At 63.0% G+C, this 56,996-nt stretch carries 52 protein-coding genes, 2 tRNA genes and 1 riboswitch (1 of these 55 cut by a window edge); of the genes, 26 read left to right on the top strand and 28 right to left on the bottom strand.

Features of this window, described 5'->3' with window-relative positions:
* On the top strand, positions 1-967 hold the 3' portion of the coding sequence (locus tag P0D84_RS04340) for a hypothetical protein (RefSeq protein WP_408332752.1). 221 nt of this gene lie to the left of the window's left edge; the window shows 967 of its 1,188 coding nt (coding positions 222-1,188); its start codon lies off the left edge, out of view; its stop codon occupies positions 965-967.
* 121 nt (positions 968-1,088) lie between these two features.
* Here the strand turns inward: P0D84_RS04340 and P0D84_RS04335 are convergent, their stop codons facing one another.
* The 3 genes from P0D84_RS04335 to P0D84_RS04325 all read right to left on the bottom strand — a co-directional run bounded on the left by P0D84_RS04335 (position 1,089) and on the right by P0D84_RS04325 (position 5,763).
* Positions 1,089-1,805, bottom strand: a complete 717-nt coding sequence (locus tag P0D84_RS04335; protein WP_408332750.1) for a DUF2968 domain-containing protein — start codon at positions 1,803-1,805, stop codon at positions 1,089-1,091.
* A gap of 626 nt (positions 1,806-2,431) precedes the next feature.
* Positions 2,432-3,877, bottom strand: a complete 1,446-nt coding sequence (locus P0D84_RS04330) for a gamma-glutamyl-gamma-aminobutyrate hydrolase family protein (RefSeq protein ID WP_408332748.1) — start codon at positions 3,875-3,877, stop codon at positions 2,432-2,434.
* 128 nt (positions 3,878-4,005) lie between these two features.
* Positions 4,006-5,763, bottom strand: coding sequence for a cation:proton antiporter (locus P0D84_RS04325; RefSeq protein WP_408332746.1), 1,758 nt, complete (start codon positions 5,761-5,763; stop codon positions 4,006-4,008).
* Between the two features lie 206 nt (positions 5,764-5,969).
* Between P0D84_RS04325 and P0D84_RS04320 the strand changes: the two genes are divergently transcribed.
* The 11 genes from P0D84_RS04320 to guaD all read left to right on the top strand — a co-directional run bounded on the left by P0D84_RS04320 (position 5,970) and on the right by guaD (position 19,699).
* Positions 5,970-6,659, top strand: a complete 690-nt coding sequence (locus P0D84_RS04320) for a DUF2848 domain-containing protein (protein ID WP_408339666.1) — start codon at positions 5,970-5,972, stop codon at positions 6,657-6,659.
* A 7-nt stretch (positions 6,660-6,666) separates the two neighbouring features.
* Positions 6,667-8,019, top strand: coding sequence for an MFS transporter (locus P0D84_RS04315; RefSeq protein ID WP_408332744.1), 1,353 nt, complete (start codon positions 6,667-6,669; stop codon positions 8,017-8,019).
* Between the two features lie 6 nt (positions 8,020-8,025).
* Positions 8,026-8,349, top strand: a complete 324-nt coding sequence (locus tag P0D84_RS04310) for a hypothetical protein (RefSeq protein WP_408332742.1) — start codon at positions 8,026-8,028, stop codon at positions 8,347-8,349.
* Between the two features lie 105 nt (positions 8,350-8,454).
* Entirely contained in the window at positions 8,455-9,135 is a 681-nt protein-coding gene (locus P0D84_RS04305) for a GntR family transcriptional regulator (protein WP_408332740.1), read from the top strand.
* A 164-nt stretch (positions 9,136-9,299) separates the two neighbouring features.
* On the top strand, positions 9,300-10,676 hold the full coding sequence (locus P0D84_RS04300; RefSeq protein WP_408332738.1) for an amidase: 1,377 nt from the start codon (positions 9,300-9,302) through the stop codon (positions 10,674-10,676).
* Positions 10,677-10,918: 242 nt separating this feature from the next.
* Positions 10,919-11,428 carry a disulfide bond formation protein B gene (locus tag P0D84_RS04295; RefSeq protein WP_408332736.1) on the top strand — a complete coding sequence of 170 codons (510 nt, stop codon included), beginning with the start codon at positions 10,919-10,921 and terminating at the stop codon, positions 11,426-11,428.
* A 548-nt stretch (positions 11,429-11,976) separates the two neighbouring features.
* Positions 11,977-13,524: a xanthine dehydrogenase small subunit gene (xdhA, locus tag P0D84_RS04290; protein ID WP_408332734.1), complete on the top strand. Its 1,548-nt coding sequence runs from the start codon at positions 11,977-11,979 to the stop codon at positions 13,522-13,524.
* A complete protein-coding gene (gene xdhB, locus P0D84_RS04285) occupies positions 13,524-15,971 on the top strand; it encodes a xanthine dehydrogenase molybdopterin binding subunit (RefSeq protein ID WP_408332732.1) in 2,448 nt (815 codons plus the stop codon). Before xdhA ends, xdhB begins: the two co-directional genes overlap by 1 nt.
* A gap of 127 nt (positions 15,972-16,098) precedes the next feature.
* Complete coding sequence (gene xdhC / locus P0D84_RS04280; RefSeq protein ID WP_408332730.1) at positions 16,099-17,112, top strand: xanthine dehydrogenase accessory protein XdhC; 1,014 nt, start codon at positions 16,099-16,101, stop codon at positions 17,110-17,112.
* A 95-nt stretch (positions 17,113-17,207) separates the two neighbouring features.
* Complete coding sequence (locus P0D84_RS04275) at positions 17,208-18,254, top strand: adenosine deaminase (RefSeq protein ID WP_408332728.1); 1,047 nt, start codon at positions 17,208-17,210, stop codon at positions 18,252-18,254.
* A 107-nt stretch (positions 18,255-18,361) separates the two neighbouring features.
* Entirely contained in the window at positions 18,362-19,699 is a 1,338-nt protein-coding gene (gene guaD, locus P0D84_RS04270) for a guanine deaminase (protein ID WP_408332726.1), read from the top strand.
* Positions 19,700-19,809: 110 nt separating this feature from the next.
* Here guaD and P0D84_RS04265 read toward each other — a convergent pair whose 3' ends face one another.
* Positions 19,810-21,039, bottom strand: coding sequence for an NAD(P)/FAD-dependent oxidoreductase (locus P0D84_RS04265; RefSeq protein ID WP_408332724.1), 1,230 nt, complete (start codon positions 21,037-21,039; stop codon positions 19,810-19,812).
* 157 nt (positions 21,040-21,196) lie between these two features.
* Here P0D84_RS04265 and P0D84_RS04260 point away from each other — a divergent pair, with 157 nt between their 5' ends.
* Positions 21,197-21,925: a class I SAM-dependent methyltransferase gene (locus P0D84_RS04260; protein WP_408332722.1), complete on the top strand. Its 729-nt coding sequence runs from the start codon at positions 21,197-21,199 to the stop codon at positions 21,923-21,925.
* Positions 21,926-22,010: 85 nt separating this feature from the next.
* Here the strand turns inward: P0D84_RS04260 and P0D84_RS04255 are convergent, their stop codons facing one another.
* The 17 genes from P0D84_RS04255 to P0D84_RS04175 all read right to left on the bottom strand — a co-directional run bounded on the left by P0D84_RS04255 (position 22,011) and on the right by P0D84_RS04175 (position 39,191).
* A complete protein-coding gene (locus P0D84_RS04255; protein ID WP_408332720.1) occupies positions 22,011-22,454 on the bottom strand; it encodes an excinuclease ABC subunit A in 444 nt (147 codons plus the stop codon).
* Between the two features lie 135 nt (positions 22,455-22,589).
* Positions 22,590-23,819 carry a beta-ketoacyl synthase N-terminal-like domain-containing protein gene (locus P0D84_RS04250; RefSeq protein ID WP_408332719.1) on the bottom strand — a complete coding sequence of 410 codons (1,230 nt, stop codon included), beginning with the start codon at positions 23,817-23,819 and terminating at the stop codon, positions 22,590-22,592.
* A complete protein-coding gene (locus tag P0D84_RS04245) occupies positions 23,816-25,042 on the bottom strand; it encodes a beta-ketoacyl-ACP synthase (protein WP_408332717.1) in 1,227 nt (408 codons plus the stop codon). The genes P0D84_RS04250 and P0D84_RS04245 overlap by 4 nt, the downstream gene beginning before the upstream one ends.
* Positions 25,042-25,767: a 3-ketoacyl-ACP reductase FabG2 gene (locus P0D84_RS04240; protein WP_408332715.1), complete on the bottom strand. Its 726-nt coding sequence runs from the start codon at positions 25,765-25,767 to the stop codon at positions 25,042-25,044. The genes P0D84_RS04245 and P0D84_RS04240 overlap by 1 nt, the downstream gene beginning before the upstream one ends.
* Positions 25,764-26,249 (bottom strand): hotdog family protein, encoded by a 486-nt coding sequence (locus P0D84_RS04235; protein ID WP_408332713.1) that lies wholly within the window; start codon positions 26,247-26,249, stop codon positions 25,764-25,766. The genes P0D84_RS04240 and P0D84_RS04235 overlap by 4 nt, the downstream gene beginning before the upstream one ends.
* An 8-nt stretch (positions 26,250-26,257) precedes the next feature.
* A complete protein-coding gene (locus P0D84_RS04230; protein ID WP_408332711.1) occupies positions 26,258-27,442 on the bottom strand; it encodes a beta-ketoacyl-[acyl-carrier-protein] synthase family protein in 1,185 nt (394 codons plus the stop codon).
* The gene (locus P0D84_RS04225) at positions 27,439-30,012 is read right to left on the bottom strand and encodes an MMPL family transporter (RefSeq protein ID WP_408332709.1); all 2,574 of its coding nucleotides are present in this window, start codon (positions 30,010-30,012) and stop codon (positions 27,439-27,441) included. The genes P0D84_RS04230 and P0D84_RS04225 overlap by 4 nt, the downstream gene beginning before the upstream one ends.
* The gene (locus P0D84_RS04220) at positions 30,012-30,704 is read right to left on the bottom strand and encodes a LolA family protein (protein WP_408332707.1); all 693 of its coding nucleotides are present in this window, start codon (positions 30,702-30,704) and stop codon (positions 30,012-30,014) included. The genes P0D84_RS04225 and P0D84_RS04220 overlap by 1 nt, the downstream gene beginning before the upstream one ends.
* Entirely contained in the window at positions 30,692-31,123 is a 432-nt protein-coding gene (locus P0D84_RS04215) for an acyl-CoA thioesterase (protein ID WP_408332705.1), read from the bottom strand. Before P0D84_RS04215 ends, P0D84_RS04220 begins: the two co-directional genes overlap by 13 nt.
* Complete coding sequence (locus P0D84_RS04210) at positions 31,120-32,742, bottom strand: HAL/PAL/TAL family ammonia-lyase (RefSeq protein ID WP_408332703.1); 1,623 nt, start codon at positions 32,740-32,742, stop codon at positions 31,120-31,122. Before P0D84_RS04210 ends, P0D84_RS04215 begins: the two co-directional genes overlap by 4 nt.
* Positions 32,729-34,615, bottom strand: coding sequence for a glycosyltransferase family 2 protein (locus P0D84_RS04205; protein ID WP_408332701.1), 1,887 nt, complete (start codon positions 34,613-34,615; stop codon positions 32,729-32,731). Before P0D84_RS04205 ends, P0D84_RS04210 begins: the two co-directional genes overlap by 14 nt.
* Positions 34,615-36,348, bottom strand: a complete 1,734-nt coding sequence (locus tag P0D84_RS04200; protein WP_408332699.1) for an ApeI family dehydratase — start codon at positions 36,346-36,348, stop codon at positions 34,615-34,617. The genes P0D84_RS04205 and P0D84_RS04200 overlap by 1 nt, the downstream gene beginning before the upstream one ends.
* The gene (locus P0D84_RS04195) at positions 36,345-37,007 is read right to left on the bottom strand and encodes a COG4648 family protein (protein WP_408332697.1); all 663 of its coding nucleotides are present in this window, start codon (positions 37,005-37,007) and stop codon (positions 36,345-36,347) included. The genes P0D84_RS04200 and P0D84_RS04195 overlap by 4 nt, the downstream gene beginning before the upstream one ends.
* Positions 37,007-37,258: an acyl carrier protein gene (locus P0D84_RS04190; RefSeq protein WP_020069032.1), complete on the bottom strand. Its 252-nt coding sequence runs from the start codon at positions 37,256-37,258 to the stop codon at positions 37,007-37,009. Before P0D84_RS04190 ends, P0D84_RS04195 begins: the two co-directional genes overlap by 1 nt.
* A gap of 2 nt (positions 37,259-37,260) precedes the next feature.
* Positions 37,261-37,560, bottom strand: coding sequence for a phosphopantetheine-binding protein (locus tag P0D84_RS04185; RefSeq protein ID WP_408332695.1), 300 nt, complete (start codon positions 37,558-37,560; stop codon positions 37,261-37,263).
* Entirely contained in the window at positions 37,535-38,329 is a 795-nt protein-coding gene (locus tag P0D84_RS04180; RefSeq protein WP_408332693.1) for a lysophospholipid acyltransferase family protein, read from the bottom strand. The genes P0D84_RS04185 and P0D84_RS04180 overlap by 26 nt, the downstream gene beginning before the upstream one ends.
* Positions 38,313-39,191, bottom strand: coding sequence for a beta-ketoacyl synthase chain length factor (locus P0D84_RS04175; protein WP_408332691.1), 879 nt, complete (start codon positions 39,189-39,191; stop codon positions 38,313-38,315). Before P0D84_RS04175 ends, P0D84_RS04180 begins: the two co-directional genes overlap by 17 nt.
* Positions 39,192-39,820: 629 nt before the next feature.
* Positions 39,821-39,999, top strand: a riboswitch (yybP-ykoY riboswitch).
* 49 nt (positions 40,000-40,048) lie between these two features.
* Here P0D84_RS04175 and P0D84_RS04170 point away from each other — a divergent pair.
* Positions 40,049-40,621, top strand: coding sequence for a TMEM165/GDT1 family protein (locus P0D84_RS04170; protein ID WP_408332689.1), 573 nt, complete (start codon positions 40,049-40,051; stop codon positions 40,619-40,621).
* Positions 40,622-40,748: 127 nt separating this feature from the next.
* Here the strand turns inward: P0D84_RS04170 and P0D84_RS04165 are convergent, their stop codons facing one another.
* Positions 40,749-41,447, bottom strand: coding sequence for a DUF4136 domain-containing protein (locus tag P0D84_RS04165; RefSeq protein WP_408332687.1), 699 nt, complete (start codon positions 41,445-41,447; stop codon positions 40,749-40,751).
* Here P0D84_RS04165 and P0D84_RS04160 point away from each other — a divergent pair.
* The 6 genes from P0D84_RS04160 to P0D84_RS04135 all read left to right on the top strand — a co-directional run bounded on the left by P0D84_RS04160 (position 41,446) and on the right by P0D84_RS04135 (position 46,574).
* The gene (locus P0D84_RS04160) at positions 41,446-41,631 is read left to right on the top strand and encodes a hypothetical protein (protein ID WP_408332685.1); all 186 of its coding nucleotides are present in this window, start codon (positions 41,446-41,448) and stop codon (positions 41,629-41,631) included. The two genes, P0D84_RS04165 and P0D84_RS04160, sit on opposite strands and share 2 nt — an antisense overlap.
* A gap of 29 nt (positions 41,632-41,660) precedes the next feature.
* A complete protein-coding gene (gene pepN, locus P0D84_RS04155; RefSeq protein ID WP_408332683.1) occupies positions 41,661-44,357 on the top strand; it encodes an aminopeptidase N in 2,697 nt (898 codons plus the stop codon).
* Positions 44,358-44,552: 195 nt separating this feature from the next.
* Entirely contained in the window at positions 44,553-44,834 is a 282-nt protein-coding gene (locus P0D84_RS04150; protein ID WP_408332681.1) for a type II toxin-antitoxin system RelE/ParE family toxin, read from the top strand.
* A gap of 16 nt (positions 44,835-44,850) precedes the next feature.
* Entirely contained in the window at positions 44,851-45,306 is a 456-nt protein-coding gene (locus tag P0D84_RS04145; protein ID WP_408332679.1) for a HigA family addiction module antitoxin, read from the top strand.
* A gap of 120 nt (positions 45,307-45,426) precedes the next feature.
* Positions 45,427-46,443 (top strand): class 1 fructose-bisphosphatase, encoded by a 1,017-nt coding sequence (locus P0D84_RS04140; protein WP_408332677.1) that lies wholly within the window; start codon positions 45,427-45,429, stop codon positions 46,441-46,443.
* A 55-nt stretch (positions 46,444-46,498) separates the two neighbouring features.
* Positions 46,499-46,574 (top strand) — tRNA-Thr (locus P0D84_RS04135).
* A gap of 241 nt (positions 46,575-46,815) precedes the next feature.
* Here P0D84_RS04135 and P0D84_RS04130 read toward each other — a convergent pair.
* Positions 46,816-47,019: a hypothetical protein gene (locus P0D84_RS04130; RefSeq protein ID WP_408332675.1), complete on the bottom strand. Its 204-nt coding sequence runs from the start codon at positions 47,017-47,019 to the stop codon at positions 46,816-46,818.
* A 218-nt stretch (positions 47,020-47,237) separates the two neighbouring features.
* On the opposite strand from P0D84_RS04130, the gene P0D84_RS04125 reads away from it, so the two are divergent.
* A complete protein-coding gene (locus P0D84_RS04125) occupies positions 47,238-49,913 on the top strand; it encodes an ATP-binding cassette domain-containing protein (protein ID WP_408339663.1) in 2,676 nt (891 codons plus the stop codon).
* A gap of 21 nt (positions 49,914-49,934) precedes the next feature.
* On the opposite strand, the gene P0D84_RS04120 is transcribed toward P0D84_RS04125, so the two are convergent.
* Complete coding sequence (locus P0D84_RS04120) at positions 49,935-50,150, bottom strand: hypothetical protein (RefSeq protein WP_408332673.1); 216 nt, start codon at positions 50,148-50,150, stop codon at positions 49,935-49,937.
* A 580-nt stretch (positions 50,151-50,730) separates the two neighbouring features.
* On the opposite strand from P0D84_RS04120, the gene P0D84_RS04115 reads away from it, so the two are divergent.
* Both P0D84_RS04115 and P0D84_RS04110 read left to right on the top strand, forming a co-directional pair.
* Positions 50,731-50,880, top strand: a complete 150-nt coding sequence (locus tag P0D84_RS04115) for a hypothetical protein (RefSeq protein ID WP_165614451.1) — start codon at positions 50,731-50,733, stop codon at positions 50,878-50,880.
* Between the two features lie 280 nt (positions 50,881-51,160).
* The gene (locus P0D84_RS04110) at positions 51,161-51,757 is read left to right on the top strand and encodes a chorismate mutase (protein WP_408332671.1); all 597 of its coding nucleotides are present in this window, start codon (positions 51,161-51,163) and stop codon (positions 51,755-51,757) included.
* A gap of 129 nt (positions 51,758-51,886) precedes the next feature.
* On the opposite strand, the gene P0D84_RS04105 is transcribed toward P0D84_RS04110, so the two are convergent.
* From P0D84_RS04105 to P0D84_RS04095, 3 genes are all read right to left on the bottom strand, one after another.
* On the bottom strand, positions 51,887-53,041 hold the full coding sequence (locus P0D84_RS04105) for an exonuclease domain-containing protein (RefSeq protein WP_408332669.1): 1,155 nt from the start codon (positions 53,039-53,041) through the stop codon (positions 51,887-51,889).
* A gap of 359 nt (positions 53,042-53,400) precedes the next feature.
* Positions 53,401-53,604, bottom strand: coding sequence for a cold-shock protein (locus P0D84_RS04100; protein ID WP_054037310.1), 204 nt, complete (start codon positions 53,602-53,604; stop codon positions 53,401-53,403).
* A gap of 135 nt (positions 53,605-53,739) precedes the next feature.
* The gene (locus tag P0D84_RS04095) at positions 53,740-54,012 is read right to left on the bottom strand and encodes a hypothetical protein (protein WP_408332667.1); all 273 of its coding nucleotides are present in this window, start codon (positions 54,010-54,012) and stop codon (positions 53,740-53,742) included.
* A 29-nt stretch (positions 54,013-54,041) separates the two neighbouring features.
* Between P0D84_RS04095 and P0D84_RS04090 the strand changes: the two genes are divergently transcribed.
* Both P0D84_RS04090 and P0D84_RS04085 read left to right on the top strand, forming a co-directional pair.
* Positions 54,042-54,290, top strand: a complete 249-nt coding sequence (locus tag P0D84_RS04090; RefSeq protein WP_408332665.1) for a hypothetical protein — start codon at positions 54,042-54,044, stop codon at positions 54,288-54,290.
* A 528-nt stretch (positions 54,291-54,818) separates the two neighbouring features.
* The gene (locus P0D84_RS04085) at positions 54,819-55,967 is read left to right on the top strand and encodes a porin (protein WP_408332663.1); all 1,149 of its coding nucleotides are present in this window, start codon (positions 54,819-54,821) and stop codon (positions 55,965-55,967) included.
* A 204-nt stretch (positions 55,968-56,171) separates the two neighbouring features.
* Here the strand turns inward: P0D84_RS04085 and greB are convergent, their stop codons facing one another.
* Positions 56,172-56,741 carry a transcription elongation factor GreB gene (greB, locus tag P0D84_RS04080; RefSeq protein ID WP_408332661.1) on the bottom strand — a complete coding sequence of 190 codons (570 nt, stop codon included), beginning with the start codon at positions 56,739-56,741 and terminating at the stop codon, positions 56,172-56,174.
* 120 nt (positions 56,742-56,861) lie between these two features.
* On the opposite strand from greB, the gene P0D84_RS04075 reads away from it, so the two are divergent.
* Positions 56,862-56,938: transfer RNA gene (locus tag P0D84_RS04075), tRNA-Arg, on the top strand.
* Positions 56,939-56,996 lie beyond the last annotated feature (58 nt).

Below are 56,996 nucleotides of genomic sequence, written 5' to 3'. Positions count from 1 at the left end.
GCGCAGGCCGCCGGCTGCGTCCTCAGGGTTCGCGTCGCGTGCTCACTCGACAAGTGTTGTCGACGGATTGGTTGGCGGATCGGTTGGCGGATCGGTTGGCGGATTGATCGCCGGATCGGTTGATGCATCGGTTGACGGATCATTGCGTACGGTCGCCGAAGCCGCACCTTTCTCGCCGGTTAGTGCACCAGGAGTGCCGGCCTCGCCACGCGGCGGGTCGAGGCATTGGGGTGCGCTAGCGGGCGGTGCTTGCGCACTCGGCGGCGCCGCGATCCTTGCCTGGATCGCAGTCGGTCATCTGGCGCAGCGTCACACGATTGGCGAGGTCAAAACAGCGAGCAAGGTCCCGGTCCGTCAGGAAGCCCAGTTGGCGAACCATCACTCGCCCGATGCCGCTGCCACGCCTTACGCAACCGATAATGACCGCGCAGCGGCGCGTGAAGTTTTGCCGAACGCGCTTGCAACCGCTCCGCTACGCGATCTCACTACAAGTCCTGCCTCAGAAATCGTCACGCCAGCCAAAGCAACGCAGGCGCGTGCCACAACCGGCAAGAACGTATCTCGTCGCCGGGACAGGCAACGCGAAGGCGCGGCGATCCAACATGAAAGACGCGACCGCAATTCGCGCACCGCCATCGCAGCGAACTTGTCACCGCAACTGCCGCCGCAGTTGCCACATGCGTCGCCGATGAACTACGAAGGGTCGCAGATTGCCGTGTCGGCAAACGCTCACCGAACGTCACCGAAACCATCGTCCGCCGGTCCTTACTCGCCACTCGCGCCATCGCAACTCGGCACCGACGACTACGCGTCGATGAGCATGTCAGCTGGCACACACCTGCGCAATATTGCGCCGCCGTCACGCCCTGCGGCGTCGGTCAATTCGACCGGAATCAGTGGGACTGAATGGATCAATCACATGTCGCAACGTCGTGTGACCGAAGATCCCGATCAGTTCGCGAAGTAAGCGCGTCGGTATCACAGTATCGGCGCGCAAAAAAACAAAACCCCACGCTCCGAAAAATGTGGGGTTGGTCTGAAGCCCGAACCCGGCCACGAAAAACGCCGAGATTTTTCGCGCTCATGCGCTACTTCTGCGTTGGCAATCCGAACTCCGTTTGGCGCTGCAACTGCATCACTTCACCCTGCACCTGACGCAACTGCGCCTGCGCCTTTTCCTTCTCCGCATGCAGCGCGGCCGCTTCGCCTTGCGTCTGCCGCTGGTAGTCGTTGACCTTGGCCTGCTGCGTACGCGCGACGTCGAGATCGGCCTGCAGCCGTTTCGCGCGATCTTCCGACAACGCGATGATGTCTTCGATATACGCCTTCTGCGCCTGCAACTGCGTGCGGCGAATCTCGACGTCCGCGAGTTGCGCCGTCTGCTGGACGAAGCCGGCATAGACCGCTTCGGCACGAGCCGTGTCCTGCGATTCGATCACGCGCCAGAAATGCTTGTCCTGAAACAGCGCGACGTAGTACGTCATTTCCTGCGGATAGAAAAACAGACTCGCGCCATAACTGCCGTTATACGTGGTGCGTAATTCGCTCAGCTTCGCGTCGTGAATCATCTGCATCAGTTCGGCGACGTTGCCTTGCGCGTCGCTCGCGCTAGCCGGCGTGCTTGATGCCGCATTGCGCAGCGCGGCGGCGACCGGTTGCGGCGTTAGCGTGTTCATGGCCGGCCGCGTGCCAACTAGAGGTGCGGCCTCGTCGCTCTGCGCTGCCAGCACAAGACCACCATGCTGCAGCAGCGCGCACGAGGCCGCGAGCAGCATGGCGCGCCGTACAATTAAGGGGTACTTCATACGTGCATGCTCCATGCAAATCCAAAACAGCCGCAGATTATCGCGCGGATTAGCTGTGAAGCGAAGCATTCAAGTGTCGCGCTGACGGACTTTAAATCGAGATAAATCGATAACGAACGATTTGGCCGGATGCACGCACTCGTCGCGAAATAAAAAATTTCAGATAAGACAAAAACGCAACAATCCGACTCATGCAGACGTTTCCCAATCTGCATGGCGCTCGCGCGAATGCAACATCGGGCAGGGTGGAATTTTCGAGACAAGCAGCCAAATAAGTAGATCGCTCGACCTGCGCATTATTCATTTCGCACAAGCGCGATGAAGCGAGGACCGCTTCAGATATGCCGGAAGTATCGCGAGGCGAATTCTCGGGTGACTTGCGCAACCTGGTCGATATCCCACTCGCCATCCCGACTTTCTTGATAACGCTGGATAAATCTTGATGCCGCGCCGCCGAAGACCGGCAACGACCAGATGGCGCCCCGACAGAGAAGCGAAGAGGAAAGAAACGCCAGAGCGGGGGAAAAAACAGCGCACGAGGCGCGTCTCAGAAAAAAACGGCAACGCCTCGCAAGAATCGGGTTTGAAAGACCAAAACTCGAAAGCGCGGTTTTAAGGCCGCAGCCTTAAAACCGCGTTTCGCGCGCCACCCGCAAGAAGGTATCGAGCAACGGCGTGCAATCGAGCAACTCCGGACCGCCGGCACGATGAAACTCCGGGTGCCATTGCACACCCATCACGAACGGCGCGCGCCGATAGCGCACAGCCTCGATGATGCCGTCCGATGCCGACACCGCCTCGATATTCAGATCGCGGCCGAGCGTCTTGACTGCCTGATGGTGAATCGAGTTGACGATCGCCTCGCGCCGGCCCGGAAACATATTGACCAACGTCGAGCCGTCCGGGAAGTGAATGCCGTGCCGATGCTGATCGTAGTGCTCGTTGACGTGCGCGCCAGCAGTCGGCACTTCGGTGGCGATGTCCTGGTACAAGCTGCCGCCGAACGCCACGTTGATCAGCTGGCAGCCGCGGCACACGCCGAGCACCGGCTTGCCCGACTCGATGAACTCATGCAGCAGTTCGAGTTCGTACATGTCGCGCACACGGTCACCCGGCCACTCGGGGCTTGTCGCCTGCTCCGCGTACGACTGCGGCGAAACGTCCGCGCCGCCTTGCAGCAGCAGACCGTCGAGATGCTTCGCATAGTCGCGCAGACGGATATTGCTCGGGTGCAGCATGCCCTGATGGCCGACCGTCGGAATCATGAACACCAGCACATCGCGCGACATTACCCAGTGCGCGATCGACTCCTCGAGATATTGCAGCGTTTTGCCGCGCAACCCCTTCGCGCCCGGCTCCGGGTGAAAGATGCGCGCTGATACGCCGATGCGCAATGTGCGCTGCGTGATCCGTTGACCGGCGCGATCGAACAGCTGACGCGCGCGCGCCGCGATGATGCGGCCGAACACGGTCCACGCCGAATCGTTTTGCTTCAGATAGCGCGGCGGCGACGGCGGCAAAGCGTTCGGCGGTGGCGGGTTCGTCGCGGTGAAGTCGGGCGCGGCGCCGAAGCCCGGCGGCGGCGAGCCAGCCGGGCGACTGGCCGCGGCGGCTTCTTGCGCTTTTTCCGTGACGGTGGCCTCGTCAACCGACACGCTCAAGCCGCCGGCGAGCGGTTCGCTGCTTTCGAGCGTAGCTGGACGCGGGGCTTGAACCCTGGCGGCATGTCCCGCTCTAGCTGCCTCGCGCTCGTGGACTGCGGCCTCCTGCTGTGCGGTCGACGCGGCCGCCGCAGTGCGCGCTTCGGCGGCGTCGCGTTGCCGCGCCATTTGCGCGTCCGTGGGCGTAACGGTAGACGCGCTCTGCGGGTCGTCGGTCGACGATCTTACGGCCGCCTCTTCGGCAGCAGGCGATGCACTTGACGCAGCAGGGACGTTAGCCGACGAATCTCCCGGCAAAGCGGTCGAGCGTGGCGTGCCGGACCCCGTCGGCGTAGCGGTCGTGCCTGGCGTCGCCGAAGGCGACGCTGGGCCGCCGGGCTTGCCGGCGTTTTCAGGTTTGTTTTCGCTCATGACAGTCAGTCAGGCGCCTTCCACGCGAACGAATGAATATGCCCTGATTATCCGCTAGCGGGGCAAGCCCCGCAAACCCGCACACAATTGCTCACATTGTTGCGGCTCAAGGCACAGCGCCGTCAAACTTAGGGATCCGGTTGTTCTTCGAAAGTTTCGCGCAGGGCGATCTGCATCGCCGCGTGGATTTTCACGCACCAGCGCCAGACCAACGCCAGCAACACCGCGGCGCAGATCAGCACCACGGTCAGGAGGCCCGTCGGCGGCAAGATGCTGCCGGAGAGCGCCGCGACCAGCAAAAACACGCCAACCATCGAAACCACCGGCACCAGGTCGGAAATCGCGTAACGGATTGCACTGGTGAAGCGTCCCGCTGTCGCCGGCTGCACGCTCACCTCGGCGAGCAATAGCGCAAGCGACTTGGTCTTGCGATAGACCGCCACCAGAAACGGCATCGACAGCACCAGCGCGATACTCCACAGCACCACGCGCCGCATCGGCTCGGAACTTATCCAGTGCGCGAGCCAGGTGCTGCTGTACGGCGCGCTATACGATACGATCAGAAAAATCGCCGCGACCAGCGCGAGATTGACGGCGATCTGCAAAATGATCCGCCGCGTCATGCTGAACAGCGTCGGTTCACCGGTTTCGGTGCTCAGGCTGCGCAGCCACTGCCCGTACATACCGAAGCCGTTAGCGAGCGTGCGTGGCATCGCCTGACCAAGACGCTGCGTCAGCGGGTCGGCGGCGCGAATCAGGTAGGGCGTGAAAAGCGTGGTCAAGGCGGAGACAGCCACCGCGATCGGATACAGAAACGCGCTCGTCACCTTCAAGGTCAAGCCGAGCGACGCGATGATGAACGAGAACTCGCCGATCTGCGAAACGGTCATGCCGACCCGCATCGCCGTGCGCCCATCCTTGCCGGCCAGAAACGTGCCGAGTCCGCACGAAACGATCTTGCCGACGATCACCGCCACCGTGATCACCGCGATCGGCCACGCGTAGTCGACCAGCACGGCCGGGTTCAGCATCAAGCCGATCGTCACGAAGAAGATCGCGGAGAAGGCGTCGCGCAGCGGCGCGATCAGATGCTCGATCCGATGCAGATGGCGCGACTCGGCCATGATCGCGCCGATCAGGAACGCGCCGAGCGCAATGCTGTAATCGAGCTTCACCACCAGCAGACAGAAGCCGAAGCAGAAGCCGAGCACCGACACCAGCAGCATTTCGTCGCTCCTGGCGCGGGCCACGTAGTTCAACGCACGCGGCACGACCAGAATGCCGACCACCAGCGACACCGTCATGAAGAGCAGCAGCTTGCCGAGCGTCACCACGGCGACACCCGCGCTCAACTCGCCTGTCTGCGCAATGCCGGTGAGCAGCACGAGCATCGCGATGGCGAGAATGTCTTCGACGATCAGAATCCCGAACACCAGTTGCGCAAAGCTCTCGCGCTTCAGGCCCAACTCGGACAGCGCCTTGACGATGATGGTCGTCGACGAGATCGCGAGAATCGCGCCGAGGAACAGCGAGTCCATCGAACTCCAGCCGAACGCGCTGCCGATCTCGTAACCGATCCACAGCATCAGCACGATCTCGGAAAGCGCCGCGACGATCGCCGTCGCGCCCACTTTGAACAGCTTGCGCAGGCTGAATTCGAGCCCGAGCGAAAACATCAGGAACACCACCCCAAGTTCGCCGAGCGTCTGGATGGTCTGCTCGTCGTGGATCAGCTGGAACGGTGGCGTGTACGGCCCGATGATCACGCCCGCGGCGATGTAGCCCAACACCACCGGCTGTTTCAGGCGATGGAACAGCACGGTGACGACGCCGGCGAGCGCCATCACGACCGCCAGATCCTGAATGAAGCCGATGCCGTGATACATGAATGCTTACCTTACAAAAAGTAATGTCTCAAAAACGCAGTGTAACGCACGGGGGTGACGCGCCGAATCCGCAAACGTCGAAAGGGCGTGGAATTGGCTGGAGCACAAGCCGCACGTCTTAAGGCCCAGCCGAAACTTTTTGACACGCTGGACACCTGTGAAATATCACAATAATATTTGCTGCATATTTTCTTGGGAGTCGAGTGATGCAGCAGGTGTCCTTCAATGTTGTAGATCGTTCCGGCGACAGTCGCGCCGATATCGTCGAAGTGAATCGTCTGACGATCGCCGGCTGGGCCGGGCGCGACCAGGCGGCGATCGAGCATCACATCGCCGAACTGGCCGAACTCGGCGTGAAGCGGCCGTCGACCACACCCTGCTTCTACCGCCTCGGCGCCGAGCTGCTGACGCAGGCCGGGCAGATCGACGTGGTCGGCGTGAAATCCAGCGGCGAAGCGGAGTGCGTGCTGGTGCGCTCGAAGGTGGGATTGCTCGTCACCGTCGGCTCCGACCATACCGACCGCGAAGTCGAGGCTTACGGCGTCACCGTGTCCAAGCAGGTCTGCCCGAAACCGGTCGCCCGCGACGCCTGGCGTTTCGACGATGTCGCCGGTCACTGGGATCAGCTTGAACTGCGCGCCTTCGCTGTGACAAACAACGGCGAGCGGCGCATTTATCAGCAAGGCAGCGTCGCCTCGCTGCTGCCGGCAGCGGATCTGCTGGAGCGCGCGCCCGTCGCCGAGGGCGCCGCGATGTTCTGCGGCACGCTGGCTGTACAAGGCGGGATCGTCGGCATGGCCGACGGCGACGCGCTCGAACTCGAACTGCACGACCCCATCCTGAACCGCACGCTGCGCCACGCCTACCGCGTACACGCGCTACCTATCGTCGAATGAGGCACGCATGATTCCCCCTTCGCTCTCCGCCAACGCCGACGCGTCTTCCGACGCGTGGCTCGAAGCCGCCGCGCTGCGCAAGATCACCTGGCGCATCATGCCGTTCCTGTTTCTCGTCTATGTGCTGTCGTACCTGGACCGGGTCAACATCGGTTATGCGAAGCTGCAGTTCACCGGCGACCTCGGCCTCTCGAACGCGGCGTACGGACTCGGTGCGGGGATTTTTTTCTTTGGCTATTTCGTCTTCGAAGTGCCGAGCAATCTGCTGCTGAAGAAGTTCGGCGCGCGCGCCACCATCGCCCGCATCACGATGCTGTGGGGACTGCTGTCGTGTCTGATGATGTTCGTGCGCTCGGAAACGATGTTCTACGTGCTGCGCTTTTTCCTCGGCGTCGCCGAGGCCGGGCTGGTGCCGGGCGTGGTGCTGTATCTGACCTTCTGGTTTCCGTCCGACCGGCGCGCGCGGATGGTCGCCGTGTTCATGGCGGCGATTCCGGTGGCGGGCATCATCGGCGCGCCATTGTCGGGCTTTCTGATGTCGGCGCTGCATGAAGCGCACGGCTTGCGCGGCTGGCAGTGGATGTTCCTCATCGAAGGCATTCCGTCGATTCTCGCCGGGTTCTGGGCGCTCGCCGTGTTGCGCAACACGCCCGCCGAAGCCGCCTGGCTCACCGACGACGAAAAGCGCGTGATCCTCGGCCGGCTGTCGCGCGAAAACTCCGCGGCAGCGGCGGCCGGCGCTGAACACAGCCTCGCGGTTGCCTTGCGCTCGGGCCGCTTCTGGCTCCTGACGCTGATCTACTTTTGCCTCGTCACCGGCAACGCGGGCTTCTCGTTCTGGCTGCCGCAGATCGTCAAGGACCTCGGCGTCACCAATCTCGTCACGAACGGCTTTGTTACCGCGATTCCTTATCTGGCGGCGGGCATCGGCATGATCCTGATCGGCCGCTCGTCGGATATCACCGGCGAACGGCGCTGGCACTATGCCGTGTGCTGCTTCATTGGCGCGGCGGGTTTGCTCGGCAGCGCCTCGGTTACCAATTCGATTCCGTTCGCCGTTACCGGTTTGTCGATCGCGTACATCGGCATTCTGGCGGGCTTCGGCATTTTCTGGTCGATGTCCACCACGTTCCTGCAGGGCACCGCGGCCGTCGCCGGCATTGCCGTGATCAACTCGATTGCGAACCTGGCCGGGTATGTGAGCCCGTATGTGCTTGGCATCGTCAAGGATGCGACGCATAGCGTGACGTTCGGGCTGGTGCTGATCGCGGGCGCGTTGATCGTCGGCGGGTTGGTCACGTTGATGATGCCGCGTGTGAATGTGCAGCACGCTGGGGCGGTGACGCCTAGCAGCGCCTGATTTGCAGTGGTTGCCGTAGTCGCTGTGGTTGCCGTAGTCGCTGTGGTTGCCGTAGTCGCTGTGGTTGCCGTAGTTGCTGTGGTTGCTGTGGTTGCTGTGGTTGCTGTGGTTGCTGTGGTTGCTGTGGTTGCTGTGGTTGCTGTGGTTGCTGTGGTTGCCGTAGTTGCTGTGGTTGCCGTAGTTGCTGTGATTGCCGTAGTTGCTGTGATTGCCGTAGTTGCTGTGATTGCCGTAGTTGCTGTGATTGCCGTAGTTGCTGTGATTGCCGTAGTTGCTGTGATTGCCGTAGTTGCTGTGATTGCGTGGTTGCCTGCTTGCGTGATTGCCTAGTTGCCATTGCGCACGGACAGCGTCCGGTGAGCAACCGTCCGCCACACGTCGTCCGCACAAAACCTTGCTCTACAATGCGGACGACACCGCCCGCTTCCTCTTCACATGACGCTTTTGCAGACTGCCCGCCGTTCCAGTGCCCCTCGCGAGACCTCCACAGCGAGTCTCGCCGAACAAGCCTATGCGTTCGTCAAGCGCGAGATCATTACGATGCGCTTGCGTCCAAGCGAGGTGCTCAACGAAGCCGAATTGATGGTGCTGACCGGCATCGGCAGAACGCCGGTGCATCAGGCGCTGCACCGGCTGGTGCACGAAGGCATGCTCACCATCATGCCGAGAAAGGGCATCATGGTTCGCCCGGTTTCGCTCGACGATGTGCTGGCGATCATCGACGTGCGGCTCGTCAACGAAAGCTACTGCGTCGAGCTGGCCGCGCGCCACGCGCAGCAGCACGATTTCGAGGCGATGCAGGCACTCCTCGACCGCTCGTCGGTATGCGCGGCCGCGCACGATATCGAAGGCATGATGGATATCGACCGCGAATTTCATCTGGCGATTTCGGCGGCGTCGCGCAATCCGGTGCTGGCCGACATTCTGCGCGGGCTGCATGAACGCTCGCTGCGCTTCTGGTTCATTTCGCTGTCCGAGCCGCATCATCTCGAAGACGTGCACGAAGAACATCTGGAGCTGTTTCGCCTGCTGCGCGAACGCGATGCCGAAGGCGCGCGGCAATCGGTGCAAAAACATATCGAAGCGTTCCGCGCGACGCTGTTCAACCGCATTTGACCGGCCGCATTTGAGCCAATGCCCCTGATCGACCGCATCTGAGCCAACGCAACTTATCGACCGCCTCTCAGCCAACGCAACTCATCGAACGCGTAATCTTCCACAGTTAATCGCCTTTAACCGGCTTCGCTCTGTTCAACCGGATTCTTCCAGACACCGACACCATGGCCACTGAATTCACGCCCTTCCCGCCGCTAGCCCAGCTTGCCGCCGACCTCGCCGCCGGCCGCACCACGAGCCGCGCGCTCGTCGAAACCGCGCTCGAACGGATTGCCGATCCGGCCGGCCAGGGGGCGGTTGCCTTCATGCACGTCGACGCCGACAGCGCTCGCGCCGCCGCCGATGCGCACGACCGCCTGCGCGCCGCCGGCACCGTCCTCTCGCCGCTCGCCGGGATTCCGGTGTCGGTCAAGGATCTGTTCGATATCGAAGGCCAGCCGACGCGCGCCGGTTCCGTGGTGCTCGCCGATGCGCCGCCCGCCAAGGCGGACGCCGTCGCAGTCGCGCGCCTGAAACGGGCGGGCGCGGTGATTGTCGGGCGCACCAACATGAGCGAGTTCGCGTTTTCCGGACTGGGCCTGAACCCGCACTACGGGCATCCGCTGTCGCCGTACCGGCGCGGCGTGAAGGGCGACGAGCGGATTTCGGGCGGTTCGTCGTCGGGTGCGGCGGCCTCGGTCGCGGACGGCATGGCGGCCATCGCGCTCGGTACCGACACCGGTGGTTCGATCCGCATTCCGGCGGCGCTGTGCGGCCTGACCGGCTTCAAGCCGACCGCCGACCGCATCCCGAAACAAGGCGGCGTGCCGCTCTCTCCGACACTCGACTCGTTCGGGCCGATCGGTGTCTCGGTGGCGTGCTGCGCGCTGGTCGACCGGATGCTGGCCGGGCTGGAACCGCGTATCCCGGCACGCCGGCCGCTCGAGGGCGTGCGCCTTGGCGTCCTGACCAATTTCGTGACGGACGGCGTCGAACCGGCGGTCGCTGCCGCGATCGACACGGCGCTCAAGCACCTCGAAGCAGCCGGTGCGATCGTCAGCGAAGTGCGTTTCGCGCCGCTCGACCGTTTGCCCGAGATCAACCGCTTCGGCTTTTCGCCGATCGAAGCGTATGCATGGCACCGTCCGCTGCTGGAGAAGCACCGCGAGCAGTACGATCCGCGCGTGCTGGTGCGCATCCTGAAAGGCCAACCCGCCAGCGCCGCCGACTATCTGGACCTGGTCGCCGAACGCCAGGCCATGCTTGATGAAGCCGCGCGCACGCTGTGGCAGCGCTTCGACGCGGTGGTCGCGCCGACCGTACCGGTCGTGCCGCCGCGGGTGGCCGATCTGATCGACGACGACGCCTTTGGCCGCACCAACGCGCTGATCCTGCGCAATCCCAGCGTATTCAACTTCCTCGACACCTGCGCGCTGTCGCTGCCTTGCCATTTGCGCGGCGACGCGCCGGTCGGCCTGATGCTGGCAGGCGCGCCACACGCCGACGACGCCTTGCTGGCGATCGGCCGCGCCGCCGAAGCGGTGCTCAACGCGATTCGCTGATTGGGAACGACGGTTGCGGCGTGGCGAACTGATCGGCGCATGAACGGTGACTAAGTGGCAAATCAGAGGCAACCACACGACAGGCGGGTGGCAACTATGCGGCAACCAAGCAACAGACACACGCCAACCATGCAATAGCTTGACCATGCTTGCGACTTAAAAGCGCGATAAGCGCCGGGGCGGGGGTTCGCGCTAGAATCGCGAGCACCTGCCCTTTCTGTTTCCAGACAGCCACACGATCCATGAATAACGACAATGCAATGCTGCGCCGCGAGCGCTCCCTGCTGGTTCTGCTTGGCCTGATCTGCGTCGGCCTCGTCGCCGGCGCGTTGTATATGCAATACGGGTTGCATGAAGACCCGTGCCCGTTGTGCATCATCCAGCGCTACTTCTTCCTGCTGATCGCGATTTTTGCGTTCCTCGGGGCGCGCTTCAACAGCTGGCGCGGCGTGCGGCTGCTGGAAGTGCTGGCGGCCCTGTCGGCCCTGGGCGGCATCGTGACCGCCGCGCGGCACGTGTATGTTCAGGCGAATCCCGGCTTCAGCTGCGGCTTCGACGCGCTGCAGCCCGTGGTGGACAGCTTGCCGCCCGCGCATTGGCTGCCGGGCGTTTTCAAGGTCGCCGGCCTTTGCGAAACGGCCTATCCGCCGATTCTGGGGCTTTCGCTGCCCACCTGGTCGCTGGTTGGTTTCGTCGTGGCTTTCGTCCCGCTGGCGCTGAGCCTGGTTAAGAATCGCCGCCGGTTCGCCTGATTGCGCTGTTCCGAGTGAGGTTGAGAATCGCCGCCGGTTCGCCTGATCGAGCTGTCCGATTGAGGTGACTGGCTTCGCGCCGGCCTTTGCACCGTCCTTTACGGCGGCTCGAAGGCCGGCGTTTTCATTTCCACTCCGGCCCCGTGGATTCGGCTATCGCAAGCCTCCCATAGCCTGCAGCCGGCGCCGTGCATCGCTTTTGCGATAAGAAGACGCGACCTGACGAGCGTAAATGCCGAGTCTGAGCCGCGTCCTTCTTGCAACACCTTGTGCGCCGCAACATCGCCCTGAGTCGTTCCCAGCCCCCGCTCCATCCCGCCCCGCCTGGTTTTCCCCAATCCGTCCCTCCTCACGCAACTTCCCGGCACGGCGCGAATCGTACTTATCACATGACCACGTCCGAATAAGCTTCATGCGAGTTGGGAAATCTTTTCGGGACAAGGTAGTGCTATCTTCGGAACTGGATGGCGATCTACGTGCGCGAGGCCGGCTTTGGCGCGACCCCATGCGTAACGCGCGCCCGGTCCGCACTGTCTTTCGGATTCGCCATGACAACGCAAACCATCCGCTTTTATCACCAGGAGTCCGTCCGTGAGGTCGCGGGCGTCCCGGCGTCGCGCACCGTGCTTCAGTACCTGCGCGAATATTTGCATTGCACGGGCACCAAGGAAGGCTGCGCGGAAGGCGACTGCGGCGCCTGCACGGTGGTCATCGGCGAGCTGGATCCGCAAGGCGGACTCGCGCTGAAAGCGGTCAACGCCTGTATCCAGTTCCTGCCGACGCTGGACGGCAAAGCCCTCTTCACGGTCGAAGACCTGCGCGCCGCGGACGGCGCCTTGCATCCCGTGCAACAGGCCATGGTCGATTGCCATGGCTCGCAATGCGGGTTCTGCACGCCCGGCTTCGTGATGTCGATGTGGGCGCTGTACGAAAACCAGCCGGCCGCCGCCGGCCTGCCCACCCGCGATGAAATCAACGCCGCGCTGTCCGGCAATTTGTGCCGCTGCACTGGCTACCGGCCGATTGTCGATGCATCGCAGAAGATGTTCGACTACCCGCAATACCCGCGCGTGACGCTGGACCGCAAGGCGGTCGCCGACAAGCTGCGCGAGATCCAACGTCACGACACGTTCGAATACAGCGCGCCCGACACGCGCGGCGCCGCCTTCGGCTCGCCCACCTTCCATGCACCGGTCACGCTCGAGGCGTTCGCCAGACTGCGCGCCGAGCATCCGCAAGCGCGCCTGCTGGCGGGCAGCACCGACGTCGGCCTGTGGGTCACCAAGCAGTTCCGCGATCTCGGCGACATCCTGTACATCGGCAACGTCGCCGAATTGAAGACGATCGAACGCGATGCGCAGACGCTGACAATCGGCGCCGCCGTCACGCTCGAAGACGCGTACGCGGCACTCGCCGTCGACTACCCCGAACTGGCGGAGTTGTGGACACGCTTCGCGTCGCTGCCGATCCGCAATGCCGGCACGCTCGGCGGCAACGTCGCGAACGGCTCGCCGATCGGCGATTCGATGCCTGCGCTGCTCGCGCTCGGCGCCGAAGTCGTGCTGCGTCACGGTCCGAAAACCCGCACCCTGCAACTCGACGCCTTCTACCTCGGCTATCAGAAAACCGCGCTCGCGGCGGGCGAATTCGCTGCGGCGCTGCGCGTGCCGCGTCCGGCGCGGGATCTGCGCTTTCGCACGTACAAGGTGTCGAAGCGCTACGACCAGGACATCTCGGCCGTATGCGCCGCGTTTGCGCTGCACATCGGTGAAAACGGTGCGGTCAGGGAAGCCCGCATCGCGTTCGGCGGCATGGCCGCGACGCCCAAACGCGCCGCGCAAACCGAGGCCACGCTGAACGGCGCAACATGGAACGAAAGCACCGCGCGGCAAGCGATGAACGCACTCGTCGCCGACTTCCAGCCGCTCACCGACATGCGCGCCTCGAGCGCCTATCGACTGAAGGTGGCGCGCAACCTCCTGTGGCGCTTCCACCTCGAAACGCGCGATGACGCGCCGCTCGCCCTCTTCGACGTGAATGCGTTCGCGTACGAAGCCGGCACGCCGGACGCGGCCGTTGCGAAGGAGTCGTCGTGATGAACCGGACCGATGCTTTCGTCGAACATGCTGCAAAGCACGCCGCCGTTCAGGAGAGCGAGGCGGCGATTGGTGTGTCGTTGCCGCACGAATCCGCCGCGCTGCATGTGAGCGGCGAAGCCACTTACACCGACGACGTCCCCGAATTGCAAGGCACGCTGCACGCGGCGCTCGGGTTGTCGCGTCATGCGCATGCCCGCATCGTGTCGATCGATCTGGATGCCGTCAGAAAAGCGCCCGGCGTGATCGCGGTGCTGACCGCTGAAGATATCCCCGGCGAGAACAATTGCGGCCCGGTGCTGCACGACGATCCGATTCTCGCAGTAGATGAAGTGCTGTACCTCGGCCAACCGGTGTTCGCGGTGATTGCCGAAAGTCATGAGCTCGCGCGCCGCGCCGCAGCGCTCGCCAAGAGCGATGACGTCGTGCGATACGAGCCGCTCGAAGTCATCCTCACGCCAGCCGAAGCGAAGGCCCGCAAGCAGTTCGTCCTGCCGCCGCTGCATCTGAAACGCGGCGAGCCCGACGCGAAGATCGCCGCCGCGCCGCATAAAATCCGCGGCACGTTCGAAGTCGGCGGCCAGGAACAGTTTTATCTCGAAGGCCAGATCGCGTATGCCGTGCCGAAGGAAATGGACAGCATGCTGGTCTACAGTTCGACACAGCATCCGAGCGAAATGCAGCAGGTGGTCGCGCATATGCTCGGCTGGCCGGCGCATAGCGTCGTGTGCGAATGCCGGCGCATGGGTGGTGGATTCGGCGGCAAGGAATCGCAATCGGCGGTGTTCGCATGCGTGGCGTCGTTGGCGGCGAAACTGCTGCACCGCCCGGTCAAACTACGTGCCGATCGTGACGACGATTTCATGATCACCGGCAAGCGCCACGACGCGGTTTACGAGTATGAAGCGGGCTTTGACGATAGTGGCCGCATCCTCGGCGCGCGCGTGGAGATCGCCTTACGTGCCGGCTATTCCGCCGACCTTTCGGGCGCGGTCGCGACTCGCGCGGTCTGTCACTTCGACAACGCGTACTACCTGTCCGACGTCGACATCGTCGCGCTGTGTTGCAAGACGAACACGCAATCGAACACCGCGTTTCGCGGTTTCGGCGGTCCGCAAGGCGCGCTGGTGATGGAAGTGATGCTCGACAGCATCGCGCGTCAATTGAAGTGTGATCCGCTCGACGTGCGCCTCGCGAATTACTACGGCATCGGCGAGCGCGACACGACGCCGTACGGACAACGCGTCGAAGACAACATCATCGCGCCGCTCACCGACGCGTTGCTAAAAACCAGCGACTATCGCGCGCGCCGCGCAGCAATCGCCGCGTTCAATGCGAAAAGTCCAGTGCTCAAACGCGGCCTCGGGTTCTCGCCGGTGAAGTTCGGCATTTCGTTCAACGTGCCCTTCCTGAATCAGGCTGGCGCGCTGGTGCACGTGTACAAAGATGGTTCGGTGCTCGTCAATCATGGCGGTACCGAAATGGGCCAGGGGCTCAATACGAAAGTCGCGCAAGTCGTCGCTAATCAGTTCGGCTTGCCGCTTTCGCGCGTGCGCGTGACAGCGACCGATACGTCGAAGATCGCCAACACCTCGGCGACCGCCGCCTCCACCGGCAGCGACCTGAACGGCAAAGCCGCCGAAGCCGCCGCGCGGACCATTCGCGACAGGCTTGCTGAACTGGTCGCAAAACAACTCGGCGGCACCGCCGACGCGGTGGAATTCGCCCATGGTGAAGTATCGGTGAACGGCGGTGCGATGCCGTTCGAACAACTGGTCGGCGCAGCGTATCTGGCCCGCGTGCAGTTGTGGTCGGATGGTTTCTATACGACGCCGAAAGTGCATTGGGATGCGAAAACGCTGACCGGTCACCCGTTTTACTACTTTGCGTACGGCGCGGCGGTGTCGGAAGCGGTGATCGACACGCTGACCGGCGAATGGAAACTGGTGCGCGCGGACGTGTTGCACGACGCCGGTCATTCGATCAATCCGGCGATCGATATCGGCCAGGTGGAAGGCGGTTTCATTCAGGGCATGGGCTGGCTCACCACGGAAGAATTGTGGTGGAACCGCGATGGTCGCCTGATGACGCACGCACCGTCGACGTACAAGATTCCTGCTGTGAGCGATACGCCCGCGGCGTTCAATGTCCAGCTCTATCAGAATCAGAACGCCGAGCCGACCGTGTTCCATTCGAAGGCCGTGGGCGAGCCGCCTCTGCTGCTGCCGTTCTCGGTGTTCCTCGCGATTCGTGACGCGGTTGCGGCTGCGGTGCCGGGCGCGGAACATGCGCCCGCGTTGCGCGCGCCGGCGACGCCCGAAGCGATTCTCGATGCGCTGGACGCGTTGCAATCGCCTGGGACGACGATGCAACCCACTACAGAACAACCAGCGGAACAGCCAACGGAAGCGGCCGTCACGGCCACAACCGTCCCCCCCCCTGTTTAGCAATGTGACGAAACGTTGAAGAACGTTAAGCAACATCAAGCAAAGGCCCGACGCGACACGAACGCGTCCCGCCACACTCAACCGGCCGCACGGACACCCCGTGCGGCCACGTATGGAGAACCGCCGGATGCAAGCCTGGCTACCTGACCTGCAACAACTGCTCGCGCACGGCGACGCCGCCGTGCTGGTGACGGTCGCGCGCGTCGAAGGTTCGGCGCCCCGCGAAGCCGGCACCAAGATGATCGTCACGCGCGATTCGGCCAAGCACACGATTGGCGGCGGACACCTCGAATGGAAGGCCATCGAGACCGCACGCCAGGTGCTGCGCGACGGCATGCGCTCGCCGCATATGCGCCGCCTCGAACGTTTCGCGCTGGGGCCCAGCCTCGGCCAATGCTGCGGCGGCGCCGTGATTCTGGCCTTCGAGCGGCTCGACATCGGCGACCTCGGCTGGATCACGTCGCTTGCGAAACGCGTGGCCGCGGGCCAATCGACGGTGCGTAGCGTATCATTCGGCCCCGCACCGGATGCGGTGATGCTGTCCGACCCCGAACCGGGTGTGGACGCCTCCGACTGCCTGCTGTGGGACGGCGCCGGTTTCGATGACAGCGGCGCGCTGCTCACCGAAACCATCGCGCCAGGCGACTTCCGGGTCGTGCTGTTCGGCGCCGGACACGTGGGCGCGGCGCTGGTGCGCGTGTTCGCCACGCTGCCGTGCACGGTACGCTGGGTCGACGAACGCGACGCACAGTTTCCACCAGTGGAAACGCTGCACGCGCCGAACGTGAAAATCGATCCGAACGACGCGCCCGACGAAGCCATCGACCAGGCCGCGCCGCACACGTACTTCATCGTGATGACGCACAACCATGCGCTCGATCTCGAGTTGGCCGAGCGCATTCTGCGGCGCGGCGATTTCGCGTTCTTCGGCATGATCGGCTCGCACAGCAAGCGCAAGCAGTTCGAACACCGGCTGGCCGCGCGCGGCATCGATCCGTCGCAGATTGCGCGGATGAAGTGCCCGCTCGGCGTCGACGGTATCGTCGACAAGTCGCCGGAGATCATCGCGATCTCGGCGGCCGCCCAGGTGTTGCAGGCCGTGGAGGCGAATGCGGGCGCGCACGCGGCGCAAACGGTCTGATTGCCGCACAATCGACCTGCCGCCCCAAAGCGATTGCATTCTGTTCCGCACTCCGCATCCGGCGCGAACCGACTCCAACGAACTTCTGACCGACCATGAATACAACGACCGTGACCCCACTGCTAGAGAAAGCCGCTCGCGCACCGAAGGCCGAGTTGCATATCCATATCGAAGGCTCGCTCGAACCCGAGCTGATCTTCGCGCTCGCCGAACGCAACGGCGTGAAGCTTGCCTACGACTCGATCGAAGCCTTGCGCGCCGCGTACGCGTTCACCGATCTGCAATCGTTCCTCGACATCTATTACGCCGGCGCGAGCGTGCTGCTGCACGAACAGGACTTCTACGACATGACGATGGCGTATGTCGAACGCTGTCTCGCCGACAACGTGATTCACAGCGAAATCTTCTTCGATCCGCAGACGCATACGGAGCGCGGCGTGCCGATCGCAACGGTCGTGGCCGGCATCGAACGCGCGCTCGCCGACGCGGAAAAGCGCGGCATGACAAGCAAGCTGATTCTGTGTTTCCTGCGCCATCTGTCTGAAGAAGATGCGCTCGCCACGTTTGCAGAAGCGCGGCCGTTGTTCGAGCAATACAAGCATCGCCTGATCGGCGTTGGGCTGGATTCGTCGGAACGCGGTCATCCGCCGTCGAAGTTCGAACGCGTCTTCGCCCAGGCGCGTGCGCTCGGTCTGAAGCTGGTTGCGCATGCCGGCGAAGAAGGGCCGCCGTCGTATATCTACGAAGCGCTCGATCTGCTGAAAGTGGACCGCGTCGACCATGGCGTGCGCAGCATCGAGGACCCGGCGCTCGTCACGCGTCTCGCCGATTCGCGCGTCGCGCTGACCGTGTGCCCGCTGTCGAACCTCAAGCTCTGCGTGTTCGACGACCTGACCAAACACACGCTGAAGGATCTGCTCGATCGCGGCGTCGCCGTCACGGTGAACTCCGACGATCCGGCTTATTTCGGCGGCTATGTGAACGCCAATTATTTCGCCACCATCGACGCGTTGAAGCTCAACGATGCCGAGGTCTATACGATCATCCGCAACAGCTTCGAAGCGTCGTTCGTCACGCCTGAGCAGCGCAGCGAACTGATCGCGAAGCTCGACGCGCACTGGCACCCAGGCGGCCCGCACTGACGGGCCAATGAATAGCAGCCGGCGGCGGCACGGGTTCGTTTCAGAGCCAGAATCGGGCCGCCGTCCGCGCTGTCTAGCTCCTCACAAATACGGAGACGGTTTCACCCATGACTCAATCGGCTTACCGCGCACAACTGCTGACCTTCAACGGCGATCCCGCGCAATCGTCCAACGCGGCGGTCTTCAATGAGGACGGCCTGCTGATCGTCGAAGACGGCCATGTCGTCGCAGCGGGCGCGTATGCGACGCTCGCGTCGCAACTCACGCCGGGCACCCAGGTGCAGGAGATGCGCGACAAGCTGATCGTGCCGGGTTTCATCGATACGCACATTCACTATCCGCAGACCGACATGATCGCGTCGCCGGCGGCGGGTTTGTTGCCGTGGCTCAATGAGTACACGTTTCCGACCGAGCGCCGCTTCACCGATCCGGCGTACGCGCGCGACACGGCGAGCTTTTTCGTCGAAGAACTGCTGGCTTGCGGCACGACCACCGCGCTCGTGTATTGCACGGTCCACAAGGAATCGGCGGACGCGCTCTTTACCGAGAGCGAAGCGCGCAATCTGCGCATGGTGGCCGGCAAGGTGCTGATGGACCGTAATTGCCCGGAGTTCCTGCGCGACACCGCGCAATCGGGTTACGACGACAGCGCCGAGTTGATCGGCCGCTGGCACAATCGTGGCCGCCAGATGTACGCGCTCACGCCGCGTTTCGCGCCGACCTCGACCGAAGCGCAACTCGAAGCCTGCGGCGTGCTGGCGAGCAAGCATCCGGACCTCTTCATCCAGAGCCACGTCGCCGAAAACACCGACGAAGTGAAATGGGTCGCCGATCTGTTTCCGGGCCACCGCAGCTATCTGGACATTTACGACCACTACGGTCTGCTGCGCCGCCGCGCGGTGTACGGCCATTGCATCTATCTCGACGAGGAAGACCGCAAGCGCATGGCGCAAACCGGCACGGTCGCCTCGCACTGCCCGACCTCGAACCTGTTCCTCGGCAGCGGCCTGTTCGACTTCGACAAGGCCGACGAAGCCGGCATGCCAATCGCGCTGGCCACCGATGTGGGTGGCGGCACCTCGTTCTCGATGCTGCAAACCATGAACGAAGCGCACAAGGTCGCGCGCCTGACCGGTCATCATCTGACGGCCACGCGGATGTTCTATCTCGCCACCGCAGGCGCGGCCGAAGCGCTCGATCTGGCCGACAAGGTCGGCACGTTGAAGCCGAAGTCGGAAGCCGACTTCGTCGTGCTCGATCCACAAGCCACGCCGCTGCTCGCGCGCCGTACCGCGCGCACCGAGTCGCTCGAAGAACTGCTGTTCGCGTTCGCGCTGCTCGGCGACGATCGCGCGATCTACGAAACGTATGCCGCGGGCAAGCGCGTGCATCGTCGCGACGACGTGCGTCAGCATGCGCCGCGTGCGGCGAAAATCGCGGCTTGATTCTCCGGTTGCCCGGCTGACGCCTGAGTTGATTCAGGCGGTTGAATTAAAAAACGGCGCTTCTTGAAGGAAGCGCCGTTTTCATTTGCTTATGGCGTGCAATGCGCCACTCAAGTCTGCGTGCACACCTCGTGCAAAGCATTCAACCGCCTTACCGGATCGGCGACATACGGGTTCGACTCATCCCACGCATAACCCGCCAGCACCGCGCTGATCATGCGACGAATCGACGGCGTCTGGTTCGGATAGAAAATGATGTCCTGCAGTTCACCCGTGTACCAGCGTTCGACGAACGCGCGGAACGTATCGATTCCCTTGCGCAACGGCACGTCGTAAGCGGCCGACCAGTCGACCTGCTCGCCGTCCAGTTGCCGGTTCAACGTCTGCACGGCGAGATGCGCGGAACGCAATGCAATCGTTACGCCGGACGAGAACACCGGATCGAGAAATTCGCCCGCATTGCCGAGCAACGCGTAGCCCGGTCCATGCAAACGCTCGACATTCGCCGCGTAGCCGCCGATGTGACGCACCGGCATCAGAAACGGCGCGTTGCCGATCAACGGCCCGAGCGTCGGCTCCTGCTGGATCAGCGTGCGCAATTTCGCGTCGCGTTCGGCTTCCGGCACATCGAGAAAACTGGCCTCGGCCACGCAACCCACCGACGAACGGCCGCCCGCCAGCGGAATCATCCAGAACCATACATCGCGGCGTTCCGGATGCGTTGCCACACAGATCTTGTTGCGGTCGGTCGTACCGGCCGGAATGCCGTCCTGCACGTGCGAAAAGATCGCGGCGCGAGTCGGCATGCGGGTCGGCGCTTCGAGGTTCAGCAAGCGCGGCAGCACGCGGCCGAAGCCGCTCGCGTCGAAGACGAAATGCGCCTCCACTTCGTATGCGTGGTCCGCTTCATCGATGACCTCGAGCACCGGCTTATTGCCATTTTCACCGGTTTGCATCGCGCGGACCGTGTGACCGAAGCGCACCTCGGCGCCCTGCTGCGCCGCGCAGCGAATCAGAATATCGTCGAACACCGCGCGCTCGACCTGATACGTGGTGCCCCAACCCGGCGAATGCTTGTCGCGGAAGTCGAACGCCGACGACTGGCCGCGGTGAATGAAATGTGCGCCGTTCTTGTACTGGAAACCGGCCTCGACCACGGCCTGCAGCATGCCGGCCTCTTCGAGGTACGCCATGCTCTGCGGCAGCAGACTCTCGCCGATCGAAAAGCGCGGGAAATGTTGGCGCTCCAGCACCAGCACCGAGCGGCCCGCCCGGCGCAAGAGCGCCGCCGCGACCGCGCCTGCCGGACCCGCGCCGATGATCGCTACATCGACGGTCATGCGCTTTGACGAATGTGTAATCAAGGTTGCCTCAATCGTTTGCTTGCTCGGAACAGCGTTAGGCTGCATCCTTACTTCTCGTTACAATTACGCGGATATCAGCAAGAACACCCCGCTATAACACCCAGCAAGAGCGATCTTCCGACGGGAGCCCAGCGTGTCGCCATCCGAAACATCCAGTGTGCCTTTCGTGCCGGAAACGGCCTTCGGGATCTGGTTCCTGCGTACCCATACGTGGGAACATCATGTTCTGCGGGTCGCGATCAACGACCTCAAACGCCTGATCGACGCGCCCTTGCCTGCCGCACCGGTGATTGTCGACGTCGGCTGCGGACAAGGCATTTCGTTCCACCTGCTCGCCGAAGCGTTCAAACCGCGCCGCATTGTCGGCGTCGATTTTCACGAACCGTCGCTGACGCTCGCCGCCCATGCAGCCCACGCGTGCCGCGACAAGCTCGCCGATATCGAACTGCTGCACGGCGATTGCGCGCAATTGCCGTTGCCCGATGCCAGCGCCGACATCGTGTTCTGCCACCAGACTTTCCACCATCTCGTCGAGCAGGACCGCGCGCTCGCCGAGTTCCGCCGCGTGCTCAAACCGGGCGGCATCCTGCTGTTCGCCGAATCCACCGACGCGTACATCAAATCGTGGGTGATCCGCTTGCTGTTCCGTCATCCCATGCACGTGCAGAAAAGCGCCGACGGCTATCTCGACATGATCCGCCGCGGCGGTTTCCGTTTCGACCAGCGCAACGTCTCGTTGCCATATCTCTGGTGGAGTCGCGCGAAAGATTTCGGCCTGCTCGAACGCATCGGCCTGACCCATCCGCAACCTGGCAAGCGTCGTGAAACGCTGGTCAATGTCGCGGCGGTCAAGGCAGATTGAATCTTGCCGAGGCGGTGGCGCACCACCGCCTCGTGCATCAACGCGCGCTTATTTGGGTGCTTATTTGCATGAACTACATGCGCGCTTACTTACGCAGCGTCACCACATCGCCCGTCAACGCCACACCGGCGACCACCGCACCCGCACCGCAGGTGAACTCCGTCGCGCTCTCACGCAGTTCGTTCTTGTAGTTGCTCTTGATGTTGATCACCGCGTTGCCGCCTTCCTTGCGCGCGCGATCCTGCAATTCGATCACGGCCGATAGGAACACGTGCTGGCACGCTTGCAGGTCGCTCTTGCCGAAGGCGTTGGTCTTTTTGTTGGTCGCGAAATTGCCCATCGTCTTCAGCACGGCCGGATGCGACTGGCCCGCGAAATACAGCTTGACGTCGTCGCTGACCTTGCCCGGTTCGCTTTGCAGCGCCGCATCGACCGGATAGTTGGCGATCGTGTCACGGGCGAAAGCTTGAGTAGCGCTCAGCGTGGTGAGCGAAGCGAACAGTGCGGCAAACAGAACATTGCGTTTCATAGAAACTCCTTAGTGGTTTTTGTTGCTCTGGTGGGTTCTAGATCCAATTCGACTCGATTTACTTCCAGCACGACGAGTTGGCCGCTCACTGCGATTGTGGGAACGCTATTGCTCGTTCTTTAAATGACGACCGCGTCAACCGCCCTGCCACATTGCAAACATCAGGCTTGCGCAACTCCCGCCGAACCCGTATGAAATCGACATTACCGTGCCAATGCGCGCGTCACGCGCCGTACGCACGAGCGGCATGCCGTCGACGGCCGGCTCCGCCGACTCGATCTCCGGCGTCCCCGCGATAAAACCGTCGCGCATCATGAGCAATGTGTAGATCGCCTCGTGCGCGCCGCATGCGCCGAGCGGATGCCCGGTCATGCCTTTGGTCGACGAGAACGCAGGGATTTCGCCGCCAAATACATCGACCAAAGCACGTAACTCCTCGACATCGCCAAGCGGTGTTGACGGTGCGTGGGTGTTGATATAGTCCGGCCGCCTGCCCGCTTCGCCCAGCGCGCCGCGCATCGCCCGCGCGATGCCGGCCGCACGCGGCGTCACCATGCCCGCGCTGTCCGTGCAGTCGCCGAAGCCGATCAGCTCGGCGTAAATGCGGGCCCCGCGCGCCAACGCGTGATCGAGCGACTCGAGCACCAGCACGCCGCCGCCCGAGGCGATCACGAAGCCGTCGCGCGCCGTATCGTAGGGGCGCGAGGCCTGCTCCGGCGTGTCGTTGAAGCCGCGCGACAGCGCCCCCATCGAGTCGAACATCAGCGTCATGTTGTCGTGCAGCGACTCGCTGCCGCCGGCCAGTACGATCTGCTGACGGCCGGTCTGAATCAGCTGCATCGCCTGGCCGATGGCGAGCGCCGACGTCGTGCACGCCGACGACGGCGAATAGCTCACACCTTCGAGTCCGAACACCTGCGCGACGTTGGCGGACGCGGTGCTGCTCATCGCATGCGGCACCGTGTACGGCGGCACTTTATCAACGCCGCGGGCGTTCGCAATCGACATCGCCACGTCGTAAGTCGACATCGTGCCGACGCCCGAGCCGATCACCGTACCGGCCTGCGGCGAACGCAACGCGGCGGGGCCGAGCCCGGCGTCGTCGATCGCTTTCTTCGCGGCGTGGCACGCAAAGCGCGCGGTGTCGCCCATGAAGCGTTCGAGCTTGCGCTCGAACGGCCGCTCCTCTGCAACCGACGCGACGCCCGCCACCTGCGATCCGAAGCCACGCTCACGCCACGCTTCGATCCGCTCGATGCGGGAGCGGCCCGCGCGCAACGCGGCGGCCACTTCGTCGAGCGTATTGCCGAGGCACGACACGATTCCCATGCCGGTGACGACCACCCGTTGCAGCGCCATGCTCATCGAACGCGCCTGAAAATCAGCGACGTGTTGATGCCGCCGAACGCAAAGTTGTTGCTCATCACATAATCGGCATCGATCTCACGGCCTGCGCCCATGATGTAATCGAGCGGTGCGCAGGCCGGATCGACGTTCTCCAGATTGAGGGTCGGCGCGTACCAGTTGCGCTTCATCATCTCGATGGTCCACCACGCTTCCAGCGCACCGCATGCTCCCAGCGTATGGCCGACGTAGCTCTTGAGCGAACTGATCGGCATGCGCGCGCCGAAGGTCTGCGCGGTCGCATGGCTTTCGGCGATGTCGCCACGGTCTGTCGACGTGCCGTGCGCGTTCACATAGGCGATTGCTTCGGGCGGCAGTTGCGCGTCTTGCAAAGCGAGCTGCATTGCCCGCGCCATGGTTTCGGCGGTCGGCTGGGTCATGTGCGCGCCGTCCGAATTGCAGCCGAAGCCGACGATCTCCGCATGAATCCGCGCGCCGCGCGCCACCGCGTGTTCGTACTCCTCGAGCACCAGGGTGGCCGCGCCTTCGCCGACCACGAGGCCGTCGCGCGCGGCATCGAATGGACGCGGCGTCAGATGCGGCTCGTCGTTGCGTGTGCTGGTCGCGTACAGCGTGTCGAACACGGCGACCGCCGGGCCCGACATTTCTTCCGCGCCGCCCGCCAGCATCAGCGTCTGCTTGCCGGTCTGGATCGCCTCATACGCGTAGCCGATGGCCTGGCTGCCCGATGCGCATGCGCACGAGGTCGGAATGATCCGCCCTTTCAGATCCCAGAACAGGCTGACGTTGACCGCCGTGGTGTGCGGCATCATCTGCACGTAACTATTCGACGTGACGTCGCTCATCGAGCCGGTTTCGAGCATCGTGCCGAACGCGCGAATCGGCTGCACCGAGCCCGACGACGAACCGTAGGCGACGCCCATGCGGCCGTCCTTGATGAGCACGTCATCGGCCAGGCCCGCGTCGGCGAGCGCCAGTTCGCTTGCGCGCACTGAGTACATCGACACCGGCCCCATCGAGCGGGTCTTCTTGCGCGGGTAATGCGCGGGCGTCGTGAATTCCGGCAATGGACACGCGAGCCGGGTGTGCAGCGACTCGAAGTAGTCCCACTCGGGCATCCGGCGCACGGCGTTCACGCCGCTCTTCAGACGCGCCTCGATTGCGTTCCAGTCGTCACCGAACGCGGTGACGCCCCCCATGCCGGTAATGACGACGCGTTTCATCACACCATCCCACCATTGACGCCGATCACCTGACGCGTGACGTACGAGGCCGCATCCGACATCAGGAAGCTGACCACGGACGCCACTTCGGCGGGCTGGCCGACGCGGTTCATCGGCACCGTCTTCAATGCATGCTCGAGCGGCATGTCGTCGAGCATGCCGGTTTCGATCAAACCCGGCGCGACGCAATTGACGGTGATGTTGCGCGTCGCCAGTTCGACGGCGAGCGCCTTGCTCGCACCGATCAGGCCGGCCTTCGCCGCGCTGTAGTTGACCTGGCCGCGATTGCCCATCACGCCAGAGACCGACGCGATGGTGACGATGCGCCCGCCATTCTTCGCGCGCACCATCGGCATGGTCAATGGATGGACGACGTTGTAGAACGAATCGAGACCGGTTTCGATCACGATGTCCCAGTCTTCCTCGGTGAGCGCGGGGAACGCCGCGTCGCGGGTCACGCCCGCGCTGCACACGATGCCGTAGTACGGGCCGTGCGCCGCGACATCCGCTTCGAGCACTTCGCGGCACACGGCGCGCGCGCGCACGTCGAACTGCAGCACGCGCGCCGTGCCGCCTTGCGCGGCGATACCCGTGGCGACCGCTTCGGCTTCGGTACGGCCCGTGCGGCAATGGACGGACACCGTGAAGCCGTCGGCGGCCAACTGGTACGCAATCGCGCGGCCAATGCCGCGGCTTGCGCCGGTAACGAGAACTCGCCGGCTCATGAACTGAAACTCCCTTCAATGAATGACTGAAAATCACGCGGCTGAAAGACCTTGATGACCGCCTCGGCGCAGCACACGTCGCCGTGGTGAATCGTGCATTCGTAGGCGCCGTGGCCTTCTTCGCTACGCAGCAATTCGGTTGCGTGGATCAGCAACTGTGCGCCGCTCGCGAACGACGGTTGCAAAGCTTTGTAGCTGCGTGAGCCAAGCAGCACGCCGGGACGCGCTCTGCCACCGCCGCGCATCGCCAGCAGCGCGACGTGCGCGGCGATCGCCTGCGCCATCAATTCGATACCGATCCAGGCGGGCATCGCGCCATCGTCGTCGGCGTACCAGGCGTCGGCGTGGACCGTTGCTCGCGCGCTGAGTGTGTCGTCCGCGAACGTGTTCACCGCGTCGAGCAGCAGCATGGTGCCGCGATGCGGGATGATCGCCTCGATCGGTTGCTGGACGAGTTCCTCGGTGGATAGCGTATGAGTCATCGCGCGCATCACCGTCCAAGGATCAGGCTGACATTGCTGCCGCCGAACGCAAACGAATTGCTCATCACATACTGCGAGCCTCCGCCGCGCGGCAGAAAACGCTCGCTCTCGATCAAATCCAGCACCGGCAAAGCGGGATCGGCATCGCCGTCCCACAGATGAGGCGGCAACGGCACGTCGTCGCGCGCGAGCGTCAGCCATGCGAAGGCGAGTTCGGTGGCGCCCGCCGCGCCCAACTGGTGACCGGTCAGCGGCTTGGTGCCGCTCGTCGCCACGCCGGCGGGGAACACTCGCGCCATCAGCTTCGCTTCCATCTCGTCGTTCTTGCGCGTGGCGGTGGCATGCAGATTCACATAGCCGATCGCTGCGGACGCGATGCCCGCATCGGCCAGCGCCGCGCGCAATGCAAGCTCGCCGCCCACCCCTTCCGGATCCGGCGAGGAAATATGATGGGCGTCGCTCGATTCGCCGACCCCCGCGAGTCTCACCGCCGCTTCTTCGCGGCTCATCAGGAACACGGCGGCGCCTTCGCCGACGTTGATCCCGCAACGATTGCGGCTCATTGGATTGGTGCGCACGTTGCTGGTCGATTCGAGCGATGCGAAGCCTTGCACCGTCAACTCGCACAGCGAATCGACGCCGCCCACCACCACCGCGTCGCACAGCCGCAATTGCAACAACCGGCGCGCGGACGCAAAGGCCTTCGCGCTCGAGGTACAGGCAGTCGAGATCGTGAACGCCGGACCGTGCACGCCGAGCGTGGCGGCGGCGAACGGCGCGGCGGTGCCGATCTCCATCTGCCGGTAACTGAAGTTGGAGGGCAGCTTGCCCGCTTGCGCGTGATAGACGAACGCGGCTTCGGCCGCTTCGATACCCGAGGTGCTGGTGCCGAGCACCACACCGATCCGATGCGCGCCGTAACGTTCGCGCGCCGCAACGATGGCGGGCTCGATCTGCGTCAGCGCGGCGAGCAGCAAGCGGTTATTGCGGCAGTCGTAGCGTGCCAGCTCGGCGCGCGGCGCCAGATCGAGAGGCGTGAGCACGCTGCCCACAAACGCCTCGCCAATGCCCGTATGTGCGTTCGCCATGCCCCGTGCCTGACCTGCGGCAAGCGCCGGGACGATCGCATCGAGGTCGCCGCCGAGCGCATTGATCATGCCCAGCGCGTGCAAATAAACTGATGGCGCCTTCATGCGGCCCTCCTTGATTCTGTTGGCATGCCGATCGGCGCGAGCAACACCGATACGGCAATGCCGAGCGCGAGCGTGGCGCCGAAACTCTTCAGCGCGGGCATCGCGCTCATGCCGAGCATGCCGAACGACAACAGCGTGGTGGCCGCCGAGAGCAGCACACCCGTCCACACCGCGCCGAGATCGGCGTCCGGGCGCAAACAGCCTTCGCGCAGAAACACCGCGTAGTTTGCACCGACGCCGAGCACCAGCATCAGCGCGAGCCAGTTGAAAAGATTGAGCGGCACGTACAGGTAGCCGAACACGGCGAGCGTGACGCCGACGGCGAGCAGCACGGGTAGCGTCACGGCGATGCCGCCGTGTACGCGGTCCCAAAGGGAGACTTCCTGGCGGGTATTACCCGGGAAGATTTCCTGCTGCGCATCCCTCACTGGGCCATCGTGCCGAGCGCCCGCCACGGTGACTTCCCGCCGAGCGTACCGCAGGGTCAGCAGCACGAGCACGAGTGCGAGCGCGCCCGCGAGCCACCAGCCGCTATCCACGCGATACGCACCGAACAGCTTCGACACGCTCGCCGCCTTGTCGACGAATACGACGCCGGGCACTGCCTGCGCGGTGGCGATCAACGCGGGGCCGTTCTGCGGCGTCACGCCTTGTGGAATCACGACTGCCGCATAGGCCTTGGTGGCCGAATCGACTTCACCCAGCCACAAGTGCCTGTACGGCCGCGACCACGGCGCGGCGAGCCACGTGTCGACCGTGAGCAGCGGCTGCGGTTTCGCATACGCGGCGAGCCAGGCGTCGGCGACCTCGTCTTTGAAGCCCGCCTGCAGCAGCGTGGCTCGCAATGCCGCGGGATCGTTGAATACGTGCTGTGCGAGCAATGCACGATCTTCGTTTTGCTGTTTCGCGGACGGCACGAATTGCGCTACCGACTGATAGCTGCCAATGCTGTTCGGCGTGCCGTTCAACGCGTCGAGTTTCTTGCCCAGCGCTTCCGTGCGTTGCAACACGGTCTCCGGCGTCTTCCCACGCACCACAAAAAACTGCGCGCTGTTATCGACGCCAACCGCCGCGCGCACCTTGTCTTCCTGCGCGACCAGCGACGGATCACGCTGGATCAGCAGATGGATATCGTCGTCGCTCGTCAGACGCAGCCAGCCGGGAATGGCCACGATCAGCAACAGCGCCGCGACGAACCATGCGCGCTTGCCGCCGATCATGCGATGCCATACCGTCAACACTCGCGCCGCGCCGGCGAACACGCGCTGTGGGCTGCGCTTCGGCGCGCGCGTAAGCAGCGCGGGCAACAATGACAGCACGGAGGCAAACGCCGTCACAATGCCCACGATCGCAAAGCAGGCAATCTGCTTGAGCGCGGGGAACGGCACCCACGTGAGGATCGCGTAGCCGAGCAGGCTGGTGGCAAGCGCAACCGTCAAGGCCGGACGTACCGCACGCGCGCCGCGGTATGAATCCCAATCACGCCCCGCGCCGAGATAGACCACGAAATACTGGATCGAATAATCGACCGCTTCGCCGATCAGGCTCGCGCCGAACACCAGCGTCAACAGATGCAGTTGACCGAATACCAGCATCGTCCCCGCAAGCGCGCAGACAATGCCGAGCGCCGTCGAAACGAAACCGAGCAGCAACAGACGCGGCGAGCGGAACACCCACATCATCAACAGCGCGATCCCGCATAGCGACGCGACGCCAATCAGGTGGACCTCGTGTTCCGAGGCGCTGCGTGCCGATTCCGCGTAGAACACCGCGCCGGTTCGCGCCACCGACACGTCGGGGAAGGCCTGCTTCAACGCGCTTTCGCCTTGTGCGAGCGCGGCGAGCACGGCGTGCTGCGTTTTCGATTCGTAGGCCGAGCCCGGCAGCGTGGCGATGATCAGCACGCTGGTCGCGGTGCCGCGATGCGACACCAGCATGTTGTCTTCGACTTCGAGATTCGACGTGGCGAGCGGCAAACCGCCGAGCCAGTGTTCGAGCCAGCCGAATGGATCGTCGGCGAGCGGCGTGGTCAGGCCGCCGCGCAATGGGCTGTAGATGCGCTGCGCGAGCGCGTCCCTCAATCCTCCCTGGGGACTTCCTTCGGGACGGGCGGCTTCCTGCGAGGTATCGTGCGACGTTGGGCTTGACGCATTGCTCTGCGCAAGCGCCACACGGTCAGCGGGCGCCAGCAAACCGAAACGGTACGGCATGTACAACGCAGCGATCTGCGACAGATCGAACGGCGGCAATTCCGCCGTCACCGAACCAAACGCCCCGCTCTTCTGTAATGAGGCGCCGAGTTGTTTCGCTGCCGCCTTCGCGTGCGCGTCGTCGTTGCTGGTGACGAGAAAAACCGTGCGATCACCCAGCGCGCTCGCCAACGTATCGACCGCCTTTTCGGCGACCGGATCCGCTTCAGTAGCAGGAAGCAAGGCCAGCAGATTGGTCTGCAGCGGCGACGGTCCCGCGAATCGCCAACCGCAATACAGCGCGGCGGCGAGCGCGAGCAGCAGCCACGCGGCGCGCACGCCCCATGCCTGTTTCGCGGACCGCTGTTGCAGCACCTGCATTACTGCGCTCCGAGCAAACCGCGCTCAGCCGGCGTCGGTTCGGCGACCGCCGCGCTGTTCGCGAAGTCGAGCTTCGTGATGTCGCCGTTCGCGAGCGTGATGCGCAAGCTCTGCAAATAGTCGCCGCCATTCATCTGCAGACCCTTGATCGACTGCGCGATCTGCGGCTGGTTCGGCGTAAGTTGCATGCGCCACTGCGCGGCGCTGCCTTCGGCCTGCACGTCGAATTGCGAGTAGAGCGCCGACAGATCGCCGCCGAGCATCGCGCGCATCATCTTCGAGACTTGCGCGACGCCGCGCGTGCCCTGGGCGCTATGCGTCGTCACGCGCTGGCCGTTGGCATTGACTTCAGCGACGCCCGCATCGGTGATGACGTAGGTGGCTTTGTATGGCGTGTCGATCTGCCAGATCACGCCACGATCGCGGAAGAACAGCAGCGACCCCGTGCTGACGAGCGGCTGCTTCATCGCGGCGAGCGTTTGCGTTTGTGTGAAGTGCGCGCGGACACCCCTGGCTTGAGCAAGATGCGAGGCGATCTGCGAGACCAGCGCCGGGTTGCCGGCGGCTTGCGCGGATTCTGCTGCGGACGCCGCTGTCGGCCACGTTGTCAGGCCTGAGACACCCAATGTGGTTAGCGTGCCTAATGCGAGCAACGCGCCCGCCGCCACATTGCGTACGTTCATCGTCCGCATACGCGCTCCAGCTTTTCGAATACGACCGGCGGCGACACGAACTGCAATTCCTGCGTCGCGGCATCGACCGCGACCTGGATCGTGTAGCCCTTCGTCAGCCGCGTACCGGACGCGCAATCGACAATTTCATAGCCTATTTTCAGGCGGTTTTCATGTTCGAGCAGTTCGGTACGCACTTCGAGCGCCTGGCCGTAGATGGCCGGGCGCACATACTTCAGATGGGCCTCGACGATCGGCCACAGGTAACCCGAGGCCTGCATCTCGCGGTAGTCGTAATCGAAGGCGCGTAAGAGCGCCGCGCGGCCGATCTCGAAGTACTTCAGATAATGGCCATGCCAGCACACATTCATTGCGTCGACGTCGTGAAACGGCACTTCGACCGTCGCGCTGGCTGTCAGCACCTTAGGGGAGCCGCTCATGCGTTCGAGCCTCCGCGATAGTCGCTCGGATAGTCGGTCAACAACTCACATGCGGCGATGCGCGCGGTCAGTGCGCGCAGGTCGCTTTCCAAAGCGCGGTCTTCGTCGACGAACGGCGATTGCGCCGTCACGCTGTCGATGAAGTCTTGCAGCGGCGCGGGAACCGGCGTGGCGCTGTCGATCTTCAAGCGCAGGCGTGCGGCTTGCACCGTCGCCAACGTATGCGCGGCCGCAACCTGCTCGGTCAACTCCAGCACACGCAAACAGTCGCGCGCGGCGATCGTGCCCATGCTGACCTTGTCCTGATTATGCGCCTCGGTCGAACGCGAAAAGACGCTCGCCGGCATCGTGTTCTTCAACGCTTCGGCCGTCCATGCGGACGATGAAATCTGCACGGCCTTGAAACCATGGTTGATTGCGGCACGCGCGGGCGCGGCACCCGACAGATTGCGCGGCAAGCCGTTGTTGAAATTCACGTCGACCAGCAGCGCGAGCTGCCGGTCCATCAGATCGGCGAGATTGGCGACCGCGACTTTCAGCGAATCCATCGCGAAGGCGATATGGCCACCGTAGAAGTTGCCGCCGTGCAGCACGCGCTCGTTGTCCGGATCGATCAACGGGTTGTCGTTCGCGCTGTTCAATTCGTTCTCGACATCGCGGCGCACCCACGACAACGCATCGCGCGCCACGCCGATCACATGCGGCGCACAGCGAATCGAATAGCGGTCTTGCAGACGATGCCCAGGCGTATCGTCGCGCCCGCTCAGATCGTCGCGAATCCACGCGGCGGCTTCGGCCTGGCCGGCGTGCGGTTTCACTTCGAACAGCATCGCGTCGAAGTGCGCGGCGCGGCCGTCGAGTGCAATGGTGGAGAGCGCCGTGAGACGCGCGGTGAGACGCGTCAGATGATCGGCACGTGCAAACGCGAGACAGGCGAGGCCCGTCATCACCGCGGTGCCGTTCATCAGCGCGAGGCCTTCTTTCGGCGCGAGCGTCAACGGCGTAGACCCAAGTTCGGTCCATACGTCACGCACGTTGCGCAGCGCGCCTTCGAACATCACGTCGCGTTCGCCGGCAAGCGCGGCGGCTACATACGAGAGCGGCGTCAGATCGCCGCTCGCACCGACCGAGCCTTCCGACGGAATGCGCGGCAACACGCGATGATTGATCAGATCGGCGAGGCGTTCGAGCAACACGGGGCGCACGCCGGAAAAGCCGTAGGCCAGCGAGTTGAGGCGCGCGGCGATCACCGCGAGCGTTTGCCCGTCGTCGAGATACTGGCCCATGCCGCAGCCGTGGTAGCGCGTCAGTTGCAGTGGCAGGGCTTCGACCAGTTCCATCGGCACGTCGACCACGCATGCATCGCCGTAGCCGGTGTTGACGCCGTACACGGTGGCGCCCGCGGCCAGATGCCGGCGCAGGAAATCCGCGCCGCGCTGGATGCGCGCACGCCATGCCGGATCGGCGCTCAATGCGACCGGCGCGCGATGGTGTGCGATCGCGACGACCTCTTCGATCGTCAGCCTGCGGCCGCCGATCGTCACCGCCGTTGCCGCCGTTGCGTTTGTTTTTGCATTCGCGCTGACGTTCGGCGCCTCGATCAGATCATGTTCGGCCATGTGCGCCTCGCTTGGGGCTGGCCCAGAAATCGAAGAAATTGAACCATTGATAAGGTGCCTTGCGACAATAATGTTCGAGCCGCGCCGCGTAACGCTGCGCCCATGCGGCGAGATGCTGCGCACGATCGCGGCGCGGCAACTCGATGCGTTCGGCGAACGGCTCGAAATACAGACGATAACCGTCATGCTCTTTCAGGCAGAAGAACAGATAGACGGGGCAGCCCAACGCATGCGCCAGCACGTAGGGGCCTTGCGCGAACGATGCAGTCGAGCCGAGAAATTGCGCTTCGGTCGTGCGGCCTGCTTCGTGTGCCGGCACGCGGTCGCCGACGATCACCAGCAGCTCGCCCGCATCGACACGCTCCTGCATCATCATCGCGGTCTCGGGACCGAAGTCGCTGACTTCGAGCAGATGCCGCGCGAACTGGCTATTGGCCGACGCCAGCACGCTATTGAAGCGCCGCGCGTGTTCGGTGTACACCACGGCGGTGACTTTGGCGTAGGCGCCCTGCGCGGCGAGCGCGCGGGTCATCTCCAGATTGCCGAGATGTGCGCCGATCACGAGCGCGCCTTTACCGCTTGCCACCAATGCTTCGAATGCCGAAGGATCTTCGAATTCGACGTCGGCGTTGTTGACGCGGCCGGACCAGGCTGCGAGCTTGTCGAAGCCCGATTGCGCGAACGCGAGCATGTGACGATAGGCGGATAGCCAGCCCGGACGTGGCGTATCGCTGTGCGGCGCGGCTTCGCCAAGACGCGCGAAGTAGTTGCTCGATGCCTCGCGCGCGGCGCGGCCCGTGAGCAGAAAATACGCGACGATCGGATGCAACCAGAGCGCGGTGAAACGGCGGCCGAACAGCTTGCAACTGAGCGCGAGCAAGGACATGCCCAGATGGCTGCCGCGTTCGGCGATTCGCCACCAGTCCTGCGGGGGCTGTTCGTTTTGTTTGGCTGGCGTGCGTGGTTCGGCTCGCGTGTCTGGTTCGGCTCGCGTACCTGTTTCGGCTGGCGTACCTTGTTCGAGCCGTTCGCCATCGTTAGCCGGTTCGCCATGGTTAGCCTGCTTGCCATGCGTGGCGTGCCTGGCGTGTTCGTCCGGTTCACCCGGCACGCTCGCCACCGCCGAACGACGTGGCATCACCTTGTGCGCGAGCAGCATCGGCAGACGCCACAACATCCCTATTACAAGCCGCGTGTGACTGCGGCTGATACGCACGTTGTCCCACAGCACGTCGAAATGCGAAACGCCGTCGGCTGCATACGTGACTCGCGTCGGAATCGAGCGGAACGCCGCGCGCCGCCAGTACAGGCGCACGAGAATTTCAATGTCGAAATCCATGCGCGTCGGCAGTTGCACGCTGTCGATCAACTCGCAGGCCAACGCAAGCGGATAGAGGCGGAAACCGCACATCGAATCGCGAATCGTCAGCGAGAGCGTTTCGATCCACACCCACACATGCGTCAGATAGCGGCCATAGAGGCGCGCTTTCGGCACGCTCTCGTCGTAGACCGGGCGGCCGAGGATCACCGCGGCCGGTTCGGCACGTGCCGCTTCGATAAAACGCGGCACGTCGGCCGCATCGTGCTGGCCGTCGGCGTCGATCTGCAAGGCATGCGTGTAGTTCGCAGCGCGCGCGGCGCGCAGTCCCGCCATCACAGCGGCGCCCTTGCCGCCGTTGACCGGCAACCGCAGCAGCGTGAGCTGCCCGGCGTACTGCCGCGCCAACCCGGCGAGCACCTGCTGGGTCGCTTCATCGCTGCCGTCGTCGACGACAAAGATCGGCAAGCCGTGCACCGCGAGATGGGCGACGGTCGCGCCAATCGCGTCCTTGTGGTTGTAAATCGGAATGACGATGCACGGGGCGAAGCTCATCACGCAGGCTCCCGATACACGATCACGCCCGACGCGCATTCACGGTCGCTCAAGCGGTACGCGAACTGCACGCGCCGACGCTCGGCGTCGTGGGCGAGCGTGAGATTCAGCACCGCGCCCGGCGGCACCGGCGCCATGAACTTGAGCCGGTCGATCGATGCCAACGCGCCCACGGCGGGCACGTGTTCGGTGGCCAGATGCATCGCCCAGTGCACCTGGACGACCCCCGGCAGAATCGGCAGACCGGGGAAGTGGCCGGCGAAATGCACGAGTGCCGGCGGCACGCGCAGCTCGTAGTGCAGCGTGTCGGCGCTGCGGGCTTCGGCGAGCACTTCCACACCGTCCGCGCGTGCCTCGAAGGCCGCCGCAACAGCGGCCACCGGCAGTTTGCCGCGCGCGTCGAACGGCAACGTGAGGCGAAAACGCCAATGACGCGGCAGCACGACCAGGTCGAAATACGCGGCGAGATGCCGGCGCAGGGTTTTCGCGAGCAGCACGCGGCCTTCGCCGCGCAATGCCTCGCTGCCCGCTTCGGTCAGCGCCACCACGGCGCCGACGCGCTCGCGCGAGGCGCCTGCCAGCGGCACGATCGCCGCCTGGGCGACATACGGATGCAACGCCAGCCGCGCTTCGAGCTCCGGCAGCGACACGCGCTTGCCGTCCAGCTTGAGCACGCGATCGAGACGGCCTTGCAGGCGAAAGCGGCCGTCGGCATCGACCGCGATTTTGTCGTCAGTACGATGCCAACCGTCGTGATCGAGATGCGGCGAGCGAACGTTTAACGCGCCGTCTTCGTCGCAGCGTATCTCGATGCCGGTCACGGACTGCCAGGCATCGGTCTGATCCTGACGCCGCCACGCGATGCCGCCGGTTTCCGTACTGCCGTAAATTTCGATCGGCGCGGCGCCATAGGCTGTTGCGTATTCTTGCGCGGCTTCCGCGGCGAGTGGGCCGCCTGAAGAAAAGAATGCGCGCGGCGCCGGCGTCAACGCGGCGAAGCCAGGCAACGCGGGCCAACGCGACAATTGCGCGGGTGTGGAGACGACCACCGTGGCGCCGCATTGCTCGCTCTGCGCTTGTATCTGCGCTTGCAAATGCAAAGGCTCGATGCTGATCGCGCGCTCGAACGCACGGCCCGCGGCAAGCGGCCACAACACGCGAAACAGCAAACCGTAGATGTGATGATGCGGCACGCTCGCGAGCATCGTCGCGTCGCCGACCAGCGCGCCCCACTGCTTTTCGAGCGTGTGCACTTCGGCATTGAATTGCGCGAGGGTCTTGCGGATCGGCTTGGGTGTGCCGCTGCTGCCCGACGTGTAGAGCGTCAACGGGGCTTGCGGATCGATCGTGTGGGAGGTGCCTCGCTCGGGTTTGTCCTGTTTGTCGTCAGCATCCGCGCCGGCGTCGCGCACGCCACGCGCCAGGTCGGCGTCGGTCAGCACGGCGTCGTACGCATCGGCAAGATCGGCGAGATAGCCCGGCGTCGCATTGGCCGGAATCACCGGCTCCTTGCCGCACGCGAACAATGCAAATAGCGCGCAGGCGAAATCGAACGGATCGTCGATACATAACGCGTAACGTTGCGCATCTTGCGTTCGCATCAACGCGACCAAAGCCGAGACGCGCGCGCGAAACGCAGCGCGATCGAGTACCGTCGCGCCATCCCGGCATACCGGTGCATTCATGGCGGAAGCCTCTCGGTCCGCCAACAACAGCTCATGCAACGCGATCATGCCGCCTCCGAACGCGCGGCTCGCGGCAGCACCACCAGATAACGCCAGATGACCTCGGCCACCAGCAACACGCCGATCAGCCCATACGCGATCGCGCCGTTATAGAGCGACCAGCTTGCGCGGCTCCAGTACAGCGCCGTGTAAGCAGAGAAAGCGCCGTTCAGCGCAAAGAATACGCACCACACCTGGGTCACGCGCCGCGTATGGCGCACGGCGCCCGGCGACAGATTCGGATTACCCAGCCGGGCGAATTTTTCGATCATCGACGGCCCGCGCACGAGCGTCGCGCCGAACGCGATCAGCAGACCCAGATTGACGAGCGACGGATAGAGGCGCAACAGCAACTCGCTGTTGGTGAACACGATGGCCGCCGAGGCGCAGCTCAGCAAGCCGACCACGGTCCAGTCGATCGTGGAGAGCCGGCGCAGCGAAGTCGCGACCGGACCGCTGCCGGCCCAGCGTTGCAGCCACAAAATGACAAACAACATACAGCCGACGTAGCGCGGCGTGTCCCAGCGCCAGGCACACAGAATCAACGCGGGGTACGCGAGTTTCAACAGGACCTGCACCACCGTTTTGGCCCAGTGGCGTTCTGTGCCAGGCTGCGCCTCACCGGGCTGGCTCGCCGCCGCTTTCATTCGCGAGCGCACGGATGGCATCAGCCTTGTGCCGCCAGCAGGGACTCAACCGCACCGATCACGTCGCCGACCGTGCGCACCGACTTGAATTCTTCCGGCTTGATACGGCGGCCGGTCATTTCCTGCAGTTTGATCGCGAGGTCGACGGCGTCGATGCTGTCGAGATCGAGGTCTTCGAAGAGATGCGCGTCGGGCGTCACACGTTCGGGCTCGATCGCGAAGTTCTCTTTGAAGATGGCGCGGATGCGTTCAAGAATCTCTGCCTCGGACACGATTAATCCCCCTTTTTTGTGGTTTCGTTCACAGCATGCACCGCTTCGCGTTGACTCGCTACCAGCGCGGCCAGCGTGCTGATCGAGCGGAAGTGATCGCGGGTGCGTTCGTCGTTCGCGGCAATCGTCAGCTGATATTGCTTGCGCAGCACGATGCCGATCTCGAGCGCGTCGATCGAGTCGAGACCGATGCCGTCGGTATCGAACAACGGCGCGTCGTCGTCAATATCGGCCGGGCTCAGGTCTTCCAGATCGAGGGCTTCGATAAGGAGCTGCTTAATTTCCAGTTTTAAAGAATCCATAGTCGAACAGGTGCTGAGTAATGTGGGCTTCGATGGCGCTGGTCACGCTGCGCGCCGCGAGAGACGGTGAAGGATCGTGGTCCGGGAGCCGCTCGACGCCAAACGGCGCGAGCACGTTCACACGTATGCGAAAAGCGCGCGCCGGCACGTCGTACCAGCGCATCTGCTTGGTGAACGCCGGCGGATCGCAATCCATCAGCACCGGCACGATCGGCGCGCCGACCTTCAACGCCATGTGCGCGAAACCGCGTGAAAATGCGTGCAGCCGGTTCGGCGCTGGGCTGCGCGTGCCTTCGGGAAAAATAATCATCGTGTAGCCCGCTGCGAGTTGCCGCGCGCCGGCCTCGACCAGCTCCGAGGGATCGGCATTGCTCACATATTCCGCCGAACGCACGATTCCCCAGAAACAGGGATTACCCCAGTGCGCGTTTTTCACCACGCAACAGGCACGCGGCGTAAGCGACAACAGCACCATCACGTCCAGGTACGTCGGGTGATTGGCGACCACGATGGCCGGCCCGCCGGCGCGCAATGCCTCTGCGCCCGACACCTCGAGCTCCATCACGCCGATGCGCTGCAACACCGCGACCAGGGCACGGAAAAACCAGTGGATCACGGTCGTCACCGCAAGCTGACGCGAGGCACGATGCGGCCACAGCCACGCGAGCGGGAACACCAATACCGAAAACAGCAGACCGCAGACGCCGAACACCACGAAGGCCATGCCCGTCGCGAAGAATCGCCAAAGGTAATCAAGGCGCGCGTTCATGCCACCTCCAATGCCAGGCGGCGCCGGCGCCTCGCCAGACGGCGGGCTTGCCCGTTTCCAGACAATGCAGCAGCGCCTGGGTCTGGGTCGCGAAGCTTGCGGCCGGGAGCGCTGCGCCTGGCTCGATTGCGAGGGTTGGCTTGCCTGCTTGGCTGGCCTTGCCTGTGTGGTTTGCTTCACCTGTGTGGCTTGCCTTACCTGTGTGGTTTGCTTCACCTGCGTGGCTTGCCTCGCCTGCCTCACCTGCGTGACCTGCTCCACCTGCGTGGCCTGCCTGCTCAGCGGTCTTCGCTGACTCCGGTTCACCTGCGCCCGACAACGTGCAGACGAGTTGCCCCATCGCTGCTTCGCCGCCCAGCAGGATAGCGATCGCGCCGCCCTGCACTTCGTCTTCAATCGTGCCGTATGCCGGATCGGCTGGTTCGTCGGCGTACACCAGCAAGACCGGCGAGCCGGGCTGGGCGGTGTATTGCGCGTACGCCTCCAGCAACGCGTAGCCGAGCGTCTCGGCACCGGCCGAGATCGCGCTGGCGGCGGAACGATCGCCGCGCGCGATGCCGAATACGCCAGTCATTGCGTTCAACACGGACAGACTGAAGGCCGTTGGCGAGACTGGCTCGCCCGCGCTGATGGCGTGGAGGATCTCAGTTGTACGGCGCAATTCGCCGTGACGCGAGGCGAACACAACCCGGATGTCGTCTTGCGCCACACAGTCATGCGCGACCTTCAGGGCAACGCGGGACAAAGTGCTCAGGCGACGACGCACGATCGGCTCGATAAAGCCGATGTCGGGTGCGGCAGTTGCGGCAGCAGGCCAGCTAGACCAGCGAGCGACCGGAATGGTCCAGTGCAGATCGGGCATATCGGTGTTCGCGCGTAGAAGCGAGGAGAGGCTGAGGGCGCCTGACGGAATACCTGGCCGTCACAGCGTGCGCACCGCGCGGAACGGCAATCTCCAGCCGGGGGTCAATCCAATCTTCTTATATAGGGTTCAGCAATTTAACGGCACTTGGCCCCGGTTATTTAGGCGCCTTTGCCAATTGTCTGCAGGATTGTCTCGGGCTCCCTATGGTCGCCGGAATCATACTGAATATTCTGGATTAAATCAGCCACAAAAGACGTATCTATCTGTATCCGTATCGCAGGTGCGACGAATCACTGGACAACGCCGCAATGCAGGCCCGGTAGCACCTGGTGCATCCGGAATGGGGCTGGAAGGCCACTCGCACTGCGCTCTGCCGGCCAACCGAGCGGTGTTGTATCCACAAGTCGATGCAAATGCTTTCATTTAACTTTCTGAATAGTGTTTCGTTTCGGAACATTTGAAGGCTTCGGTGCCTTTCCGATGAGTGATGCGCTGCGTTATACGCCCATGTGGCGTTCAAATCCCATGGCACGACTGACGAGCGCTTAGCGCAATGCCATTTGCGCAGGGAGCAGCGACACCATGGCGGGAATTGGCGCGTAACGCGCGGCCACGCCTGCTATACTCCGTCCCTCATTGGGGAGTAGCCGCCCCGCGGCATGTCCGCACCGCTGTCATACGGTGCGTCGAACGTGTGGCTCGCGGGGGCGCCTGTCAACAAACTTGGCCTTTATGGCCATGGCAGCCGCAGCCTCTGGCCTGGCGAGACCGATGATCCACACACGCCGCAACAGGGCCCGGCGGTGTCGTGGGTCGTCGCTCGTGCACATCTCGGCCCGAGGAACTAAAACACCGTGAATCAAGCTTTTCTCATTTCGACCGGAGCGGTCACGCTCGCCGAGATCGGCGACAAGACGCAACTGCTCTCGCTCGTCCTCGCCGCCCGCTATCGCAAGCCGATACCGATCATTCTCGGCGTACTGACCGCTACGCTCGTCAATCACGCCTGCGCCGGCGCACTCGGCGCCTGGCTCGGCTCGCTGCTCACGCCGACCATCATGCGCTGGGCATTGGCCGCGTCGTTCATTGCGATGGGCCTGTGGATTCTCGTGCCGGACAAACTCGACGATGAAGAGGCCAACACCAACCGCACGCATTTCGGCGTGTTCGGCGCGACCGTGGTGACGTTCTTCCTCGCGGAAATGGGCGACAAGACACAGATTGCGACCGTCGCCCTCGCCGCGCGCTTTCACGATTTCTTCGGCGTGGTGGCCGGCACGACGCTCGGCATGATGATCGCCAACGTACCGGCGATCCTGCTTGGCGACCGCTTCGCCCACAAGCTTCCGACCAGAACCGTGCACGCCATCGCCGCGGTGATGTTCGTGATTCTGGGGACGATGGCGCTGTTCGGCGTGGGAATTTAAGCAAGCCCACTCATGCAGCGCTCTGCGCGCGCGTTGCTCGCGAAGCAAAACGGCCCACCAGGAATGACCTGCCGGGCCGTTTTTTGTTGCGCCGCAACGTCTGCTGTTCGATGCAACGGTTTACCGCTTACTGCACGACCTCCGCGCTGGACGCTGCCGCCGGCGCCACTGCGGGTGCGGCACCCATCGTAGCCACTTCATTCGAGGTTCCGCCGTTCGTATCCACGGGAATCTTCACGGTATGGACCACGCCGTTGCCGAGCGGGAAATCGGCCAGCGCGCTGCGTGCCAGATACGGCATGGCCCTCACCAGCGACGGCTCGCCGCCCGCGTTGCGCGCCGTCACGTTATAGACCTCCTTGCCGCTGGCACGCTCGGTGATCCGCACGCCGAGCAGGTGCGTGAAAATCGGGTAGCTCTGATTCACGTACGCGGTCGGGAACGGGCCCCATGGGCCCCACGGATCGAACGGCCGACCCCAGTACGGTGCCGGCCAGGGGTTGTAATACACCGGCTGCGCGACCGTTACCATGTCCGAGCGAATCCCGTACGCCAGCCCGACCAGATAGCGGGCCTGTGAAGCGTCGACCTGACGGAACGCGTGCGTGGCGAGTTCGTTGCCGACGAAGCGTTCGTACGTGGTGAGTTCGAGATTGTTCTGCTGATCCGCTGCACGCGTGAAGGCGTAGGTACGGGAAGCGTCATTGCCGCTCCAGTCGGAAAACGCCGTAACCTCGGTGGTCACGTAGGTCGTGCAGCCGGACAGCAGCACCGTCAGCGTGGCCAGCAACAGCGTGGCGCGGCGGGTCCATCGATCGATTTTCATGATCTACCTCGTGTTGCCTGTTATTGCCGGTCTTGACCGGGTTCGTTTGCGCGCAGCCGTCGCCGCGCGGGCGCCCGATAATACGCTGACCTGGCGATTCGGTAAAAAGTTCGACCCGCACGATCCGCCGAGCCTTTGTACAATGGCTCGACAAGCCCGGCTCGCGCGCCATGAGCACGCGTGACGGCTCGAGTCCCATCACTACAGAACGCCATGGCCGATACCGCAACGCCCAATGTGATCCGCCGCGCCGATTACGCGCCGCCCGCCTTCCTGATCGACACCGTCGCCCTGGAGTTCGATCTGGTCCCCGAACGCACCGTCGTCAGGAATACGATGCGTGTGCGCCGCAACCCGGACGCGTCCCGCGCCGCCAATCTCGAACTGATGGGCGAACAACTCGAGTTCGCCGGCGCCGCGATCGACGGCGCCCCGTTCGCCAACGCGCATGCGCACGAGCACGGTCTCACGCTCGACAACGTGCCCGACAATTTCGAACTCACGCTCACCAGTATCTGCAATCCGGCGGAAAACACCACGCTGTCGGGCTTGTACGTCTCGGGCGGCAACTTCTTCACGCAGTGCGAGGCCGAGGGCTTTCGCCGCATCACCTATTTTCTCGACCGCCCGGACGTGATGGCGACCTTCACGGTCACACTGCGCGCGAACAAGGCTGATTATCCGGTGTTGCTGTCGAACGGCAATCTGCTCGAAGAAGGCGATTTGCCGGACGGCCGCCATTTCGCGCGCTGGGAAGATCCGTTCAGGAAGCCGAGCTATCTGTTCGCGCTGGTCGCGGGCAAGCTCGTGGCACTCGAAGAACGCGTGAAGAGCGGCTCGGGCAAGGAAAAACTGCTGCAGGTGTGGGTCGAGCCGCACGATCTGGACAAGACCCGTCACGCAATGGATTCGCTGGTCAACTCGATCCGCTGGGACGAGGCGCGCTTCGGGCTGGAACTGGATCTGGACCGCTTCATGATCGTCGCGGTGAGCGACTTCAACATGGGCGCGATGGAGAACAAGGGGCTCAACATCTTCAACACGAAGTACGTGCTGGCGAACCCCGAAACGGCAACCGACACCGACTTCGCGAACATCGAGGCGGTGGTCGGCCACGAGTACTTCCACAACTGGACCGGCAACCGCGTGACCTGCCGCGACTGGTTCCAGCTGAGCCTGAAAGAAGGCCTGACGGTATTCCGCGATCAGGAGTTCTCCGCCGACATGGCGGGCGGTGCGACAGACGAAGCCGCGCGCGCCACCAAGCGCATCGAAGACGTGCGCGTGCTGCGCCAGATGCAGTTCGCCGAAGACGCTGGTCCGATGGCGCACCCGGTGCGTCCGGAAAGCTACGTCGAGATCAACAACTTCTACACGATGACGGTCTATGAGAAGGGCTCCGAAGTCGTGCGGATGTATCAGACGCTGTTCGGCCGCGACGGCTTTCGCAAGGGCATGGACCTGTACTTCAAGCGCCATGACGGGCAGGCCGTGACCTGCGACGATTTCCGTCACGCGCTCGCGGATGCGAACGGCCGCGATCTCGCGCAATTCGAGCGCTGGTATAGCCAGGCCGGCACGCCGCGCGTCTCGGTACGCACCAGGTACGACGCCGCGCAGCAACGCTACAGCATGACGCTCACGCAAGGTTATGGCGAGGCCGCGCCGGCCGCGCGCGAAACGCAAAAGGGGCCGCTGCTGATTCCGTTCGCAATCGGTTTGATCGGCAAGGACGGTGCGGATTTGCCGCTGCAACTGGAGGGCGAAGCGCAGACCGGCAAGGCGACCACGCGCGTGCTCGAATTCACGCAGACCGAACAGACCTTCACGTTCGTCAACGTCGCGCAGGAACCGCTGCCCTCGCTGCTGCGCAATTTCTCGGCGCCGGTGATCGTCGAATACGACTATTCGGCCAATCAACTGGCGTTCCTGCTCGCGCACGACAGCGACCCGTTCAACCGCTGGGAAGCCGGCCAACGGCTCGCCACGCGCGAGCTGCTGACGCTTGCCGGGCGCGCCGCCACCGGCGTGCCGCTGCAACTCGACGACTCGGTGGTCGCCGCGTTCGCCCGCGTGCTGACCGACGAATCGCTCTCGCCCTCGTTCCGCGAACTGGCGCTGATGCTGCCGTCGGAAGCGTATCTGGCCGAACAAATGGCCGAATCGAATCCGGCGGCCGTCCATGCCGCACGGCAGTTCGTACGCAAGCGCCTCGCGACTGCGCTCAGGAAGGACTGGCTCGCCGTGTACGAAAAGCACCGCACGCCGGGTGCTTACGAAGCGACACCGGAGGCCTCCGGCCATCGTGCGCTGAAGAATCTCGCGTTGTCGTATCTCGCGGAGCTGGACGATCCGGCTGAAGCCGTGCGCCTCGCGTCAGCGCAGTATGACGCCGCCAACAACATGACCGACCGCTCGGCGGCACTCTCGGCCTTGCTCAACGCAGCGGCGGCGAATGGCGGCAGCGTTCAGGCGCAGCAGGCGCTGGACGATTTTTACCGGCGCTTCGAAAAAGAGCCGCTCGTCATCGACAAGTGGTTTGCCTTGCAAGCCACGCAACGCGGCAGCGCGCAGCGTCCGGTGATCGAGATCGTGCGCAAGCTGATGGCGCACCCGGCGTTCAACCTGAAAAACCCGAACCGCGCGCGCTCGCTGATTTTCAGCTTCTGTGCGGCGAATCCCTCGCAGTTCCACGCCGAAGACGGCTCGGGTTACGCCTTCTGGGCCGACCAGGTGATCGCGCTCGACGCCATCAATCCGCAAGTGGCCGCCCGCCTCGCCCGCTCGCTAGAACTATGGCGCCGGTTTACGCCGACGCTGCGTGACGGCATGCGCGCGGCGCTGGAAAAAGTGGCCTCGCAGGTGAAATCGCGTGACGTGCGCGAGATCGTGGAGAAGGCGTTGGCGTGACGCTCATCTGAAGCGCTTCCCGCATCGAAAAGCCGGCACGCGTTGCCGGCTTTTTTTCGTCCTGAAGGTCGCCGTGAGGCAGCGTGCGGACCCCAACATTAGCCATCTGGACGACTGTTCGTACCGGCTCGGCTGGGTGAAAGTAAACGCGTTCATTTAACGGTTTACGTTTAACGCACTGCGTTATATCATCCCATGATCACGACATTCGGCGACAAAGCTACGGCGGCAATCTTTCAGGGCAAATTCGTGCATTCACTGCCGCTTTACATGCAGGCGCTCGCACGCCGCAAGCTGCTGCTGATCGACGCCGCTGAGTCCATCCGCAGCCTGCACGCGCCGCCGGGCAACCGGCTTGAAGCCTTGCAAGGGCAGCGCAGCGGGCAGTGGAGCATTCGTATCAACGCGCAGTGGCGCATCTGTTTTCATTTTGTCGACGGGGAGGCGCTGAATGTCGAAATTGTCGACTATCACTGATTATTGGGAGACCGCCATGGTCATCAAACGCTCCGATCTGGACAGCATCGATTTCTCCGACATCGGCACCGGCGAAAGCATCCCGGAGATCCACCCGGGGGAGATTCTGCGCAGCGAGTTCCTCGAACCGCTCGGCATGTCCGTCAATGCGCTGGCGCTTGCGCTGCGCGTACCGGCGCCGCGCATCAACGACATCGTGCGCGGCAAACGCGCCATCTCGGCTGACACCGCGTTGCGGCTCGAGCGTTACTTCGGTGCGAGCGCACAGTTCTGGCTGAACCTGCAGATCGGCTACGACCTGCGCGTCGCCACTGCGGCAGCCGGCGCGCAGATCGAACGCGAGATCGAGCCAATGCCTAAGGCAGACCGGCCGAAAATGCCGAAAGTCTCGCCCGAACACGCCCGCGCCGCAGCGCTTGCCACCAGCCTCACCGGCAACGTCACGGCCATCAAGGCGCGCCGCAAAGCCTGAATTGCGCCACCTGATACGGCGCCGCGCAGCACGGCCGCACACCCTTCCGTCTCAAAAGCACGGAACCGACACGGCGAGCGGTTAAAATCGAGATATTCCTCTAGCCCCCGGAGTACAGCAATGGCTTTGCAACGTCGTACCACTCTCACGAAGTACCTGATCGAGCAGCAGCGCGAGACCAACAACCTGCCGGCCGATTTGCGCCTTTTGATCGAAGTCGTCGCGCGCGCGTGCAAGGCGATCAGCTACCACGTCAGCAAGGGCGCGCTGGGCGATGCGCTCGGCACGGCGGGCAGCGAGAATGTCCAGGGTGAGGTGCAGAAGAAGCTCGACATCCTGTCGAACGAAATCCTGCTCGAAGCGAACGAATGGGGCGGCAACCTGGCGGGCATGGCCTCCGAGGAAATGGAGCAGTTCTTCCCGATCCCGGCCAACTACCCGAAGGGCGAATACCTGCTGGTGTTCGATCCGCTCGACGGCTCGTCGAACATCGACGTGAACGTGTCGATCGGCACGATTTTCTCCGTGCTGCGCTGCCCGGATGGCCAGCAGCCCACCGAACAGTCGTTCCTGCAACCGGGCACGCAGCAGGTCGCGGCAGGTTATGCGGTATACGGCCCGCAAACCGTGCTGGTGCTGACCACCGGTAACGGCGTGAACTGCTTCACCCTCGACCGCGAACTGGGGTCGTGGGTGCTCACGCAAAGCGATATGCGGATCCCCGTCGAAACGCGGGAATACGCGATCAACGCTTCGAACGAGCGTCATTGGTATCCGCCGGTCGAGAAATACATCGGCGAATTGAAGGCCGGCAAGGACGGCTCGCGCCAGAGCGACTTCAACATGCGCTGGATCGCGTCGATGGTAGCCGACGTGCACCGTATCCTGAACCGCGGCGGCATCTTCATGTATCCGGCGGACAAACGCACGCCGGATAAGCCGGGCAAGCTGCGTCTGATGTACGAGGCGAACCCGATGGCCTTTATCGTCGAACAGGCAGGCGGCGCCGCGACCAACGGCGAGAAGCGGATTCTGGACATCCAGCCGAAAAGCCTGCACGAGCGTGTAGCGGTGTTCCTCGGCTCGAAGAACGAAGTGGACCGCGTCACCCGCTACCATCTCGAAACAAAAAATTGACCCTCGGGGCTTGCCAAGTTCCTAAAGAAGTCCCTATAATCTCGTTTCTCCTGATGCCGGAATAGCTCAGACGGTAGAGCAGCGCATTCGTAATGCGAAGGTCGGGGGTTCGATTCCTCTTTCCGGCACCACAAGATTCAAGCAAAAAGCCCAGTCCTCGTGACTGGGCTTTTTGCTTTCCGTTGCTGCTTTTTGCATTATTTCTGTCTTCTGTATTTTTCGCGTCTTCTGCTTTTCTTCCTGCTCTGTGCGTCCCCTGCTGCTGCTTTTTTTGAAATTAGCAGTGGCTCACCTTAAGCCTTGGCCTTCCAGGTCAACGCAACCGCCGCCACTGCAACGCCGACTGCCACCACCAACCACAACGGCTCCCGCTCATCCGCCAAAATCCAACCGATGGCATCGCGCGGTCATCCCAAGATTGCGAGCGACCACTGTATCTTCAACGATCACGTTGTTCTCGACCCGCTCAGTGCCATAAGCCACAACCGCTTCCCGCGGCGCCGACGAAAACCACAAGATCCGGCCGGCACACTCGATTCCGACCTGGCGTCCTTTCCAGTAGACAGCGTTTTCCATGACGAACTCTCTGAAGGGCGAAAGACTGCCATCTTCCGCGCCAGACCCGGCGCGTCCGTTATCCACCGCACCGTACGCCGCGGATAGTTGCTTCAATGATAGGCTGCAACTCGCGCATTGATCGGCTTGTTATCGGCACTTCGCCGGGCATGTTCCGTGCGGCTCTACATGCGTTCGCCCGGCAGGCCGGGCGCCGCGCCTACCCACTATTCATCGACATGGACGCCATCCGCAACAAGCCCCGCTCGACCCCGACCACATCCGATTCACCTGCCCCGGCCGGTTTCGTCCGCGTGCGCGGCGCCCGGGAGCACAACCTTAAAAACATCGACGTGCAGATTCCGCGCGATTCGCTGGTCGTGTTCACGGGGGTGTCCGGTTCAGGCAAATCGTCGCTGGCGTTCGGTACGCTCTACGCCGAGGCGCAGCGGCGCTACTTCGAGTCGGTCGCACCGTATGCGCGGCGCCTGATCGAGCAGGTCGGCGTGCCCGAAGTCGACTCGATCGAAGGACTGCCGCCCGCAGTCGCATTGCAGCAGCAGCGCGGCACGCCGAGCGCACGCTCTTCGGTTGGCAGTGTGACGACGCTATCGAGTCTCGTGCGCATGCTGTACTCGCGCACCGGCGACTACCCGCCGAAACAGCCGATGTTGTTCGCCGAAGACTTTTCGCCGAACACGGTGCAAGGCGCCTGCCCCACTTGTCACGGCCTTGGCCGCGTGTACGAAGTCACCGAGAAATCGATGGTGCCGGACGATTCGCTGACCATCCGCGAGCGCGCGATCGCCGCATGGCCGCCCGCATGGCACGGACAGAATCTGCGCGACATCCTGGTGACGATGGGCTACGACGTCGATACGCCGTGGCGCGACTTGCCGAAGAAAGATCGCGACTGGATTCTCCTCACCGACGAACAGCCGACCGTGCCCGTCTACGCCGGCTTGACGCCGAAGGAAACGCGCGCCGCGCTCAAGCGCAAGGAAGAGCCCAGCTATATGGGCACCTTCACGGGCGCGCGCCGCTACGTGCTGCACACGTTCGCGAACACTCAAAGCGCGCTGATGAAAAAACGCGTGTCGCGGTACATGGTCGGCAGCATCTGTCCGACTTGCCATGGCAAACGGCTCAAGAAAGAAGCGCTCTCGGTGAAGTTCGCCGGTCTCGACATCGGCGAATTCGCGCAATTGCCGCTGGCCCGGCTCGCGGCCCTTCTCGAGCCGATCGCGCGGGGCGAATGGCCCGATGCAGCGACAGGCGCCGATTGCAAAGGCAGCGTGCTCAGCAGGCATGCGATGCGCGACGCCGTCGACAAGCGGGTCGCCGGGGGCGGCTCGGCGCACAAAGCCTCGCCCGATGTACGGCGCACGCCGAATCTCTCCGAGGAGAAACGCGTCGCCGCGCAGCGCATTTCAGCCGAACTGCTTGAGCGCCTGACGACGCTGATCGATCTCGGCCTCGGCTACCTCGCACTGGAGCGCAGCACGCCGACGCTGTCATCGGGCGAACTGCAGCGCCTGAGGCTGGCCACGCAGTTGTCGTCGCAGTTGTTCGGCGTCGTGTATGTGCTCGACGAACCGTCGGCCGGCTTGCACCCCGCCGATGGTGAAGCGCTCTTCACCGCGCTACAAGGACTGAAGGCGGCGGGCAATTCACTCTTCGTCGTCGAACATGATCTACAGATGATGCGACGCGCCGACTGGCTGGTCGACGTCGGCCCCGCAGCCGGCGAAGCAGGCGGTCATGTGGTCTATAGCGGACCGCCCGCTGGACTCGCCAAGGTCGAAGCGTCGCAAACGCGCCGGCATCTGTTCGCGCCGCCCGCGCCTGTCGACCGCACGCCGCGCTCGCCTGGCGGCTGGCTGCGCCTTGCCAATATCACGCGCAACAATCTGCGTGGGCTCGACGTCGCGTTTCCGCTCGGCTGCTTCACGACCGTCACCGGTGTGTCGGGCTCCGGCAAATCGAGCCTCGTGAGCCAGGCGCTGCCGGAGCTGGTCGCGGGCCATCTGGGACGGATCATCGAAAGCCCGGACGATGACGAACAGGACCCGCTCTTCGCCACCGAAACGACGCCGACCAGCGGCCATATCGCCGAGGGCATGGACACGCTGCGCCGGCTCGTGCGCGTCGATCAGAAACCGATCGGACGCACCCCGCGCTCGAATCTCGCCACGTACACGGGCCTGTTTGACACCGTGCGCAAGCTGTTCGCCGACACGCCGCTCGCGCGCAAGCGCCGCTACAGCGCGGGCCGCTTCTCGTTCAACGTCGCGCAAGGACGCTGCCCGACGTGCGAGGGCGAGGGCTTCGTGAGCGTGGAGCTGCTGTTTCTGCCGAGTGTCTATGCACCCTGCTCGACCTGCCACGGCACCCGCTACAACCCCCAGACACTGGAAATCACGTGGAGCGATAAAAACATCGCAGAGGTGCTCCACCTGACCGTCGACGCCGCCTGTGATTTCTTCGCCGAAGAAGCCGGTGTGATGCGCGCGCTAAAGGTGCTGCGCGACATCGGCCTCGGCTATTTGCGGCTCGGCCAGCCGGCCACCGAACTGTCGGGCGGCGAAGCGCAGCGCATCAAGCTCGCCACCGAACTGCAGCGCGTTCAGCGCGGCGACACGCTGTACATCCTCGACGAGCCGACCACTGGCCTGCATCCCGTCGACGTGGACCGGCTGATGGTGCAACTCCAGGGACTCGTAGACGCGGGCAACACGGTGGTAGTGGTCGAGCACGACATGCGGGTCGCCGCGCAAAGCGACTGGGTCATCGACGTCGGCCCGGGCGCGGGCGACGCCGGCGGCACGATCGTGGCAAACGGCACGCCGGCTGAAGTGGCACGCGCGAAGGAAAGCCGCACATCAACCTATCTGAAGCAACGGCTGGCGGCCTGAAGTAGAAGCCGCGCGTGAGGTTTACCGGACGCCGCGCTTCTCCCTCAGGAAATCGATCAGCGCGCGCAGCTTGAACGGCATCTGGGCGCGGCTCGCCCGGAACAGTTGCAGCAGTCGCTCGGCTCGCTCGATTTCATGCTCGCGCCGGAATGGGTCGCGCGGCTCGAAGTGGTCTCGGAACCTGCCCGTCCGTTCCCGTACTACATGCTCGCCGACAGTCATCAGGCGCGGATTCATGGACAAGTCGCAGTCGCCGACAAACCCACGGCCTATTCCTCGCCAGTGAGAATTCCAGCGCCGAACGCGTAAAAATCGTCGGCGGAGAGCGCTGCGTTTCGTCCGGAACACGGCGCCTTTTTATTTGCGAAAAATACTTCAAAAAGTATTCCCGCTCGTCAACGAATTCGCGCAATCGTTCGTTTACAAATAATTCGGGGGCTGAATCAAGGCACTGAAGCGCTCGGTAATTAACGAACGTTCGGCCTAACTCAGAGAAAATACTCCGATGCGGCGGCGCACAAAAATCGCGGTGATTTGTTCATATCAACACATATGAACCGATGCTGCTGTGACGCGACAGAGATAATGCGCCGAAGAGGCGCGGGGCAAGGCTGAGAAGGAACAGCGGAGGATATCGGACTGTTTTGATTGGCAGCGGCGAACACAGCCGCGTGCAGTCAACCGATAAATTCTATTCAAACATGTTGGTCCCATGGGGGCCTGTACCGTTAAAGCAACACACCACCTGTGAGCCGCATCAGACTCTGGTGCAAAACGGGGACCGAGGCAGATAATCGGTTTGTAAAGGAGAATGATCATGGATGCCAAACCAACGAAGATTCCGACCCCGGACAAGGTTTTTAGCCCGGATCCGGAACCCGCTGGCGTCGAGTTTCTGGGTGCTGAACTGCCCGAACACGTTCGCGCATTTTTCGACGAACAACGCAAGTCGTGCGACTCGAAGTAAGTGTGCAATGGCGCGATGCATCATCGGCGTCCGCGCGTCTGGCGCGCGGCGCAGATTCGCACGCGCCTCAACGATCGTTTTGCGTGCCGTTCGTAACGCGAGCCGGGGTTATTTGACCGCGGCGCCGGGCATTGCCCGGCGGTCGATTGCGCGCGCCTTTAACGGGCGGTGTCAATAGCCTGGGTATTTTGTTTTCGATCGCTCCACGCGCCCGCCCGCTTTGCACATCGTCTATTCTTCTGGTTTTTCTCCCGCGGCTGATCGGCCACTCCTGCTCTCGATGAATCGCTCGTATCGCTTTGCAGCGTCAAGTGCGCTCGCGTTGTTCACCGCGCTTGTGCTCGCGCCCGCCCCCGCCGCTGCGGATGGCGACGACACCGCGCTTACCAGTCTGATAGCGCTGGCTTCGCAGCGCCTCGCCCTCGCGGAGCCCGTTGCGCGCTGGAAGTGGGCCAACCATCAGGCGATTACGGATACGCCACGCGAGAACGCGTTGCTCGCCGATGTCGAAAAACGCGCTGTAGCCGCAAATGTCGATCCGGCGTTTGCACGTGCCTTCTTCCAGGATCAGATCGACGCCAGCAAGGACGTGCAAAACGCGCTGTTTGCCAGCTGGCGCAGCACCCGGCCGCCCGAAGGTCCCGCACCCGACCTGGCCGCCAGCACGAGGCCACAGTTGGACCGGTTGACGCAATCACTCGTGGCCGGCCTCGCGCGTGTGCAACCGCTGCGCGCCGCGCAGGATTGTCCGTCGCGCGTCGCGCAATCACTGGCCAACTGGAAATTGCTGACGCGCTACGACTCGGCCCATTCGAGCGCGTTGACGCGAGCTCTCGGCCATGTGTGCGAAGCAGGTGGAGTTGGCGCGACCGGTTGAGCGGTTGAGCGGTTGAGCTGTGAGCGTTCGGTATGGGGCGAACGCGGCGCCGTGAGGCGCCGCTGGTCCGCCGCTCTCAGGCGGAGCTTGAATTCGCTCTGAGCAACGGGACAGTCCGCAAAAGCCGTGTCAAGCCAGACTCGGCACAGGCGTGCCACTCGAGACGCTCAGTGGCATCACACGCAAACCGCGCGCCAGATGGCTCTGCAGAAGACGATAGGTCGACAGCTCGAACGGCCCCACCACGCTCGACGCATGGAGCGCCGCCGCCTGCGCGAGTGAAGGGGCATGTCCGACGTAGCGCCACCGGTCGACAACATGAAAAGCGCGCGCATGCGATGCATCCTCACGCTCTTCGAATACGATCGGACCTTCGAACGGCCAGGGCGCATCGACCGGATCGCTCTTCGTGACGCGCGGCAGCCGGTTATGACCAGGCCGCAACGTCGCGATCCACTGCGCCTCCGCGAGCATGGCGCCCAGTTCGCCGCCCGTCGCCCGCCACTCGACACGCCGCACTTGCTGCGCGAGCCGCATATCCTTCGACGAGCGCCGCTCACCCGTCAAATGCGAACGCAACCGCTGACGCACACGTACGCTTCGCCCGACGTATAGCGGCAGATCGCCTTCGCCATAGAACACATAGACGCCGCATCCCGGCGGCGCGGTATCCAGCAGATCTTCAGTGATGTCGCCGGCAAGCCGGTAGCGCCGGGTGGTGCGCTCGATTTGGGTCTGCAAAACATCCAGTGGCACGAGACCGCCGTGCAGTCGTTGCCAGAACTGCCAGATCAGATCGGCGTCGGCGAGCGCGCGGTGGCGATCGGACGGGACGAGACCATGACGCTCCACCAACGCATCGAGCCCATGGCGCTTTTCCGCCGGAAACAACGCGCGCGACAGGCGCACAGTGCACAGCACATCCGGATCGAACGCGAACCCGGCCCGGCGAAACTCCCCGCGCAAAAAGCCGCGATCGAAACTGGCGTTGTGCGCCACAAACAGTTTGCCGTTCAGGCGCTGGTACAAGGCCGGCGCAATGGCGTCGAAAGTCGGCGCGCCTCGCACCATCGCATTCGTGATGCCGGTGAGTTGCTGAATGAAGGACGGAATCGGTTGCTGAGGATCGACCAGGCTGCTCCAGCGCGACACGCCGGCCTGTCCTATTTCAACTACGCCGACTTCGGTGATGCGATGCTCACTGGTCGAGCCGCCGGTGGTTTCAAGGTCGACGAAGACGATCGGCACATCCAGGGCCGGTTCCGGCAGAAGCTGTTCAGACATGGAAAGGAATACTTTGGACGCGTGGCTTTGCGGCAAGTATGCACCAGTTAGCCGCCGCGCACCCGGCCAGCGTTGTTTTGCCTTGGGCACTGCGCGGTGCAAAGACTGCAGTCCTGCACGCCCCATGAACCGTTCGTAAAACCGCGGGGGAGATTATTATATTTTATGACGTTGATCTTTCAATTTCGAACAACACTTTTTTATCTTCCACCCTTCGCAGATTAATTCGGACGGGGTAGTTAATAGCTTCAGCACGGTAGTGATGATAAACGATCGTAAAAAAAGCCCTCGCATCTAGCGACGGCTTTTTGGAGCAGGCTGCCCGGCGATGCACCCGCAACGGAGCAGCGCGACGCGACTTAGAGCGGCTGAATGTTTGCCGCCTGCTTGCCCTTCGGGCCCGCCTTGACCTCGAAAGAAACGCGTTGGCTTTCTTTTAGTGACTTGAAGCCTTCGGTGCGGATCTCCGAAAAGTGCGCGAACAGGTCTTCGCCACCCGAATCCGATGTAATGAAGCCAAAGCCCTTAGCATCGTTGAACCATTTGACGATACCAGTTTCCATATTCCAGTCTCCCTCGAGGATTAATCAAAATCGGGCCTTGCCCTCACGCCATATTTCAACACCGCTTCATCTACGATCGAGCGTTTCTGAAGGCCTTGCACTATCATATTTGACGATTGAAATTCAGCATTGCCGTTACACGGGCAACGCAGAATCAACGTCAAGCGAATTTTCATCTGCCCATAGCAGGCTGCGCGATAAGACAATGCCAAATGGATCGAAAATCATATCCGAATATTCAGTGAAAATTGAATAATCTCTCGCGTCAAAACCACCCATCCCCGACTCGATATGCGAAAAATCGGGAAAAATTTCAGCATGTCGTGGGAACATGTAAAAGATATTTTTGTTAAGTGTTTGTCCGAGTTGCTGCGCCGCACTCCGCACAGGATGATGGAAAGCGGTCACAAGGAATAAATGCGCATCAGGAGATTGCCATGCTGTTCAATGAATTGGGCCGCTTCATCGCCTGGCTCACCCAATCGCACGTAAAAACGGTTCCCGCTCAATCCGGGCCGGCCGCTGCGTCACCTTCGGTCTTCGAATTCGATCCGATGTGGCATGGGGACCATTGGCAAAATCTGCTCTCGGCGCCCATGGACGCCCGTCGCTATGTGATGGAAGACTGGAGCGCCTCGCTGGCGACTGATTGGAACGAAGTGGACGGTACCGCGCCCGTGCACTGAGCAACGTCCGCAAATCCACAGTTGACAGGCAAAAAAAAGCGCGACTGGAAAGTCGCGCCGACAAAGGTTTGGAGATCTTTTTCGTCAACGAAAAAGTCTGCTTCGGAAAGCAGAGGTTTTAGTATAGCGGTTTAGTCGATATCGATTATTCGCATAATCAACAACCATCTATTTCTATCGCAACAACAATCACTTCTACGATTTATACGTTGTTTTTTTGCATCGATTAATGTAGCAAATGAACAACGCGTTTCAGTTGATTCTGCTTCCACTCTCCCCTAATACCGCTGCAAGCCTTTATCAGCAAGGCTTAAGCGGTATTCGTCCATCGTTTCATATCCAGTAATACTTTATTGCGCGAATCGGAATGCTCGCTTCGCAAGCGTCTATCTACACTCTGCTTAATCGGAAACCGGCGCGTTTGGAGTACAACGCGCTCGTCATGCGGATTTAGCCTCTCGCAGCGCCCGCGTGAAGGTCTCCTTAAGCCTGGGTTAAATGCCCACTCTCGCTCTCGGAGTTACAAAGATGAAAAAGACTCTCATGGTCGTGGCCCTCACGGGCGTTTTTGCAACGGCAGCGCATGCCCAGAGCAGCGTCACGCTGTATGGCTTGATCGACGCCGGCATCACCTATACGAATAACCAGCACGGCCACAGCAACTGGCAAGAAACGAGCGGTTCGGTGAACGGCAGCCGCTGGGGCTTGCGCGGTTCTGAAGACCTGGGTGGCGGTCTCAGGGCGATCTTCGTGTTGGAGAACGGCTTTGGCATTAATGACGGCACACTGAAACAAGGTGGCCGCGAATTCGGCCGTCAAGCGTTCGTCGGCCTGACGAGCGACCAGTTCGGCGCCGTAACCCTTGGCCGCCAATATGACAGCATGGTCGACTACGTGGGTCCGCTGGCACTCACCGGCACTCAATACGGCGGCACGCAGTTCGCGCACCCGTTTGACAACGACAACCTGAACAACTCGTTCCGCATCAACAACTCGGTCAAGTATCAAAGCGCGAACTATGGCGGCTTCAAGTTCGGCGCCCTGTACGGCTTCTCGAATCAGGCTGACGGCTTCGCCAACAACCGGGCTTACAGCGCGGGCGCATCGTATAACTGGGGCGGCCTGAACATCGCAGCAGCCTACTTGCAACTGAACAGCAACGGCGCAACTGGTGCGGCTGCGGCGTTCAATTCGGGCGGCGCAGTGTCGAGCGACAACACGTTCTTTGCTGGCCGCCAGCAAACGTGGGGGGCAGGTGCTAACTATGCGTTCGGCCCGGCTACTGTCGGCCTCGTGTACTCGCAGACGAACCTGGGCGGCCTGGCCGGTATTGGCGCAGGTGCGTCGGGTCAAACGGCGGGCATCGGCGGCTTTGGCGGCGACAGCGCGCACTTCCAGAACTTCGAAGCTAACGCTCGCTACGCGCTGACGCCAGCGGTGAGCATCGCCGGTTCGTACACGTACACGCGCGCAAGCCTCGGCGGCACGCGTCCGCACTGGAACCAGTTCAACTTGCAAACGGCGTACGCGCTGTCCAAGCGCACGGACGTGTACCTGCAAGGCGAGTACCAGCAAGTCAATGAAGGCGCCATCGTGGACGCCGACATCAACGGGCTGGGCGCTTCGGGCAACAACAAGCAAGTCGCCGTGACCGCAGGGCTGCGTCACCGCTTCTAAAGCGATTGGCAATACCTGCAGTATCGAAGGCGCCGTCCGCGGCGCCTTTTTTTATGCCGCGCCGAAGGCACGCTTTGCAAGAGAGAACGAGATAGGCCGACGTCAGACCCCGAATGGGAACCAATCGCCGGCGATTGCCTTGAAACTGCCACAGCCTGAGCCGCGCACCCTCGCTCGACTCATACACCAGGCTCGTACATTCGCCTAGCCGCCGGTATCAGGCGGCGGATACTTGACGTCCAGGATTTCGATCGGCTGCGGGCCCGCCGGTGTGTACAACGTCACCGTATCGTCGATTTTCGCCTTGAGTAGCGCCCGCGCGATCGGTGAGATCCAACTCACGTGGCCGACATCCAGGTCGACCTCATCGACACCGACAATGGTCAAGGTATGCACCTCGCCGTCTGCCGTCGCGTATTCCACGGTCGCACCGAAAAACACCTGATCGACGTTTTCCTGCTTGCTGCTGTCGACCACTTCGGCGATGTCGAGGCGCTTGGTCAGAAAGCGAATTCGCCGGTCGATTTCTCGCAGACGGCGCTTACCATAGATGTAGTCACCGTTTTCCGAGCGGTCACCGTTCGAGGCCGCCCATGACACCAGTTTGACGACCTCGGGCCGATCGACATCGATCAGATGCAGCAGCTCATCGCGCATACGCCGATAGCCGGCGGGCGTGATGTAGTTTTTTGTACCCGGGGGGATTTCGGGCTGGGCGACGTCGAGATCGTCGTCATTCTCTTCGCTCGACTCTTTGACAAAGGCCTTGTTCATGATGGTCCGTTAACTGCAGCAAGCGACTGCCTATCAAGGGTACACGATCAGGGCAATGAGACAAATCGCAGTTACATGCTTCCCTTTTTGAAAACCTTTGCTATAATCTCGTTTCTGCGTGCGGCTGTAGCTCAGTTGGATAGAGTACTTGGCTACGAACCAAGGGGTCGTGGGTTCGAATCCTGCCAGCCGCACCACTTATTCGAGGGCCTCCCTCCGGGGAGGCCCTATGTTTTACCCCCAGTTTCATCGCAG

It is taken from the genome of Paraburkholderia sp. RL17-337-BIB-A, assembly GCF_046025895.1.
In the GTDB taxonomy this organism is placed as follows: Bacteria; Pseudomonadota; Gammaproteobacteria; order Burkholderiales; family Burkholderiaceae; genus Paraburkholderia; species Paraburkholderia fungorum_C.
The sequence above is the reverse complement of the archived record's forward strand: the minus strand, read 5'-3'. Positions and strand labels throughout refer to the sequence as shown.

What these genes read in the sequence shown, in the direction of transcription:
- P0D84_RS04335 (WP_408332750.1), bottom strand. Translation starts at nt 1,805, where the DNA reads ATGAAGTACCCCTTAATTGTACGGCGCGCCATGCTGCTCGCGGCCTCG.
- P0D84_RS04330 (WP_408332748.1), bottom strand. Translation starts at nt 3,877, where the DNA reads ATGAGCGAAAACAAACCTGAAAACGCCGGCAAGCCCGGCGGCCCAGCG.
- P0D84_RS04325 (WP_408332746.1), bottom strand. Translation starts at nt 5,763, where the DNA reads ATGTATCACGGCATCGGCTTCATTCAGGATCTGGCGGTCGTGATGGCG.
- P0D84_RS04320 (WP_408339666.1), top strand. Translation starts at nt 5,970, where the DNA reads ATGCAGCAGGTGTCCTTCAATGTTGTAGATCGTTCCGGCGACAGTCGC.
- P0D84_RS04315 (WP_408332744.1), top strand. Translation starts at nt 6,667, where the DNA reads ATGATTCCCCCTTCGCTCTCCGCCAACGCCGACGCGTCTTCCGACGCG.
- P0D84_RS04305 (WP_408332740.1), top strand. Translation starts at nt 8,455, where the DNA reads ATGACGCTTTTGCAGACTGCCCGCCGTTCCAGTGCCCCTCGCGAGACC.
- P0D84_RS04300 (WP_408332738.1), top strand. Translation starts at nt 9,300, where the DNA reads ATGGCCACTGAATTCACGCCCTTCCCGCCGCTAGCCCAGCTTGCCGCC.
- P0D84_RS04295 (WP_408332736.1), top strand. Translation starts at nt 10,919, where the DNA reads ATGAATAACGACAATGCAATGCTGCGCCGCGAGCGCTCCCTGCTGGTT.
- xdhA (WP_408332734.1), top strand. Translation starts at nt 11,977, where the DNA reads ATGACAACGCAAACCATCCGCTTTTATCACCAGGAGTCCGTCCGTGAG.
- xdhB (WP_408332732.1), top strand. Translation starts at nt 13,524, where the DNA reads ATGAACCGGACCGATGCTTTCGTCGAACATGCTGCAAAGCACGCCGCC.
- xdhC (WP_408332730.1), top strand. Translation starts at nt 16,099, where the DNA reads ATGCAAGCCTGGCTACCTGACCTGCAACAACTGCTCGCGCACGGCGAC.
- P0D84_RS04275 (WP_408332728.1), top strand. Translation starts at nt 17,208, where the DNA reads ATGAATACAACGACCGTGACCCCACTGCTAGAGAAAGCCGCTCGCGCA.
- guaD (WP_408332726.1), top strand. Translation starts at nt 18,362, where the DNA reads ATGACTCAATCGGCTTACCGCGCACAACTGCTGACCTTCAACGGCGAT.
- P0D84_RS04265 (WP_408332724.1), bottom strand. Translation starts at nt 21,039, where the DNA reads ATGACCGTCGATGTAGCGATCATCGGCGCGGGTCCGGCAGGCGCGGTC.
- P0D84_RS04255 (WP_408332720.1), bottom strand. Translation starts at nt 22,454, where the DNA reads ATGAAACGCAATGTTCTGTTTGCCGCACTGTTCGCTTCGCTCACCACG.
- P0D84_RS04250 (WP_408332719.1), bottom strand. Translation starts at nt 23,819, where the DNA reads ATGAGCATGGCGCTGCAACGGGTGGTCGTCACCGGCATGGGAATCGTG.
- P0D84_RS04245 (WP_408332717.1), bottom strand. Translation starts at nt 25,042, where the DNA reads ATGAAACGCGTCGTCATTACCGGCATGGGGGGCGTCACCGCGTTCGGT.
- P0D84_RS04240 (WP_408332715.1), bottom strand. Translation starts at nt 25,767, where the DNA reads ATGAGCCGGCGAGTTCTCGTTACCGGCGCAAGCCGCGGCATTGGCCGC.
- P0D84_RS04235 (WP_408332713.1), bottom strand. Translation starts at nt 26,249, where the DNA reads ATGACTCATACGCTATCCACCGAGGAACTCGTCCAGCAACCGATCGAG.
- P0D84_RS04230 (WP_408332711.1), bottom strand. Translation starts at nt 27,442, where the DNA reads ATGAAGGCGCCATCAGTTTATTTGCACGCGCTGGGCATGATCAATGCG.
- P0D84_RS04225 (WP_408332709.1), bottom strand. Translation starts at nt 30,012, where the DNA reads ATGCAGGTGCTGCAACAGCGGTCCGCGAAACAGGCATGGGGCGTGCGC.
- P0D84_RS04220 (WP_408332707.1), bottom strand. Translation starts at nt 30,704, where the DNA reads ATGCGGACGATGAACGTACGCAATGTGGCGGCGGGCGCGTTGCTCGCA.
- P0D84_RS04215 (WP_408332705.1), bottom strand. Translation starts at nt 31,123, where the DNA reads ATGAGCGGCTCCCCTAAGGTGCTGACAGCCAGCGCGACGGTCGAAGTG.
- P0D84_RS04210 (WP_408332703.1), bottom strand. Translation starts at nt 32,742, where the DNA reads ATGGCCGAACATGATCTGATCGAGGCGCCGAACGTCAGCGCGAATGCA.
- P0D84_RS04205 (WP_408332701.1), bottom strand. Translation starts at nt 34,615, where the DNA reads ATGAGCTTCGCCCCGTGCATCGTCATTCCGATTTACAACCACAAGGAC.
- P0D84_RS04200 (WP_408332699.1), bottom strand. Translation starts at nt 36,348, where the DNA reads ATGATCGCGTTGCATGAGCTGTTGTTGGCGGACCGAGAGGCTTCCGCC.
- P0D84_RS04195 (WP_408332697.1), bottom strand. Translation starts at nt 37,007, where the DNA reads ATGCCATCCGTGCGCTCGCGAATGAAAGCGGCGGCGAGCCAGCCCGGT.
- P0D84_RS04185 (WP_408332695.1), bottom strand. Translation starts at nt 37,560, where the DNA reads ATGGATTCTTTAAAACTGGAAATTAAGCAGCTCCTTATCGAAGCCCTC.
- P0D84_RS04180 (WP_408332693.1), bottom strand. Translation starts at nt 38,329, where the DNA reads ATGAACGCGCGCCTTGATTACCTTTGGCGATTCTTCGCGACGGGCATG.
- P0D84_RS04175 (WP_408332691.1), bottom strand. Translation starts at nt 39,191, where the DNA reads ATGCCCGATCTGCACTGGACCATTCCGGTCGCTCGCTGGTCTAGCTGG.
- P0D84_RS04160 (WP_408332685.1), top strand. Translation starts at nt 41,446, where the DNA reads ATGATCTACCTCGTGTTGCCTGTTATTGCCGGTCTTGACCGGGTTCGT.
- P0D84_RS04165 (WP_408332687.1), bottom strand. Translation starts at nt 41,447, where the DNA reads ATGAAAATCGATCGATGGACCCGCCGCGCCACGCTGTTGCTGGCCACG.
- pepN (WP_408332683.1), top strand. Translation starts at nt 41,661, where the DNA reads ATGGCCGATACCGCAACGCCCAATGTGATCCGCCGCGCCGATTACGCG.
- P0D84_RS04150 (WP_408332681.1), top strand. Translation starts at nt 44,553, where the DNA reads ATGATCACGACATTCGGCGACAAAGCTACGGCGGCAATCTTTCAGGGC.
- P0D84_RS04145 (WP_408332679.1), top strand. Translation starts at nt 44,851, where the DNA reads ATGGTCATCAAACGCTCCGATCTGGACAGCATCGATTTCTCCGACATC.
- P0D84_RS04140 (WP_408332677.1), top strand. Translation starts at nt 45,427, where the DNA reads ATGGCTTTGCAACGTCGTACCACTCTCACGAAGTACCTGATCGAGCAG.
- P0D84_RS04130 (WP_408332675.1), bottom strand. Translation starts at nt 47,019, where the DNA reads ATGGAAAACGCTGTCTACTGGAAAGGACGCCAGGTCGGAATCGAGTGT.
- P0D84_RS04125 (WP_408339663.1), top strand. Translation starts at nt 47,238, where the DNA reads ATGGACGCCATCCGCAACAAGCCCCGCTCGACCCCGACCACATCCGAT.
- P0D84_RS04120 (WP_408332673.1), bottom strand. Translation starts at nt 50,150, where the DNA reads ATGAATCCGCGCCTGATGACTGTCGGCGAGCATGTAGTACGGGAACGG.
- P0D84_RS04115 (WP_165614451.1), top strand. Translation starts at nt 50,731, where the DNA reads ATGGATGCCAAACCAACGAAGATTCCGACCCCGGACAAGGTTTTTAGC.
- P0D84_RS04110 (WP_408332671.1), top strand. Translation starts at nt 51,161, where the DNA reads ATGAATCGCTCGTATCGCTTTGCAGCGTCAAGTGCGCTCGCGTTGTTC.
- P0D84_RS04105 (WP_408332669.1), bottom strand. Translation starts at nt 53,041, where the DNA reads ATGTCTGAACAGCTTCTGCCGGAACCGGCCCTGGATGTGCCGATCGTC.
- P0D84_RS04100 (WP_054037310.1), bottom strand. Translation starts at nt 53,604, where the DNA reads ATGGAAACTGGTATCGTCAAATGGTTCAACGATGCTAAGGGCTTTGGC.
- P0D84_RS04090 (WP_408332665.1), top strand. Translation starts at nt 54,042, where the DNA reads ATGCTGTTCAATGAATTGGGCCGCTTCATCGCCTGGCTCACCCAATCG.
- P0D84_RS04085 (WP_408332663.1), top strand. Translation starts at nt 54,819, where the DNA reads ATGAAAAAGACTCTCATGGTCGTGGCCCTCACGGGCGTTTTTGCAACG.
- greB (WP_408332661.1), bottom strand. Translation starts at nt 56,741, where the DNA reads ATGAACAAGGCCTTTGTCAAAGAGTCGAGCGAAGAGAATGACGACGAT.